55 protein-coding genes, 1 tRNA gene and 2 pseudogenes (1 of these 58 only partly in view) are annotated in these 55325 nt (G+C 67.3%); 27 read left to right on the top strand and 31 right to left on the bottom strand.

The genetic code is table 11. The annotated features are described in order from the left end of the window. On the bottom strand, positions 1 to 182 hold the 5' end (the start) of the coding sequence (locus J2S75_RS19215; RefSeq protein ID WP_307022297.1) for a sensor histidine kinase. 1411 nt of this gene lie to the left of the window's left edge; only the first 182 of its 1593 coding nucleotides appear in the window; it begins with the start codon at positions 180 to 182; its stop codon lies beyond the left edge, outside the window. 420 nt (positions 183 to 602) lie between these two features. Between J2S75_RS19215 and rpmH the strand changes: the two genes are divergently transcribed. The 5 genes from rpmH to J2S75_RS19190 all read left to right on the top strand — a co-directional run bounded on the left by rpmH (position 603) and on the right by J2S75_RS19190 (position 4902). Beyond that, positions 603 to 737 (top strand): 50S ribosomal protein L34, encoded by a 135-nt coding sequence (gene rpmH / locus J2S75_RS19210; RefSeq protein WP_013165198.1) that lies wholly within the window; start codon positions 603 to 605, stop codon positions 735 to 737. A gap of 65 nt (positions 738 to 802) precedes the next feature. After that, positions 803 to 1204 carry a ribonuclease P protein component gene (gene rnpA / locus J2S75_RS19205; RefSeq protein WP_244378506.1) on the top strand — a complete coding sequence of 134 codons (402 nt, stop codon included), beginning with the start codon at positions 803 to 805 and terminating at the stop codon, positions 1202 to 1204. Further along, positions 1201 to 3012, top strand: coding sequence for a membrane protein insertase YidC (yidC, locus tag J2S75_RS19200; RefSeq protein ID WP_307022293.1), 1812 nt, complete (start codon positions 1201 to 1203; stop codon positions 3010 to 3012). The genes rnpA and yidC overlap by 4 nt, the downstream gene beginning before the upstream one ends. 16 nt (positions 3013 to 3028) lie before the next feature. Then, positions 3029 to 3703 (top strand): ribosome biogenesis GTP-binding protein YihA/YsxC, encoded by a 675-nt coding sequence (gene yihA / locus J2S75_RS19195; RefSeq protein ID WP_307022291.1) that lies wholly within the window; start codon positions 3029 to 3031, stop codon positions 3701 to 3703. Positions 3704 to 3828: 125 nt separating this feature from the next. Beyond that, positions 3829 to 4902, top strand: a complete 1074-nt coding sequence (locus J2S75_RS19190; protein WP_307022289.1) for an NAD(P)-dependent alcohol dehydrogenase — start codon at positions 3829 to 3831, stop codon at positions 4900 to 4902. A gap of 85 nt (positions 4903 to 4987) precedes the next feature. Here the strand turns inward: J2S75_RS19190 and J2S75_RS19185 are convergent, their stop codons facing one another. From J2S75_RS19185 to J2S75_RS19140, 10 genes are all read right to left on the bottom strand, one after another. After that, positions 4988 to 5311: a helix-turn-helix domain-containing protein gene (locus J2S75_RS19185; protein WP_307022287.1), complete on the bottom strand. Its 324-nt coding sequence runs from the start codon at positions 5309 to 5311 to the stop codon at positions 4988 to 4990. A 104-nt stretch (positions 5312 to 5415) separates the two neighbouring features. After that, the gene (gene ptsN, locus J2S75_RS19180) at positions 5416 to 5877 is read right to left on the bottom strand and encodes a PTS IIA-like nitrogen regulatory protein PtsN (protein WP_244378520.1); all 462 of its coding nucleotides are present in this window, start codon (positions 5875 to 5877) and stop codon (positions 5416 to 5418) included. A gap of 91 nt (positions 5878 to 5968) precedes the next feature. Next, positions 5969 to 6574: a ribosome hibernation-promoting factor, HPF/YfiA family gene (hpf, locus tag J2S75_RS19175; protein ID WP_307022285.1), complete on the bottom strand. Its 606-nt coding sequence runs from the start codon at positions 6572 to 6574 to the stop codon at positions 5969 to 5971. A 194-nt stretch (positions 6575 to 6768) separates the two neighbouring features. Next, positions 6769 to 8352, bottom strand: coding sequence for an RNA polymerase factor sigma-54 (gene rpoN / locus J2S75_RS19170; protein WP_307022283.1), 1584 nt, complete (start codon positions 8350 to 8352; stop codon positions 6769 to 6771). A gap of 54 nt (positions 8353 to 8406) precedes the next feature. Next, positions 8407 to 9399 carry an LPS export ABC transporter ATP-binding protein gene (gene lptB / locus J2S75_RS19165; protein WP_307022281.1) on the bottom strand — a complete coding sequence of 331 codons (993 nt, stop codon included), beginning with the start codon at positions 9397 to 9399 and terminating at the stop codon, positions 8407 to 8409. 226 nt (positions 9400 to 9625) lie between these two features. Next, positions 9626 to 10309 (bottom strand): LptA/OstA family protein, encoded by a 684-nt coding sequence (locus J2S75_RS19160; protein ID WP_307022278.1) that lies wholly within the window; start codon positions 10307 to 10309, stop codon positions 9626 to 9628. A 47-nt stretch (positions 10310 to 10356) separates the two neighbouring features. Next, positions 10357 to 11148, bottom strand: a complete 792-nt coding sequence (locus J2S75_RS19155) for a hypothetical protein (RefSeq protein ID WP_307022276.1) — start codon at positions 11146 to 11148, stop codon at positions 10357 to 10359. A 163-nt stretch (positions 11149 to 11311) separates the two neighbouring features. Further along, complete coding sequence (locus J2S75_RS19150) at positions 11312 to 11944, bottom strand: ribonuclease D (RefSeq protein WP_307022274.1); 633 nt, start codon at positions 11942 to 11944, stop codon at positions 11312 to 11314. Between the two features lie 76 nt (positions 11945 to 12020). Further along, the gene (gene ubiA / locus J2S75_RS19145; RefSeq protein ID WP_307022272.1) at positions 12021 to 12977 is read right to left on the bottom strand and encodes a 4-hydroxybenzoate octaprenyltransferase; all 957 of its coding nucleotides are present in this window, start codon (positions 12975 to 12977) and stop codon (positions 12021 to 12023) included. Between the two features lie 4 nt (positions 12978 to 12981). Further along, positions 12982 to 13656, bottom strand: coding sequence for a hypothetical protein (locus tag J2S75_RS19140; RefSeq protein ID WP_307022270.1), 675 nt, complete (start codon positions 13654 to 13656; stop codon positions 12982 to 12984). Positions 13657 to 13821: 165 nt separating this feature from the next. Here J2S75_RS19140 and J2S75_RS19135 point away from each other — a divergent pair, with 165 nt between their 5' ends. The 3 genes from J2S75_RS19135 (at position 13822) to J2S75_RS19125 (ending at position 17546) form a co-directional block, all read left to right on the top strand. Further along, the gene (locus J2S75_RS19135) at positions 13822 to 14589 is read left to right on the top strand and encodes a 16S rRNA (uracil(1498)-N(3))-methyltransferase (protein ID WP_307022269.1); all 768 of its coding nucleotides are present in this window, start codon (positions 13822 to 13824) and stop codon (positions 14587 to 14589) included. A 307-nt stretch (positions 14590 to 14896) separates the two neighbouring features. Further along, positions 14897 to 16030, top strand: coding sequence for a carboxylate-amine ligase (locus tag J2S75_RS19130; protein ID WP_307022267.1), 1134 nt, complete (start codon positions 14897 to 14899; stop codon positions 16028 to 16030). Between the two features lie 145 nt (positions 16031 to 16175). After that, the gene (locus tag J2S75_RS19125) at positions 16176 to 17546 is read left to right on the top strand and encodes a glutamate--cysteine ligase (protein WP_307022265.1); all 1371 of its coding nucleotides are present in this window, start codon (positions 16176 to 16178) and stop codon (positions 17544 to 17546) included. Positions 17547 to 17571: 25 nt separating this feature from the next. Here J2S75_RS19125 and J2S75_RS19120 read toward each other — a convergent pair whose 3' ends face one another. Further along, the gene (locus J2S75_RS19120) at positions 17572 to 18456 is read right to left on the bottom strand and encodes a LysR substrate-binding domain-containing protein (RefSeq protein ID WP_307022263.1); all 885 of its coding nucleotides are present in this window, start codon (positions 18454 to 18456) and stop codon (positions 17572 to 17574) included. Positions 18457 to 18647: 191 nt separating this feature from the next. On the opposite strand from J2S75_RS19120, the gene J2S75_RS19115 reads away from it, so the two are divergent. Both J2S75_RS19115 and J2S75_RS19110 read left to right on the top strand, forming a co-directional pair. Next, positions 18648 to 19052, top strand: a complete 405-nt coding sequence (locus tag J2S75_RS19115; RefSeq protein WP_307022262.1) for a DUF1127 domain-containing protein — start codon at positions 18648 to 18650, stop codon at positions 19050 to 19052. A gap of 238 nt (positions 19053 to 19290) precedes the next feature. After that, entirely contained in the window at positions 19291 to 20352 is a 1062-nt protein-coding gene (locus J2S75_RS19110) for an LLM class flavin-dependent oxidoreductase (protein ID WP_307022260.1), read from the top strand. Positions 20353 to 20556: 204 nt separating this feature from the next. Here J2S75_RS19110 and J2S75_RS19105 read toward each other — a convergent pair whose 3' ends face one another. Beyond that, positions 20557 to 21957, bottom strand: coding sequence for a glutamine synthetase family protein (locus J2S75_RS19105; RefSeq protein ID WP_307022258.1), 1401 nt, complete (start codon positions 21955 to 21957; stop codon positions 20557 to 20559). 191 nt (positions 21958 to 22148) lie between these two features. On the opposite strand from J2S75_RS19105, the gene J2S75_RS19100 reads away from it, so the two are divergent. The 7 genes from J2S75_RS19100 to J2S75_RS19070 all read left to right on the top strand — a co-directional run bounded on the left by J2S75_RS19100 (position 22149) and on the right by J2S75_RS19070 (position 29525). Beyond that, positions 22149 to 23324: an ABC transporter ATP-binding protein gene (locus J2S75_RS19100; RefSeq protein WP_307022256.1), complete on the top strand. Its 1176-nt coding sequence runs from the start codon at positions 22149 to 22151 to the stop codon at positions 23322 to 23324. A 10-nt stretch (positions 23325 to 23334) separates the two neighbouring features. Continuing rightward, positions 23335 to 24246 carry an ABC transporter permease gene (locus tag J2S75_RS19095; protein WP_307022254.1) on the top strand — a complete coding sequence of 304 codons (912 nt, stop codon included), beginning with the start codon at positions 23335 to 23337 and terminating at the stop codon, positions 24244 to 24246. Then, the gene (locus J2S75_RS19090) at positions 24246 to 25064 is read left to right on the top strand and encodes an ABC transporter permease (protein WP_307022252.1); all 819 of its coding nucleotides are present in this window, start codon (positions 24246 to 24248) and stop codon (positions 25062 to 25064) included. The genes J2S75_RS19095 and J2S75_RS19090 overlap by 1 nt, the downstream gene beginning before the upstream one ends. Before the next feature lie 160 nt (positions 25065 to 25224). After that, on the top strand, positions 25225 to 27084 hold the full coding sequence (gene mutL / locus J2S75_RS19085; protein WP_307022249.1) for a DNA mismatch repair endonuclease MutL: 1860 nt from the start codon (positions 25225 to 25227) through the stop codon (positions 27082 to 27084). A gap of 16 nt (positions 27085 to 27100) precedes the next feature. Then, complete coding sequence (locus J2S75_RS19080; protein WP_307022247.1) at positions 27101 to 28381, top strand: NAD(P)/FAD-dependent oxidoreductase; 1281 nt, start codon at positions 27101 to 27103, stop codon at positions 28379 to 28381. 3 nt (positions 28382 to 28384) lie between these two features. Beyond that, positions 28385 to 28909, top strand: a complete 525-nt coding sequence (locus tag J2S75_RS19075) for a DedA family protein (RefSeq protein ID WP_307022245.1) — start codon at positions 28385 to 28387, stop codon at positions 28907 to 28909. 94 nt (positions 28910 to 29003) lie between these two features. Beyond that, entirely contained in the window at positions 29004 to 29525 is a 522-nt protein-coding gene (locus J2S75_RS19070; protein ID WP_307022243.1) for a macro domain-containing protein, read from the top strand. A gap of 70 nt (positions 29526 to 29595) precedes the next feature. Here the strand turns inward: J2S75_RS19070 and J2S75_RS19065 are convergent, their stop codons facing one another. The 5 genes from J2S75_RS19065 to J2S75_RS19045 all read right to left on the bottom strand — a co-directional run bounded on the left by J2S75_RS19065 (position 29596) and on the right by J2S75_RS19045 (position 32933). After that, complete coding sequence (locus J2S75_RS19065) at positions 29596 to 29853, bottom strand: hypothetical protein (protein WP_307022241.1); 258 nt, start codon at positions 29851 to 29853, stop codon at positions 29596 to 29598. Continuing rightward, entirely contained in the window at positions 29822 to 30115 is a 294-nt protein-coding gene (locus J2S75_RS19060) for a BrnT family toxin (RefSeq protein WP_307022239.1), read from the bottom strand. The genes J2S75_RS19065 and J2S75_RS19060 overlap by 32 nt, the downstream gene beginning before the upstream one ends. 73 nt (positions 30116 to 30188) lie before the next feature. Continuing rightward, positions 30189 to 31208, bottom strand: a complete 1020-nt coding sequence (ilvC, locus tag J2S75_RS19055) for a ketol-acid reductoisomerase (protein ID WP_244378580.1) — start codon at positions 31206 to 31208, stop codon at positions 30189 to 30191. Positions 31209 to 31223: 15 nt separating this feature from the next. After that, positions 31224 to 31904 carry a TetR/AcrR family transcriptional regulator C-terminal domain-containing protein gene (locus J2S75_RS19050; protein ID WP_307022237.1) on the bottom strand — a complete coding sequence of 227 codons (681 nt, stop codon included), beginning with the start codon at positions 31902 to 31904 and terminating at the stop codon, positions 31224 to 31226. A gap of 81 nt (positions 31905 to 31985) precedes the next feature. Next, the gene (locus J2S75_RS19045) at positions 31986 to 32933 is read right to left on the bottom strand and encodes a DMT family transporter (protein ID WP_307022234.1); all 948 of its coding nucleotides are present in this window, start codon (positions 32931 to 32933) and stop codon (positions 31986 to 31988) included. A 183-nt stretch (positions 32934 to 33116) separates the two neighbouring features. Here J2S75_RS19045 and J2S75_RS19040 point away from each other — a divergent pair, with 183 nt between their 5' ends. Beyond that, positions 33117 to 33677 (top strand): DUF924 family protein, encoded by a 561-nt coding sequence (locus J2S75_RS19040; protein WP_307022231.1) that lies wholly within the window; start codon positions 33117 to 33119, stop codon positions 33675 to 33677. A 37-nt stretch (positions 33678 to 33714) separates the two neighbouring features. Here J2S75_RS19040 and ilvN read toward each other — a convergent pair whose 3' ends face one another. Then, the gene (gene ilvN, locus J2S75_RS19035; RefSeq protein ID WP_244378588.1) at positions 33715 to 34230 is read right to left on the bottom strand and encodes an acetolactate synthase small subunit; all 516 of its coding nucleotides are present in this window, start codon (positions 34228 to 34230) and stop codon (positions 33715 to 33717) included. A gap of 172 nt (positions 34231 to 34402) precedes the next feature. Further along, the gene (locus J2S75_RS19030; RefSeq protein ID WP_307022229.1) at positions 34403 to 36163 is read right to left on the bottom strand and encodes an acetolactate synthase 3 large subunit; all 1761 of its coding nucleotides are present in this window, start codon (positions 36161 to 36163) and stop codon (positions 34403 to 34405) included. Positions 36164 to 36514: 351 nt separating this feature from the next. Here J2S75_RS19030 and dapB point away from each other — a divergent pair, with 351 nt between their 5' ends. From dapB to J2S75_RS19015, 3 genes are all read left to right on the top strand, one after another. Continuing rightward, on the top strand, positions 36515 to 37321 hold the full coding sequence (dapB, locus tag J2S75_RS19025) for a 4-hydroxy-tetrahydrodipicolinate reductase (protein WP_307022343.1): 807 nt from the start codon (positions 36515 to 36517) through the stop codon (positions 37319 to 37321). 18 nt (positions 37322 to 37339) lie between these two features. Beyond that, positions 37340 to 37963, top strand: a complete 624-nt coding sequence (locus tag J2S75_RS19020; RefSeq protein WP_307022227.1) for a 2,3-bisphosphoglycerate-dependent phosphoglycerate mutase — start codon at positions 37340 to 37342, stop codon at positions 37961 to 37963. Between the two features lie 149 nt (positions 37964 to 38112). After that, positions 38113 to 38556, top strand: a complete 444-nt coding sequence (locus J2S75_RS19015; protein ID WP_307022225.1) for a PACE efflux transporter — start codon at positions 38113 to 38115, stop codon at positions 38554 to 38556. Between the two features lie 21 nt (positions 38557 to 38577). Here J2S75_RS19015 and J2S75_RS19010 read toward each other — a convergent pair whose 3' ends face one another. Both J2S75_RS19010 and J2S75_RS19005 read right to left on the bottom strand, forming a co-directional pair. Beyond that, entirely contained in the window at positions 38578 to 39459 is an 882-nt protein-coding gene (locus J2S75_RS19010; RefSeq protein ID WP_307022223.1) for a methylated-DNA--[protein]-cysteine S-methyltransferase, read from the bottom strand. A 72-nt stretch (positions 39460 to 39531) separates the two neighbouring features. Then, positions 39532 to 40062 carry a DUF2244 domain-containing protein gene (locus J2S75_RS19005; protein ID WP_307022222.1) on the bottom strand — a complete coding sequence of 177 codons (531 nt, stop codon included), beginning with the start codon at positions 40060 to 40062 and terminating at the stop codon, positions 39532 to 39534. A 22-nt stretch (positions 40063 to 40084) separates the two neighbouring features. On the opposite strand from J2S75_RS19005, the gene nth reads away from it, so the two are divergent. Further along, positions 40085 to 40954, top strand: a complete 870-nt coding sequence (gene nth / locus J2S75_RS19000) for an endonuclease III (RefSeq protein ID WP_307022220.1) — start codon at positions 40085 to 40087, stop codon at positions 40952 to 40954. 3 nt (positions 40955 to 40957) lie between these two features. Here nth and J2S75_RS18995 read toward each other — a convergent pair whose 3' ends face one another. Then, positions 40958 to 41620: a sulfate transporter family protein gene (locus J2S75_RS18995; RefSeq protein WP_307022219.1), complete on the bottom strand. Its 663-nt coding sequence runs from the start codon at positions 41618 to 41620 to the stop codon at positions 40958 to 40960. 270 nt (positions 41621 to 41890) lie between these two features. On the opposite strand from J2S75_RS18995, the gene J2S75_RS18990 reads away from it, so the two are divergent. After that, complete coding sequence (locus tag J2S75_RS18990) at positions 41891 to 43270, top strand: flavin monoamine oxidase family protein (protein WP_307022217.1); 1380 nt, start codon at positions 41891 to 41893, stop codon at positions 43268 to 43270. A gap of 18 nt (positions 43271 to 43288) precedes the next feature. Here J2S75_RS18990 and pheT read toward each other — a convergent pair whose 3' ends face one another. The 5 genes from pheT to J2S75_RS18965 form a co-directional block, all read right to left on the bottom strand. Continuing rightward, the gene (pheT, locus tag J2S75_RS18985; protein ID WP_307022215.1) at positions 43289 to 45706 is read right to left on the bottom strand and encodes a phenylalanine--tRNA ligase subunit beta; all 2418 of its coding nucleotides are present in this window, start codon (positions 45704 to 45706) and stop codon (positions 43289 to 43291) included. A 121-nt stretch (positions 45707 to 45827) separates the two neighbouring features. After that, a complete protein-coding gene (gene pheS, locus J2S75_RS18980) occupies positions 45828 to 46928 on the bottom strand; it encodes a phenylalanine--tRNA ligase subunit alpha (protein WP_307022213.1) in 1101 nt (366 codons plus the stop codon). Positions 46929 to 47192: 264 nt separating this feature from the next. Further along, positions 47193 to 47561 (bottom strand): 50S ribosomal protein L20, encoded by a 369-nt coding sequence (gene rplT / locus J2S75_RS18975; protein WP_013165152.1) that lies wholly within the window; start codon positions 47559 to 47561, stop codon positions 47193 to 47195. A gap of 31 nt (positions 47562 to 47592) precedes the next feature. Continuing rightward, the gene (gene rpmI, locus J2S75_RS18970) at positions 47593 to 47793 is read right to left on the bottom strand and encodes a 50S ribosomal protein L35 (RefSeq protein WP_091437955.1); all 201 of its coding nucleotides are present in this window, start codon (positions 47791 to 47793) and stop codon (positions 47593 to 47595) included. A 197-nt stretch (positions 47794 to 47990) separates the two neighbouring features. Next, a complete protein-coding gene (locus J2S75_RS18965; protein WP_307022205.1) occupies positions 47991 to 49040 on the bottom strand; it encodes an SH3 domain-containing protein in 1050 nt (349 codons plus the stop codon). A 242-nt stretch (positions 49041 to 49282) separates the two neighbouring features. Between J2S75_RS18965 and J2S75_RS18960 the strand changes: the two genes are divergently transcribed. Continuing rightward, on the top strand, positions 49283 to 50089 hold the full coding sequence (locus tag J2S75_RS18960) for an undecaprenyl-diphosphate phosphatase (RefSeq protein WP_307022203.1): 807 nt from the start codon (positions 49283 to 49285) through the stop codon (positions 50087 to 50089). 75 nt (positions 50090 to 50164) lie between these two features. On the opposite strand, the gene J2S75_RS18955 is transcribed toward J2S75_RS18960, so the two are convergent. Beyond that, positions 50165 to 51187 (bottom strand): complex I NDUFA9 subunit family protein, encoded by a 1023-nt coding sequence (locus J2S75_RS18955; RefSeq protein WP_307022201.1) that lies wholly within the window; start codon positions 51185 to 51187, stop codon positions 50165 to 50167. A gap of 273 nt (positions 51188 to 51460) precedes the next feature. On the opposite strand from J2S75_RS18955, the gene J2S75_RS18950 reads away from it, so the two are divergent. From J2S75_RS18950 to J2S75_RS18940, 3 genes and pseudogenes are all read left to right on the top strand, one after another. Further along, a tRNA-Leu gene (locus J2S75_RS18950) sits at positions 51461 to 51545 on the top strand. 269 nt (positions 51546 to 51814) lie between these two features. Beyond that, positions 51815 to 51952: pseudogene (locus J2S75_RS18945) on the top strand (IS5/IS1182 family transposase); the annotation flags it as partial. Between the two features lie 190 nt (positions 51953 to 52142). After that, complete coding sequence (locus J2S75_RS18940) at positions 52143 to 53468, top strand: hypothetical protein (protein ID WP_307022199.1); 1326 nt, start codon at positions 52143 to 52145, stop codon at positions 53466 to 53468. Between the two features lie 124 nt (positions 53469 to 53592). Here J2S75_RS18940 and J2S75_RS22500 read toward each other — a convergent pair. Next, positions 53593 to 53709, bottom strand: a pseudogene (locus J2S75_RS22500) (IS3 family transposase); the annotation flags it as partial. Between the two features lie 143 nt (positions 53710 to 53852). Continuing rightward, complete coding sequence (locus J2S75_RS18935) at positions 53853 to 55199, bottom strand: aminotransferase-like domain-containing protein (protein WP_307022197.1); 1347 nt, start codon at positions 55197 to 55199, stop codon at positions 53853 to 53855. Positions 55200 to 55325: the final 126 nt, after the last annotated feature.

The following is a 55325-nucleotide window of genomic DNA, read 5'->3' as shown; positions in this document are numbered from 1 at the left end:
TTGCCGGAAAGGCCGAGATGAAAGCCGCGGCGCGCATCCGATCCCGACGAGGCGCGGCCACCCGCGGCGCGAATCTCTCCCGCCCCGCCCGCGAGGCGCCGGCCTTCCGGCCGCGCGGCATCGCCCGCCGGTATGGCGGGCACGGCGACGCCATCGGTCCCGGCTTGCGAGTGCTTCGTCATGCCCAACAGTGCTCTTTCCGCCTTCACATCACGGTGTTCGATCCGCGAATGCGCTGCATCGGACGAAAGGATTACGGCACGGAAACGACGGCGGATCAGGAAAGCGCATCCCTTCCCCCTCCCCGGCTCCCCTGCCGCAACCGATCACATTCATGTAAGGTCGCGGGGCGCGGTTGCCAGAGGCGGCGCCGCCCGCTGGCCTGGAGCGGGCGTGTCGCGCGGCCCGTGGATTGGCGGGCTCCCGTGGCATTGGCGCATTGACTCGGGCCGGAGCGCCCCCTATAAGCCGCCCAACCCACGGCTGCCCGCCGTTGGAAGTCTCCTGCATCTGCGCTTCTTCGCCCCGGCTGGCTCCGTGGCGCGCCGGAAAGGGAAACATCCGGCGGAAGGGTGGCAGATCGAACAAGCGGAGAGAGAACCGTGAAGCGCACTTATCAACCGAGCAAGCTCGTGCGCGCCCGCCGGCACGGCTTCCGTGCGCGCATGGCGACCCGCAACGGCCGCAAGATCATCAATGCGCGCCGGGCCCATGGCCGCAAGCGTCTGTCGGCCTGACCGAGCTTTTCGACCCCACATGGCTGGGGCGCGCCCCTCTGTTGCCTGAGGATCGGCGCCCTACCATGGACCGGCTCGTCAAGCGCAAGGACTTCCTGGCCGCAGCGTCCGCGCTGCGGGCCAATTCCGGCCCGCTCCTGCTTCAGGGCCGCGATCGCGCCGACCAGGCGCCGGCCCGTATCGGGCTCACCGTTACCAAGAAGCACGGCAATGCCGTCGAACGAAACCGCATCCGCCGCCGCCTGCGCGCGGCGGTCCGCGACGCCTTGCCACGCGCTGGCCAGGACGGTTTCGACTATGTGATCGTTGCCCGGCGCGCCGCGCTCGGCACGCCGTTCAGTGCCCTTATCCACGACATAGAGCGGGGTATCGCCCGCCTTCACTCAGGAAGCCGGCGCCCGCCCAAGCCTGCGCGCGCCGATGCCGCGCAACGCCCGCCGCGCGCCGACGGAGAGCCCCTGCCATGACGTCCGAAAACCGCAACATGATCCTCGCCATCGTCATGTCGATGGCGGTGCTCATTGCCTGGCAGTTCTTCTCCGGCGTGCCGCAGATGGAGCAGCAGCGCCAGCAGGCCCAGCAGCAGGCGGCCCAGCAGGCCCCCGGCGCGGCCGGCTCACAGGCCCCTGCCCCCGGCACCGCCGCTCCCGCCCCGGCGGCGACGCCGCCGCGGGCGCTGAGCCGGGCGGAAGCGCTGGCGCGCTCGCCGCGCGTCGCCATCGAGACGCCGAGCGTCATCGGCTCGGTGGCGCTGAAGGGCGGCCGGATCGACGACCTGTCGCTCAAGGGCTATCACGAGACCGTCGACAACAGCAGCCCGATCATCGTGCTGCTCTCGCCCTCGGGCGGTCCGAACCCGTTCTATGCCGAATTCGGCTGGGTGCCGGGAGCCGGCTCCACCGTCGCGGTGCCCGCCGCCGACACGGTGTGGACCGCGCCGGAAGGCGCGCGCCTGACGCCGGAGACGCCGCTTGTCCTCACCTGGGACAATGGCGCCGGCCTCACCTTCCGCCGCACGCTGACCATCGACGCCAACTACATGTTCCATGTGCTGGACGAGGTTGACAACGCGACCGCCAATCCGGTGGCGCTGCATCCCTATGCGCTGGTCTCGCGCCACGGCACCCCGCACACGCTCGGCTACTACATCCTGCATGAAGGCCTGATCGGGGTGACCTCGGAAGGCGGCCTGCACGAGATCAAGTACAAGGACATCGCCGAGAAGAAGGCCGAGACCTTCCCCTCCGTCGGCGGCTGGCTCGGCATCACCGACAAGTACTGGGCCGCCACCGTCATTCCCGGCGCACAGGAAAAGGTGCAGGCGCGCTTCTCCGCCGCGCAGTCCGGCAACGACCTGACCTATCAGACCGACTTCCTCGGCGATGCCGTCACCGTGGCGCCCGGCGCCAAGGCGTCCACCGATGGCCGCCTGTTCGCCGGCGCGAAGGTGGTGCAGCTCGTCGACGGCTATCAGCAGCAGTACAGCATCGACCGCTTCGACCTGCTGATCGACTGGGGCTGGTTCTATTTCATCACCAAGCCGCTGTTCCTCGTCATCGACTGGATCTACCGCTTCGTCGGCAATTTCGGTGTCGCCATCCTCGTCGTCACCGTGCTGCTCAAGGCCATCTTCTTCCCGCTCGCCAATAAGAGCTATGCCTCGATGGCGAAGATGAAGGCGGTGCAGCCGGAGATTCAGGCCCTGCGCGAGCGCTATGGCGACGACCGTGTCAAGCTCCAGCAGGAGATGATGGAGATCTACAAGAAGGAGAAGATCAACCCGGTCGCGGGCTGCCTTCCGATCCTGATCCAGATCCCCGTCTTCTTCGCCCTCTACAAGGTGCTGTTCGTCACCATCGAAATGCGGCACGCGCCGTTCTTCGGCTGGATTCGCGACCTCTCGGCGCCCGACCCGACGACCATCTTCAACCTGTTCGGCCTCATCCCCTGGGATCCGGGCTCGGTTCCCGTCATCGGCCACTTCCTCATGCTCGGCATCTGGCCGATCATCATGGGCTGCACGATGTGGGCGCAGATGAAGCTCAACCCGGCCCCGCCGGACCCGACGCAGAAGATGATCTTCGACTGGATGCCGCTGGTCTTCACCTTCATGCTGGCCTCCTTCGCCTCCGGTCTCGTCATCTACTGGGCGTGGAACAACACCCTGTCGGTGATCCAGCAGTCGATCATCATGCGCAAGAACGGCGTGAAGATCGAATTGTGGGACAATGTGAAGAGCACCTTCGTCCGCAAGAAGAAGCCCAAGGCCGGCTGAGGAAGGCGCACACACCATGGAACAGGCCGACGACACGTCCGCCGCGTCGGCCTTCACGCCCGACGAGATCGAAGCCGGGCGACGCCTCTTCGCCGGCGAGTGGACCTTCCTCTCCGCGGCGCCGACCATCGCCACCCTGCCGCCCATGCGCACAATCGAAATCGCGCTGGCCGGCCGCTCCAATGTCGGCAAGTCGAGCCTCGTCAACGCGCTGACCGGGCGCAAGGCGCTGGCCCGCACCTCGGTGACGCCGGGCCGCACGCAGGAGCTGATCTTCTTCGGTCTCGGCCCGGACCTCACCCTGGTCGACATGCCCGGCTATGGCTTCGCCAAGGCGCCGAAGGACAAGGTCGACGCCTGGACGGCCACCGTCCACGCTTACTTGCGCGGGCGCGCCAATCTCGCCCGCGTCTTCGTGCTGATCGATTCCCGCCATGGGCTAAAGCCGATCGACCGCGATGTGCTGGACGGGCTCGACAAGGCGGCCGTCTCCTATGCCGTCGTGCTGACCAAGGCCGACCAGCTGAAGCCGGCGGAACTCGCCCAGCGCGTCGAGGAAACGCAGGCAGGTCTCGCCCGGCGCCCGGCCGCCTTCCCGCTCGTCTTCCCCACCTCCAGCCGCGACGGCAGCGGCATTGGCGAGCTGCGCGCGGCGGTGATCCGGCTGATGGCCGAGCGCGGCGTGCGCTGAGGCATCTTCCTGCGGGTTGACGCGTTAACGCCCCAGCAGGGTTTGATCGCCGGCTTTTGACCCCTGTCATGGCCGCACCCTGTCGGGCGCGCGAGTGTCGCGCGCGTCAACCGCAGGAGTTTGCGATGCCCAAGATGAAAGCCGCCATCTTCGTCGAACCCGGCCGAATCGTTCTCGACGAGAAGCCGATTCCCGATGTCGGGCCGCTCGACGCGCTGGTGCGCGTCACCACCACCACCATCTGCGGCACCGATGTGCACATCCTCAAGGGCGAGTATCCCGTCGCCAAGGGGCTCACCATCGGCCATGAGCCGGTGGGCGTGATCGAGAAGCTCGGCTCGGCCGTGACCGGCTACAGCGAAGGCCAGCGCGTCATTGCCGGCGCCATCACCCCCTCAGGCCATTCCTATGCCTGCCTGTGCGGCTGCGGCTCGCAGGACGGTCCCGGCATGAAGCACGGCTTCAAGCCCATGGGCGGCTGGAAATTCGGCAACACCATTGACGGCACCCAGGCGGAATATGTGCTGGTGCCCGACGCCCTCGCCAATCTCGCCCCGGTGCCGGAGGCGCTGACCGACGAAGAAGTTCTGATGTGCCCGGACATCATGTCCACCGGCTTCTCCGGCGCGGAAAGCGGCGCGGTGCAGATCGGTGACATCGTCGCGGTCTTCGCGCTCGGTCCCATCGGCCTGTGCGCCGTCGCCGGCGCCAAGCTGAAGGGCGCCACCCGCATCATCGGCGTCGATACCGTGCCGGAGCGTCTCGCTATCGCCCGCCAGCTCGGCTGCAGCGACGTGGTCGACTTCAAGCAGGGCGACGTGGTTGAGCAGATTCTGGCGCTGACCGACGGGCGCGGCGTCGATGTCGCCATCGAGGCGCTGGGCACCCAGCACACATTCGAAAGCGCGCTGAAAGTGCTGCGCCCCGGCGGGACGCTCTCCTCGCTCGGCGTTTATTCCACCGATCTCAAGATCCCGCTCGGCGCCTTCTCCGCCGGCCTCGGTGACAACAAGATCGTCACCACGCTCTGCCCCGGCGGCAAGGAGCGCATGCGCCGGCTGATCGACGTCATCGCCTCCGGCCGGGTGGACCTGAAGCCGCTGGTCACGCATCGCTTCAAGCTGGACGACATCGAGGCCGCCTACGACCTGTTCTCGCATCAGCGTGACGGGGTCCTGAAGGTCGCGATCACGCCGTAAAGCAACGGCCCCCGCCGTCCCTGCGGCGCGCTGCGAACGCTCCCGGAACGGCCTTCAGAGCCGTCCGGGAGGACGCGTGGCTTCTTCAGCCATCATTGGCAGAGCTGAGCCGATCGGTGGGGATATAGCCGCCCTGCTGGCGGATGCGCAGGCCGGCGCCACCGCCGCTGCTGGCCTGGCCGGGGGCGAGCAGCTCCACGCCGCCCTCTTCCAGCGCGCGCAGCACGCGCTCGGCCTCCGAGGGGTCAAAATCGTCGACCGCCTCGCCGCCGCGCTCGAACCGCTCCAGCCACTCCGCCGTCACCCGCGCCTTCGCGGCCAGTTCCGCGGCGCTCCAGCCCAGAAGGGCGCGCGCGGCCCTGCACTGGCCGGCGGAAAGGGCGAGGCTGGCGGGAAGAGTCTCGGGCATGGCGGGCCTCCTGAACGAACGGGGTCTGACCCTGATGAGCTAGGGCGGCGGGCATTGATGTCACCCGCCCCAGCCGACACCGCGCGGGTGCCGCCGGAGCGGCGTCACACCGCGTCGGCCGGTGCGCCGGTGAGCAGGGCGTGGATCGCCTGCGCGTCGCGGCACTGGCGCAGCTTGCGCGCGACCTCGGGGTCGCGCAGCAGCCGCGCCACCCGCGCCAGCGCCTTGAGATGATCGGCTCCCGCCGATTCCGGGGCCAGCAGCAGGAAGATGAGGTCGACCGGCTCGCCATCGAGCGATTCGAAGTCGATCGGCCGCTCCAGCCGCGCGAACATGCCGAACAGCCGGTCCATCTTCGCCAGCTTGCCGTGCGGGATGGCGATGCCATTGCCGACTCCGGTGGAGCCGAGGCGCTCGCGCTGGTTCAGCGTTTCGAAAATCTCGCGCTCGTCCCGCTTCAGCAGCGTCGCCGCATGGGCGGAAAGCTCCTGCAGGGCCTGTTTCTTGCTGCCGACCTTGAGGGTCGGAAACACCGCGGACGGTGACAGAATGTCGATCAGAGCCATGAAACGATCCGCGGCGTGGCGATCCGGGTCGGGGCGAGACGAAGCGCGCGAACCGCCGCAGCGGCCGCGCGCTTCCCATGAGGTCGGGGGATCAATGGACGTCTTCCGCCTGGGCGCTGGCCGGCGGATCCACCCAGCCGACATGCCCGTCTCCGCGTCGGTAGACGACGTTGATACGGCCGTGACCGGCATGGCGGAACACCAGGGCGGTGGCGCCGGTGAAGTCGAGTTCGAGAACCGCGTTGCTCACCGAGAGACGGGGCAGCGTCGCGGTCGCCTCGGCCACCACGGTCGGGCACCAGCCTTCCGCCGGCTCGGCGTCCTCATGGTCGGGGGCGGAGAACACGGTGAGCGGCACGGTTTCGCCGGAAGCGGCGGGCTCGGCGGCATTCTCGCCATTGGCGAGGCGGCGCTTGACCCGGCTCTTGTAGCGGCGGAGCCGCGTCTCGATCCGCTCCACAGCGGCATCGGCGCTGGCATAGGGGTCCTGCGCATCGGCATGGGCCTGCAGCACTGTCCCGCTGTCGAGATGCAGCGCGCAATCCGCGCGATAACCGGACCCCTCGCGGGCGACCGTGACATGGCCGGACCAGCCACCGTCGAAGTACTTGTCCATCGCCCCGGCGACGCGATCGGAAACGCGCTGCCTGAGAGCCTCGCCTACGTCGAGATTTTTTCCTGAAACCCGCAGCGGCATCGTGACTCGTCCTTCTGCTGGGGCGGGTCGGGAAGCGTTCGCGAAACCGCCCCTCGCCCTGCCCGAACTCCCTAACATGCCCGGCCGGTGCCACTAAGAGGTATGAGCCGGAAAGGAAAGTGTCAACGAGAAGCGGTGGACAGCGTGTGTGAAGCTTGTGTGAAGCCGCCCCGCACGCCCCGGCACCGCCCTTCTCAGCCCCCGGCCACCGCCGCCTGCTTCTCGCGCCGGCGCTGAACCGAGGAGGGAATACGCATGGCTTCACGGTATTTTGCCACCGTGCGACGGGCAATGTCGATGCCGGCCTCGCGCAGGCGCTGCACCAGCGTGTCGTCGGAAAGCACGTCGTCCGGGCTCTCCGCCTCGATCATCTGCTTGATGCGGAAGCGCACCGATTCCGCCGAATGCGCCTCGCCGCCGTCGGAAGATGAAATAGAGGACGAGAAGAAGTACTTCATCTCGAAGATTCCACGCGGCGTCGCCATGTATTTGTTGGAGGTGACGCGCGAGACCGTGGATTCGTGCATGCCGATGGCATCGGCCACCATGCGCAGGTTCAGCGGGCGCAGATGCTGGACGCCGAGGGTGAGGAACGCATCCTGCTGCCGGACGATCTCGGTCGCCACCTTGAGAATGGTGCGGGCGCGCTGGTCGAGCGAGCGGGTGAGCCAGGTCGCCGTCTGCATGCAGTCGGAGAGAAAGGCCTTTTCGCGCTCATTGCGGGTGATCTTCTGCACCCGGGAATAATAGGCCTGGTTGACCAGCACCCGTGGCAGGGTCTCGGAATTGAGCTCCACCAGCCAGTTGTCGGCACTGCCGCGCACAAACACGTCGGGCACCACCGGCTGGAGAATGCCGGAACCGAAGGCGAGGCCGGGCTTGGGGTTCAGCCGGCGAATCTCGCCGACCATCTCGGCAAGGTCCTCGTCATCGACGCCGCAGACCCGCTTCAGCGTGTTGAATTCGCGCCGGGCCAGCAATTCGAGATGGGCGAGCAGCGCCGCCATGCAGGGATCGTAGCGGTTGCGCTCGCGCAGCTGGATGGCAAGGCATTCGGCCAGCGATCGCGCGCCAATGCCCGGCGGGTCGAAGGCCTGGATCACCGCCAGCACCTTCTCCACCGCCGCGAGCGGCGCGCCGAGCCGCTCGGCTACGCTGGCGAGGTCGGCGGTGAGATAGCCGGCCTCGTCAATCAGATCGATGAGGTTATGGCCGATGAGGCGCTCGACCGGGCTGCTGACCGCCAGCACCAGCTGGGCTTCGAGATGGTCGGCGAGCGAGGTCTCGGCCGAAACGAAGGCTTCGAGATTATAGCCCTCGCCATCCGCCCCGCCGCCGCCCGCGCCGGTCCATTCTGAATAGGCCGGGCCTTCGCCGCTCGGCATGGGCGCCGCCGGCTCGCGGCCATTATCGTCGGGGAAGACGTTCTCCATGCCGGTATCGAGCCGATCCTCGATGGCGCTGCGGCTCGTCTCCAGCCGCTCCTCCAGCCAGTCGGAGACGCGCTCCTCGCGCTCATGCACCTGATCGGCCCGGGGATCGAGATCGGCGTCGCTGGTGCGCTCGCGCACCGCCCCGGCGTCCGCCTCGCCCTCACCGGCGCGCTCGCCCTCCGGCTCGACCTGGCGTTCCAGCAGCGGGTTGCGCTCCAGCTCCGCCTCGACATAGGCCACGAGGTCGAGATTGGAGAGCTGCAGCAGCTTGATCGCCTGCATGAGCTGCGGCGTCATCACCAGCGACTGGGTCTGACGAAACTCGAGACGCGGACCTAGCGACATGGCGCGCACTCTCCACGGGCGGCGGCAAGGGCGATGGGAGGGACCCGGTCCATGCTAAAGACGGAACTCCTCGCCGAGATAGAGGCGACGGACGTCCTCGCTCGCCACGATTTCCTCGGGCGAGCCTTCCATCAGCACTGTGCCGGAATGGATGATGTAGGCACGGTCGATGAGGCCCAGCGTCTCGCGCACATTGTGATCGGTGATCAGCACGCCGATGCCGCGCTCGGTCAGCTGGCGCACCAGCGCCTGAATGTCGCCCACCGCGATCGGGTCGATGCCGGCGAACGGTTCGTCGAGCAGCATGAAGGTCGGGCGCGAGGCCAGCGCGCGGGCGATTTCCACGCGCCGCCGCTCGCCGCCGGAAAGGGCGATGGAGGGGGATTTGCGCACATGGGTGACGCGGAACTCTTCCAGCAGTTCGTCGAGCTGGCGCTCACGCTCGCGGCGGTTCGGCTCCACCACCTCCAGCACGGCGCGGATATTATTCTCGACCGACAGGCCGCGAAAGATCGAGGCTTCCTGCGGGAGATAGCCGACGCCGAGGCGGGCGCGCCGGTACATGGGCAGGTGGGTCACGTCGTAGCTGTCGAGCTCGATGCGGCCGGCATCGGCCTTCACCAGCCCGGTGATCATGTAGAAGATGGTGGTCTTGCCGGCGCCGTTCGGCCCCAGCAGGCCCACCGCCTCGCCGCGCCGCACATGCAGGCTCGCCCCGCGCACCACCTGCCGGCCGCCATAGCTCTTGGCGAGGCCGACAGCGTTGAGCATACGCTGCTCGCCGGCGATCGCCTCCGGCGCACGGGAGGCCGCGACAGCCGGCGCGCGGCGGGGATCACTGGCGCGGGCGGAGGTGGGCGCTTCGCGCGATGGGCGCAAATCCGCCGCCAGTGCCGCCTCGAAATCGGCCTGGAAACGGGCCTCGATGTCATCGGCATCCGGCGCCGCTTCTTTATGGCCGTCGACACCGCGCCCCGGCGCGGACGCTGAACCGGAACCTTGCGACGCTGACTTGCCGCGTCCGACGATGGTCGAGAAAAGACCCACGCGCACCCTCCGTGGTGAAATCACCACCCGGAAGGTGATAAACGTTCAGGACGCCGCTGGCAAATCGCGATGCAAGAAGCGGGCCGGAATCGGAAAAGAGTGAGGCAAAAGCCGGAAACGGTGCCCTTGCACCCCAGGATGCGCCGATCACCCGCCTTCTGCGCACCCGCCCGCCGCAGCGGCGCGGAACGGCAAAGCGCCGCCCGATCGGGCGGCGCCGACAGGCTCAGGGCGCCGGTTTCGGCTTCGCCGCCGGCGCGGCCGGCTTGGCACCCGGCAGCGCGCCGTCCGCGCCCTTCATGCTGTTGGGCACGATCAGGCTTTCGATGCGTCCGCCGTCGAAGCGCGACAGGCCGGTGGTGAGATCCACGGTCAGCTTCTTGCCGCGAATGACATTGGGGCCGGAGGTCAGCACCACGGGATTGCCGGTGAGCGTGATGGTGTTCGCCTTGGTCTCGAACACGCCCTGGTCGCCGGTGGCGGTCTGTTCCTTGGTGGTCACCACCACCGAGCCGTTGATCTCCAGCCGGCGGATCGCCGAGGAGTTGATCGGGCTTCCCGCCGCCAGCGCGTCGCCGGAAGGCGCCGCCGCCGGCTTGCCGCCCGGCGCGTCCTTGCCGCCGGCCGCGTCCTTGCCGTCATAGAACACCACCAGTTCCTTGCAGCGCATGGTGGTGTCGCCCTGCTGCACCACGACATTGCCGCTGAACACCGCCTGCTTCTGCTGGTCGCGCACTTCCAGGCTGTTGGCGTTGATGCGGATCGGCTCGTCGCGATTCGACGCAAAGCCCTGCAGGGCGTTCGGCACATTATTGGCCTGCGCCAGCGCGGCGGAAGAGACCCCCGCGAGGCCGGCGGCGAGGACGAGGGCGGCGAGGCCGGAACGGGTGAAAGCGAAGGGCGTGCTCATGCCGACATGTCTACCTGCCCCGCGCCGGAGGTTCAATGAGGGCGGGATCACGGATTGCTGCCGACCGCAGGCGCGGGCGCGGCGGCGTCGGGCGCGGCTGCCGCCGCCGGCGCCTGCGTCGCCGGCTTCTCGGGAGCCGGCATCTTGAAGTCGAGCTGCACATTGCCGACGAGCAGGGCGCGCGAATCCTTCTGCGACACTTCCAGCGTGTCGGCGGTCAGCTTGCCGTCGAGATAGGTCAGCTCCACCGGGCTCTTCGACACCAATGTGCCGCCCTTGACGTCGATCTCGGCTTCCTTCAGCCGCCCGCCATAGCCGGAGGAGGTGTCGAAAATCACCCCGCCGTCGAGCGTCAGATTTTCGGTCTTGGTGTCGTAGCTGCCGCCGATGGCGGTCAGGTTGGCCCAGCCCTTGTCCGCCAGTTCAAGCTTGGCCTCGATCTTGTCGAGCGTGATGCGGTTGGGCTGCGTCAGGTCCTGCGAGGCGGAAAAGGCGGACACGTCATAGCCGCGATTATCGGCGGTGAAGCCGTGCAGGCGGGGAAATTCCATCTTCACCTGCGTGCCCGACAGCGACACCCGGCCGAGATCGAAGGGCAGGTCGACGGCGAGAGTAAAGGGATCGAGATAATTGACCGCCACAGTGACGCCGAGCGCCGCGATCACGCCGAGCGGCAGGGCCACGCGCAGGAACCGCACCCGCCGGCTGTGGCGCCGGGCGTTCTTGAACAATTTGGCGCGCCGGGCCTCGTGCGCGGCGACATTCACCGACCCGCGGCGCACCACCGGCTCGCTCGTCTTCGCGCCCCGCACCGCGGGGGGTTCGACATGTTTGTTCATGCGCGACGGTTCATCCCCGACTGACGGCCGTCTTCCGCATCCCGGCCGGGGCTCAAGATGGCGGCTTCCGGCCGAAGGCGCAAGCCGGCATGGCTGCACGCTCTCCCCCTCGCGCGAAAAGCCGGCGATTGTCGGGCCGCGCGCTCACATAGGCGCGAAGCACTCACGTATGCGCGAAAATGTCCTGGTCCGGCCATCCCGCGAGGTCGAGCTGCGCGCGGGTGGGCAGAAACTCGAAGCAGGCCTGCGCCAGCTCTCCGCGTCCCTCGCGCGCCAGCATGGCGGCGAGCCGCACCTGCAGCGCGTGCAGATGCAGCACGTCGGAGGCGGCATAGTGCAGCTGGGCATCGCTCAGCTCGTCGGCAGCCCAGTCCGAACTCTGCTGCTGCTTGGACAGGTCGACGCCAAGCAGTTCCCGCACCAGCTCCTTCAGCCCGTGCCGGTCGGTATAGGTGCGGGTCAGCCGCGAGGCGATCTTGGTGCACCACACCGGCGACACGGTGAGGCCGAACGTCTTGCCGAGCACGGCCACATCGAAGCGGGCGAAGTGGAACAGCTTCACGCTGCGCGGGTCGGTGAGCAGCTTTTCGAGGTTCGGCGCGCTGCCCGGCCCCGCCCCGGCGGGTATCTGCACCACGTCGGCGGTTCCGTCGCCGGGCGAGAGCTGCACCACGCACAGCCGGTCGCGGTGCGGGTTGAGGCCGAGCGTCTCGGTGTCGATGGCGACGAAGGGCGCTTTGTCGGGCGTATAGCGGGCGAGGTCGACAAGGTCGCCGCGGTGCAGGCGGATGCTCATGGGAACCATAGGTTAAAGAGTTTGCGCTGCTTACCACCACCGGCCCCGCCGCGGCAACCGGCACCGGGCGCCCGGCTCAGGCGAACAGCGCGTCCACCACGAGGCCGACCAGCAGGATCAGCCCGGAATCGCGGTTGGAGCGGAACAGCCGCAAGCATAGCTCCCGGTCGTCAATGTCCAGCCGGCGCAGCTGATTGGCGAGTTGCACGGTGAAAATGCCGAGCCCGCCCCAGGCCCAGGGGCCCGATCCGGCGCTCACCAATGCGAGGCCGATCAGCACCACGGCGGCGCCATAAAGGCCCGCCAGCCATTTAGCGCTGTGAGCCCCGAAGAGCAGGGCGGAGGACTTCACCCCGACGACGGCGTCGTCCTCGCGGTCCTGATGGGCATAGATCGTGTCATAGCCCACCACCCACAGCACCGCGCCGGCATAGAGCAGGAAGGCGGGCGCCGGCAGCGCTTCCAGCAGCACGGCAAAGCCCATCAGCGCGCCCCATGAAAAGGCGAGGCCGAGCACCAGCTGCGGGATCCACATCACCCGCTTCATCAGCGGGTAGACCACCACAAGCCCGAGCGACGAGAGCGCGACGCCGATGGCGAAAAACGGCAGGCAGAGAAGGACGGCGAGCCCCGCGAGCAGCTGAAGCGCGAGAAAGACCAGCGCGCCGGTCAGCGTCACCTGCCCGGCCGGTAGCGGGCGCGAGCGCGTGCGCTCCACGCGTCCGTCGATGTCCCGGTCGAGAATGTCGTTCCAGGTGCAGCCGGCGCCGCGCATCGCCACGGCGCCGATGGCGAACAGCACCGCCCATCCCACCGCCGCGCCATAGGCGGGCGCACTGCCCTCCGCCTGCACCCGCAGGGCGAGCGCCAGCGACCACCAGCAGGGAATGAGCAGCAGCCAGCTGCCGATCGGCCGGTCGGCGCGGGCGAGGCGGAGATAGGGGCGGAGCGGTGCCGGGGCGTAACGATCCACCCAATTGCCGGCGGAATCGGCCGGCACCGGCCCGACAGGAGACGGCGCCGCCGGGATCATCGGATCAGCGCAGCGCGTCGCCGCCGAGCGTGTCGAACACGCCGCCCGGAGGTGCGCCCGTCGTCGGCAGGCCGCTCGACAGGCCGAGACCGGCGGAGATCGCCCCCTGGGGCGGTGGGCCGCTGGGGCCGCCGCCGCCGCCGCTTTCCTGGATCTTCGCCACCTCGCAGATCTTGTTGCGGGTGGTGTTCACCGAGCTGACATTCTGCTTGAACTTCGCCAGCACCTCGTCGGGCACGCCGCACTTGGTCTTGTTGGTGTTCAGGTAGGCATAGAAATTCTGCTGCGCGCTCGCGAAGCTGCGGAACATCGGGCATAGCTCGGACGGCGACGCCTTCTTCTTCGCGGCAGCCTCAAGGGCCCCGCCGCGGCTTTCCACCTCATCACGCAGCTTGGCGACCTGCCCCTGGCATTCCGAGGCATTGGGGTTGGCCTGCTGCGGCGCGGGAGCGGCGACGCCGGGAGCCAGACCGCCAGCACCGCCGGAGAAGCCCGGACTGAAGCCGGGCGCCGGCTGCGCCGCCTCGTCCGCCTGCGGCGCGACAGGCACCGGGGCGACCACCACCGCGCCGGAGGACGCATCGCCGGCTGAACCGCCAGGCGCGCCGATCCACTGCGCCCCCGCCGGGAGCGTGCCGAGCATCCCGGCGAGCAGAACGCCTGCCAGCGTCGGGGTCATGCTACGTGCCCGCAGGCGCTTCGGGTGAGTGTTCAAAAGCCAATCTCTCATCAGGTGGTCGATCGGTGCCGTGTCATTGACCAAGCGTGATACAGAGGCATGAAAGATTGGGCAACATCGCGGCGCCCGCGATATTTCCTGCAAATTCCGGACGAAAATCGACCCATGACCCGCGCGCACGACGATTCGACCACTGAGCCCTATGATTTTCGCGCCCAAAGGCTGTTTGTCGAAGAGCCGCTGGCCGAGGCCGCGCTGGTGCGCCTCGACCGCGACCGGGCGCATTATGTCTCCGATGTGATCCGGCTGGAGGTGGGCGGGCACCTGCATCTGTTCAATGGCCGCGATGGCGAGTGGCGCGCGGTACGCGAGGCCGGCGGACGGCGCGAGGTGCTGCTGCGCTGCGAGGCGCAACTGCGGCGCCAGTCGCCGCCGCCCGATCTCGACTATGTCTTCGCCCCGCTCAAGCATGCCCGGCTGGACTACATGGTGCAGAAGGCGGTGGAGATGGGGGCCGGCCGGCTGGTGCCGGTCATGACCCGGCGCACCCAGGCGACGCGGGTCAACACCGAGCGCATGCGTGCCAATGTCATCGAGGCGGCCGAGCAATGCGGCATCCTTACCCCGCCGCAGGTCGTCGAGCCGGTGGCGCTGCCGCGCTGGCTCGCCGCGCTGGAGCCGGACCGGCGGCTGGTTTTCTGCGACGAGGCAGCGCCGCAGGCCGACCCGCTGGCGCCGCTACGGGCGGCCGTGGTCGGCCCGCTCGCGGTGCTGATCGGCCCGGAAGGCGGCTTTGCCGAGGAGGAGCGGCGCCTGCTCGCCGCCCATCCCGGCGCCATCGTACTGTCGCTCGGCCCGCGCATCTTGCGCGCCGACACCGCTGCCGTCGCCGCCCTCGCGCTGGTGGAAGCTGCCCGTCAGTCCGCAGGCTGACCGGGAATGTCCCGCGGCCGGAAGGCGAGGCTGCCGCGCGAGGCTGCCGCGCGAGATTGCCGCGCGCGAACGCTCATGGAGGGCAACCGCCCACCCATCGGCAGCAAAATCTGCGCCGAACTCCAACTATCCGCACGTCTCATCAATCGACTAATTAAAATGTACTCTCAATATCTGAAGTAAACGCAAAGGTCACATTACGGTCTTACTTCTCCATCATCCCTCCCCGCGACGCACTGCCCTGTCGATTCGCTGCCGGCTAAGCGACAACGGCGCCGGTGCGTGGCGTGAATGCGGGAAGGTCGTGATGTCTCAGGTCGGAACAGAAGAATACCGCATCGGCATCGAGGAAGAGTATTTCCTCGTCGAAGCCGAGACCAAGAGCCCGCTGCGGCGCGTGCCGCCCGCCTTCATGAACCAGATACGGACCTCGCTCGGCCCCGCCGTCTCGGGCGACGTGCAGCAGTCGCAGATCGAGGTCATGACCCGCCCGCACCGCAGCGCCGCCGAGGCGCGGCGGGAGTTGCACGGGCTGCGCCGGGGCCTCGCCGAGGTGAGCGCCGGTTTCGACCTCGCCTTCATCGCCGCCGGCACCCATCCCACCGCAAGCTGGCAGGGCGGCAAGCGCGCGCCGACGCAGCGCTATGACGGATTGATGCACGACCTGCAGATGCTGGGCGAGCGCAACCTGCTGTGCGGCATGCATGTGCATGTGGAACTGCCCGACGCCGACCAGCGCATCGACGTGATGCGCCGCATCCTTCCCTATCTCCCGGTTTTCGTCGCGCTCTCCACCTCCTCGCCCTTCTGGGAATCCAAGCGCACCGGCCTGATGGGCTACCGCCTCGCCGCCTATGACGAACTGCCGCGCACCGGCCTGCCGGAACTGTTCGAAAGCGCGAAGGACTACCAGGACTATATCGACGCGCTGGTGGCGGCGCGGGCGATCCGCGATTCGAGCTATGTCTGGTGGACCATCCGCCCCTCAGAAAAGCATCCCACGCTGGAACTGCGCGCGCCCGACAGCTGCACGCGGGTGGAGGATTCCGTCGCCATTGCCGCGCTTTACCGGGCGCTGGTGCGCCATCTCGTGCGCAACCCGAGCCTCAATGCCGGCATCGATCCGGTCGAGCGCGCCATCGCGGCGGAGAACAAGTGGCGCGCCCAGCGCTATGGCGTCCATGGCAGCTTTGTCGACCGCCGCGCCCGCGAGGCGGTGCCGGTGGCGCAGGCGGTGGAAGCGCTGATCGACCAGCTGACCGAGGACGCCGACGCGCTGGGCGGGCGGGCCGAACTGGAGCATCTGCGCACCATCATCCGCGGCGGCACCAGCGCTGACATCCAGATCGCCGTCTATCAGGAAGCCGCCCACCGCACCGGCAACCGCGCGGAAGGGCTGAAGGCGGTGAACACCTGGCTCGCCCATGCCTCCGCGCAATAACCCGCCGCATCGGGTGGGCACAGCGACAGGTTGAAGGGGCGCATGCGGCCCCGCAATTTCCATTTTCCATCGGTAGTTACAGCGATTTGCGCCAAGGCTTGGCGTGTGTATGGTCGCGCGCCCCGCATGCCGCCCGGAGTTCCCCATGGCGCGAGACCAGATCGACACGCAGCCCATCGAAAGCCGCGACGAACTCGTCGCGTGGTTCGAGGCGGGTAGCAAAGCGCCGTCGAAATTCCGCATCGGCACGGAACACGAGAAATTCCCCTTCACGCTGAAGGGGCACGAGCCGGTGCCCTATGAAGGTCCCAACGGCATCCGCGCGCTGCTGGAAGGCATGCAGGCGCTGAACTGCTGGGAACCGATCATGGAAGGCGAAACCATTATCGGCCTCGCCGACACGGTCGGTGGCGGCGCGATCTCGCTGGAGCCGGGCGGGCAGTTCGAACTGTCCGGCGCACCGCTCATCACCATTCACGAGACCTGCGCCGAGGTGAACAGCCATCTCGACCAGGTGCGCGAGGTGGCGACGCCGCTCGGCTTCGGCTTCCTCGGCCTCGGCATGAGCCCGAAATGGACGCTGGCGGAAACGCCGGTCATGCCCAAGGGCCGCTACAAGATCATGTCGAACTACATGCCGAAGGTCGGCACGCGCGGCCTCGACATGATGTACCGCACCTGTACCGTGCAGGTGAATCTCGACTTCGCCTCCGAAGCCGACATGGTGAAGAAGCTGCGCGTCGGCCTCGCCTTGCAGCCGGTGGCCACCGCCCTCTTCGCCAATTCGCCGTTCACGGAAGGCAAGCCCAACGGTTTCCTCTCCTACCGCTCGGAAATCTGGCGCGACACCGACAATCACCGCGCCGGCATGCTGCCCTTCGCCTTCGAGGATGGCATGGGCTTCGAGCGTTATGTCGACTACGCGCTCGACGTGCCGATGTACTTCATCAAGCGCGGCGACACCTATATCGATGTCGCCGGCTCGTCCTTCCGCGATCTGCTCGCCGGCCGCCACCCCGCCGTGCCGGGCGAGAGCGCCACGGTCTCGGACTGGGCCAACCACCTCTCCACCATTTTCCCGGAAGTGCGGCTGAAGCGTTATCTCGAAATGCGCGGGGCCGATGGCGGGCCGTGGCGCAACCTGTGCGCGCTGCCGGCGCTGTGGACCGGGCTCTATTACGACACGACGAGCCTCGATGCCGCCTGGGACCTCGCCAAGGGCTGGAGTGCCGAAGACCGGCAGAAGCTGCGCGACGAGGTGCCACGCCTCGGTTTCAAGGCCGAAATCGCCGGCCGCTCACTGCTGGACGTGGCGCGGGACGTGGTCGAGATCGCCCGCGCCGGCCTTCAGCGCCGCGACTATCGCGACAGCCAGGGCCGCGACGAGAGCCGTTTCCTGAAGCCGCTGGACGACAGCCTCGCAGCCGGACAGACGCCCGCGGAACTGCTGCTGGCACGCTATCACGGCGCCTGGAACGGCTCCGTCGAGCCGGTCTTCGTCGAGGATGCCTACTGAGGCAGAGGCACGCGCCCAGGAGCCCCTACTCCGCTGCGATCGCCGTGTCGGAGATGTTGTCGAGCCCCTGCACGATGTGATGGGCCAGCGCGTCGGCGAGCGGAGACGCCTCGTGCCGGTTGCGCAGCAGGCCGATGCGGCAGGGCGCCAGCGCCGGGAAGCCGTCGGACGGCCCCAGCACCCGCATGCCGGGCCGCAGCCCCGATTCCGGCAGCACGGAAATGGCGAGCCCGGCCAGCACGGCCGCCGAAACGGCGGTGGAGTTGGACGAGGTGTAGAGAATGCGGAACGGCCGGTCGGCCGCCTGCAGCATGGAGATCGCCTCCTGCCGCCAGTTGCAGGTCTGCCGCCCCAGCGCCAGCGGCACCGGGCCTTCCAGATGCACGGAATGGCGGGTAGAGCCCACCCAGAGCAATTGCTCGCGCCGGATGATCTCGGTTTCGCGATTCATCGTCTCGCAATCGGTGATGATGGCGAGGTCGAGATCGCCCGTGTCGATGCGGTCGACAAGATCGGTCGAGGGATCGCACACCACGGTCAGCTCGACATTGGGATGGGTGGCGGAAAACCGCGCCATGATTTCCGGCAGATAGCGGTCGGCGTAATCGTCCGGCACGCCGAGCCGCACCCGCCCCGACAGTTCCGCCGAGGCGAGGCTCGCCATCGCCTCGATGTTCAGCTTGACGATGCGGCGGGCATAATCGAGCAGCCGCTCGCCTTCATCGGTGAGGCGCGAGGCGCGTCCGTCGCGGGCGAAGATCGGCCGGCCGACCCGCTCCTCCAGCCGCTTCATCTGCATCGACACCGCCGACTGGGTTTTGTGAACCACCTCGGCCGCCTTTGTGAAACTGCCGGTTTCGGCAATCGCAATGAATGTTCTTAATTGATCAATATCGAGCAACACGCTCATCGGAGCCCTCACGATGGCCTATCATCAATCCTGATGATATCAGCGATCATAAACATTCGCTAGTGTGATTGATCTCGCTCCTTCATAACGATCCCGCCGCGAACGGACGATGTCGAGATCGGGTGGCCCCGGCGCCTCCCCGAGATCAGAACCCAGCATCGTCGCCGCGTGGCCGGCACATGGAGGATACGATGTCGTTTGTTGGCGAAGTCCGGAGAAAGCCCTTCTCCTCGTTCGGTACCGCGGCGAGCGGGCTGCTGATCGCCGCTCTCATGGGGTCCATCCAGTTCATCAAGGCGGTTGCCCGCCGGCGTCACATCGCCCAGCTCGGCGGCTTCGATGACCGCATGCTGCGCGATATCGGCCTCACCCGCGGCGACCTGCTCGACGCCTCGTCCGGCCCGCTGTGGCAGGACCCGACAGCCGTGCTCGTGGTCCGCTCGGTGGAACGCCGCGCCGCCCGCCGCTCGACCATGCGCGAGGCGCTGCGCGAGGCCGCAAGGCAGGACGCCGCCGGCAAGGCCGCGCGCGACCGCCGTGCCGACGGTCTTTTGCCCGTCACCCCCCGCCAGGACACTCCCGTCTCCTGCGGCTGACCATGCCCGCCCTTTCGTCGCGGCCCCGGCCGCCCGGACGAGTTTACGGCGACATCGACCCCCTCGTGTCGCCGACTTGAAGCCCGCTGGCTGGTCCAGCGGGCTTTTTTTGTGCCCTCCGCCGGCGGTGCTTGCAGAAGCGAAATTCTGTCCTTGCACCGCCGGGGATGCGCGCCCGCCGCGTCCGGTCCATATGGGGAGCGCCGGCGCGGTGCCGGACACGAAGGGGACCCCTCCCATGGCACAGCTTCTCGAACTCGGCCTCGACACATTCGGCGACGTGACCTCCGGCGTCGATGGGCGCCCGCTCTCCCACGCCCAGGTGATTCGCGATCTGGTTGACGAAGCGGTGCTGGCGGATGAGGTCGGCATCGACTTTATCGGCGTCGGCGAGCATCACCGCGACGATTTCGCCGTCTCCGCGCCGGAAGTGGTGCTGGCCGGCATGGCCACGCGGACCAAGCGCATCCGCCTTGGCTCGGCGGTCACCGTGTTGTCCTCCGACGATCCGATCCGCGTGTTCCAGCGCTTTGCGACGGTGGATGCGCTGTCCAATGGGCGGGCGGAGGTCATTCTTGGCCGCGGCTCCTTCACCGAATCCTTCCCGCTGTTCGGCTTCGACCTGAAGGACTATGAAGCGCTGTTCAGCGAGAAGCTCGACCTGTTCGCGGCGCTGCTGCGCGACAATTCCACCGCGCAAGGCGTCACCTGGCAGGGCAAGCTGCGCCCGCCGCTCAAGGGCCAGCATGTTTACCCCTTGGTGGAATCCGGCACACTGAAGACCTGGATCGGCGTTGGCGGCTCGCCGGAATCGGTCGTGCGGGCGGCACGCTACGGCCTGCCGCTGATGCTGGCGATCATTGGCGGCAACCCGGCCCGCTTCGCGCCCTATGTCGATCTCTACCACAAGGCCATCGGCCAGCTTGGTGGCACGGTGCAGCCGATCGGGGTGCATTCGCACGGCTACATCGCCGACACCGACGCGCAGGCGCGCGAGGAATTCTACGCTGACTACAAGCGCATGCATGACCGCATCGGCGCCGAGCGCGGCTGGCCGCCCTATGGCCGCGACGCCTTCGAGCATGAGATCGCCCATGGCTCGCTCTATCTCGGTTCGCCGGAAACGGTGGCGCGCAAGATCGCCAAGACGGCGAAGGCGCTGCGCCTCTCGCGCTTCGATCTGAAATACAGCGCCGGCCCGCTCTCCCACGCGCGGATGATGCGCGCCATCGAGCTGTACGGGACCAGGGTCATCCCGCGCGTGCGGGAGATTCTGGCGGAAGAGACGGTGGCGGCGTGAGGAGTTGAGGCCGTTGGCAACGCGGCCCGGTTGATTGGCCGAGGGGGCAATCCTTCGAGGCTCGCTGCGCTCACACCTCAAGATGACGGCGCGCTGGCTGGGTTGCCCGTCACCCCCTTCATCATGCCGAGGTGCCGGCCGCAAGGCCGGACTCGAAGCACGCTGGCGATAATGGCCCCCTCCCCGCCGGGGAGGGGGTTAAGCTCACACGTTCAGCAGCAGATATTCCCGCTCCCAGGGCGAGATCACCCGCATGAAGGTGTCGAACTCGGTCTGCTTCACCGCCGTATAGGTCTTGACGAAAGACGGCCCGAGCACCGTGGCGATTTCCTCCGAGTGCTGCAGCGCCGCCACCGCTTCGAGCAGGCCGCGCGGCAGCTCGAAATCGAGCCCCTTGGCGTCGGCTTCCAGCGGCTCGGTCGGGCGCAGCCCTTCCACCATGCCGAGATAGCCGCAGGCGAGCGAGGCGGCGATCACGAGATAGGGGTTGGCGTCGGAGGACGGCACCCGGTTCTCCACCCGCCGCGCCGCCGGCGAGGAGGGCGGAATGCGCAGGCCGGCCGTGCGGTTGTCATAGCCCCACTGGACGTTGATCGGCGCCATCGAATCGCGCGTCAGCCGGCGGTAGGAGTTCACGTAAGGCGCGAGGATCGACATGACCGCCGGCAGATAGCGCTGCTGGCCGGCGATGAAGGAGAAGAACTCCGGCGTCGGGTCGCCATCGGCGTCGGAGAAGATGTTGCGCCCCGTCTCGCCATCCACGATGGATTGGTGGATGTGCATGGCCGAGCCCGGCTCGTCGGCGATGGGCTTGGCCATGAAGGTGGCGTAGATCTTGTGCTGCAGCGCCGCCTCGCGGATCGTGCGCTTGAACAGATAGACCTGGTCGGCGAGCACGATGGGATCGCCGTGCAGAAGGTTGATTTCCATCTGCGCCGCGCCGTCCTCATGGATCAGCGTGTCGATCTCCAGGCCCTGCGCCTCGGAGTAGTCGTACATGTCCTCGAACAGGGCGTCGAACTCGTTCACCGCCTGGATCGAATAGGACTGGCGGCCGATTTCCGGCCGGCCCGAACGGCCGATGGGCGGCTTGAGCGGGTAGTCGGCGTCGGTGTTCGGCTCGACGAGATAGAACTCGATCTCCGGCGCGACGACGGCCTTCCAGCCCTTCTTGGCGTAGAGATCGACCACGTTCTTCAGCACCTGCCGGGGCGCCAGTTCCACCGGGCGCCCGTCGCGGTGGAAGGCGTCGTGGATCACCTGGGCGGTGGGGTCCTGCGCCCAGGGCACGATGGCGAGGGTGGAGAAGTCCGGCTCCATCACCAGGTCGCTGTCCACCACCACCGAGTCGACGAGATTGTCGTAAGGGGGGTAGTCGCCGGAAATGGTCTGGAAGAACACGCTGAGCGGCAGGTTCATCGTCGGGCTGGACAGGAACTTGGAGACCGGCATGATCTTGCCGCGTCCGACGCCGGCGAGATCCGGCACCGCGCATTCGATTTCGGTAATGCCGCGCGCAGCCATCCACGCCTTTGCCTCGGCAAGGGTGGTGACGCCGCGGGGATTGTCGACCGCGTCCTTATCAGAACGCTTCTTCTTGGCCATGATTGCCTTCCTGATGCGCTTTCTGCGCCGCCTGAGGCAATCACGGCCCGCTTGCTGCCGTCAAGGCGGGGCTACCTCGCCACCTTTGCAGGCATGGTAAAATTGTTCGCAGCGGGGCGTTGAGCCGGTACGCGAAGCCGGTTAGCGTCGACGCGCCGACATTAAGCGGCGGGGAAACGGGACCAGTCAGCATGAGCACCGGCGTCACCGAAAAGACGCAGAAGACCATTGGCGGCATCCGCCGGAAGTTCGCTCCCTGGAACGACCCGCAGGCCGTCCCGCTGATCAGCTACAAGAACGTCACCAAGCGCTTCGGCGAGTTCACCGCCGTCGACAACCTCTCCCTCGACATCTATGAGCGCGAATTCTTCGCCCTGCTCGGCCCGTCCGGCTGTGGCAAGACCACGCTGATGCGCATGCTCGCCGGCTTCGAGGACCCGACCGAGGGGCAGATCACCCTCGCCGGGCACGATCTCGTCGGCACGCCGCCCTACAAGCGGCAGACCAACATGATGTTCCAGTCCTACGCGCTGTTCCCGCATATGAGCGTGTGGGACAACATCGCCTTCGGCTTGCGCCAGGACCGGATGGAGAAGGGCGCCATCGCCGCCCGCGTGGAGGAGATGCTCAAGCTGGTGAAGCTTGAGAAATTCGCCAAGCGCAAGCCGCATCAGCTGTCCGGCGGCCAGCGCCAGCGCGTGGCGCTCGCCCGCTCGCTCGCCAAGCGGCCCAAGGTGCTGCTCTTGGACGAGCCGCTCGGCGCGCTCGACAAGAAGCTGCGCGAGGAGACCCAGTTCGAGCTCATGGACATCCAGATGGAGCTCGGCATGACCTTCCTGATCGTCACCCACGACCAGGAAGAGGCGATGACGGTGGCCGACCGCATCGCGGTGATGAATCACGGCAAATTGGTGCAGGTCGCCCCGCCGGCGGTGATCTATGAGCACCCCAATTCCCGCTACGTCGCCGATTTCGTCGGCGATGTGAACATTCTCGACGCCACGGTCGAGGCGGTGGAGGGCGGCATGGTCACGCTGCGGCCGAGCGTGGCGCCGGAGCGGCGCTTCCGCATCGCCCAGGACTGCGCGGTGAAGCCCGGCGACAGCGTCGCCATCGCCCTGCGGCCGGAAAAGATGCGGGTCGAGCTCGACCCGCCCGCCGACACCGGCATCAACTGCCTGCAGGGCGAAATCTGGGACATCGGCTATCTCGGCGATCTCTCGATCTTCCATGTCGAGCTGCCCGGCGGCACGCGCGTCAAAGCCGCCAAGCCGAACCTCACCCGCATGGTCGAGCGCCCCATCACCTGGGACGACAAGGTCTATGTGTACTTCTCGCCCGATGCCGGCGTGGTCCTGACGAGCTGAGGAGGCCACCATGGCAAGCAAGGCGAACGGGCGATGGCTGGTCCTCACCGTCCCCTATCTCTGGCTGCTCGCGCTGTTCCTGATCCCGTTCCTGATCGTCTTCAAGATCAGCCTGTCGCAGGACGCGATCGCGCAGCCACCCTATGTCCCGATCTTTGATCTCTCGGAGGGCTGGGCCGCGTTCAAGGACGCGCTCGGTGAACTGTCCTTCGAGAATTACGGCTATGTGCTCTCGTGGGACAATGAGTTCATCGAGGCCTATGGCTCCAGCCTCTGGATCGCCGGCATCTCCACCCTGCTGCTGCTGGTGGTCGGCTATCCCATCGCCTATGGCATGGCGCGTGCGCCGAAATCCATCCGCCCGACGCTGCTGATGCTGGTCATCCTGCCGTTCTGGACCTCGTTCCTGATCCGCGTCTATGCGTGGATCGGCATCCTCTCGCCGGAAGGGCTGCTCAACCAGCTGCTGTTCGCGCTCGGCATCGTCGACCGCGACGCGCCGCTGCAAATTCTCGCCACCGACACGGCGGTCTATATCGGCATCGTCTATTCCTACCTGCCCTTCATGATCCTGCCGCTCTATTCGGCGCTGGAGAAGATGGACGAGACGCTGCTGGAAGCCGCCGCCGATCTCGGCTGCCCGCCCCTCGCCGCCTTCTGGAAGATCACCTGGCCGCTCTCGCTGCCGGGCGTGTTCGCCGGCTGCCTGCTGTGCTTCATCCCGGCAGTGGGCGAATTCGTCATCCCCGACCTGCTCGGCGGCTCGGACACGCTGATGATCGGCAAGGTGCTGTGGACCGAATTCTCGGTGAACCGCTCCTGGACCGTCTCCTCGGCGGTGGCGGTGCTGCTGTTGATGGTGCTGGTGATCCCGATCGTCTTCTACCAGAACCTCCAGGCTCGCGAAGTGGAGCGACGCTGATGCGCAAGGGTCTCTCCTGGTTCAACGTGACCTCGATCACGCTGGGCTTCGCCTTCCTCTACATCCCGATCATCCTGCTGGTGATCTACTCCTTCAACGCCTCGCGCATGGTGACGGTGTGGGCGGGCTTTTCCACCCACTGGTATGTGCAGCTGTTCCAGAACGAGCAACTGCTCGACGCCGCCTGGGTGACGCTGCGCGTCGCCTTCCTCACCGCCACCGTCGCCACCGTGCTCGGCACGCTGGCGGCGATCGCGCTCACCCGCTACGGGCGCTTCTTCGGCCGCACCCTGTTCTCTGGCATGGTCTATGCGCCGCTGGTCATGCCGGAAGTCATCACCGGCCTGTCGCTGCTGCTGCTGTTCGTCGCCGTCGGCATCGATCGCGGCTTCTGGACCATCACCCTCGCCCACATCACCTTCACCCTGTGCTTCGTCTCGGTGGTGGTGCAGTCGCGCCTCGTCACTTTCGACCGCTCACTGGAAGAGGCGGCACAAGATCTCGGCTGCCCGCCCTTCAAGACCTTCTTCGTGGTGACGCTGCCGATCATCCTGCCGGCGGTGATCTCGGGGTGGATGCTCGCCTTCACCCTGTCGCTGGACGATCTCGTCATCGCCAGCTTCACCACCGGCCCCGGCGCCACCACCCTGCCGATGCGCATCTATTCCCAGGTGCGTCTCGGCGTGACGCCGGAAATCAACGCTGCCTGCACCATCCTCATCGGCATCGTCACGGTGGTGGTGATCTTCGCCTCGATCATGACCAAGCGGCAGGAAGTCGAGCGCGAAAAGGCCGAGCGTCTGGCGGCGGCGGGGTAAGGGAGCCCGGCAAGGCCTCTCCGCCTGTCCTGCTTCAAGGCCGGCTACCGGCCGGCCTTGAAGACCACGGACCAAAGCTCGGAGCACTGGATCGGGCGCGCGGGCCGCGCGCCTGCTATAGTCGGGCCGCCATCGCCCCCGAATCGTTCCCGGACCCATCATGCCGCTGCGCCTGCTGCCTTCCACACTGGTCGACCGCATCGCGGCCGGCGAGGTGGTGGAGCGCCCGGCGGCGGCGCTGAAGGAAATCGTCGAGAACGCACTCGACGCTGGCGCCACACGCGTGGAAATCGTCATTGATGGCGGCGGCCGGCGGCTGATGCGCGTCACCGACGATGGCGGCGGCATGAACGCGGAGGAACTGGCGCTGGCGGTGGAGCGCCATGCCACCTCCAAGCTCGACAGCGAGGATTTGCTCGCCATCCACACGCTCGGCTTTCGCGGCGAGGCGCTGCCCTCCATCGGCGCCGTGGCGCGGCTCACCATTACCAGCCGCCCGAAGGGCAGCGACAGCGCCCATGAGATCCGCGTTGAGGGCGGGGTGAAATCCCCAGTGCGCCCGGCGGCGCTCGGCTTCGGCACGCGGGTGGAAGTGCGCGATCTGTTCTTCGCCACGCCGGCGCGGCTGAAATTCCTCAAATCCGAGCGGGCGGAAACGGCGGCGGCGGTGGACACGGTCAAGCGCCTCGCTCTGGCGCGGCCTGAGGTCGGCTTCACCCTCGTCACCGATGACCGCGCGCCGATTACCTGGCCGGCCCGCGCGCGCGATGCGGCCGGACAGCGCGCGCGCATCGCCGATGTGCTGGGCGCGGAGGCCGGCGGCAACGCGCTCGATGTCGAAGGCGTGCGCGAGGGCGCACGGCTCTCCGGCCTCGCCGGCCTGCCGACCTATTCCAAGGCCAATTCGCTGTCGCAATATCTGTTCGTCAATGGCCGCCCGGTGCGCGACAAGGTGCTGATCGGCGCCATCCGCGCCGCCTATGCCGACCTTTTGCCCTCCGACCGGCACCCGGTGACGGCGCTATTCCTCGATCTCGACCCGCGCGAGGTGGATGTGAACGTCCACCCCGCCAAGACCGAGGTGCGCTTCCGCGACGCCGGCAACATCCGGGCGCTGATCGTGCGCACCCTCACCGATGCGCTGAACGCCGGTGTGCCGCGCACCGCCTCCACCGCCGCCGACCGGCTGGCACAGTTCGCGCGACGCGATTTTTCGACCGATTATCGCCCCGAGGCGCGGCCGGGCGCCTATGACTGGACCCGCTCCTGGGCGGCACCGGAGGGCCTGGCCGATCCGCGCGCGCCCGGATTGAATGAGGCGCCCGCCCGCTTCGATTTCGACGCTCCCGGCCACTCGCCGAGCGGTGGTCTCGGCCTCGCCCTCGCGCCCGGAGCCGATGCCCGCGCCAATGCCGCCCCCGCCGCGCCGGAGGCGCTGGAGCGCCCGCTCGGCGCCGCGAGGGCGCAGCTGCACGAGACCTATATCATCGCCCAGACCCGTGACGGCGTCGTGGTGATCGACCAGCACGCCGCCCATGAGCGCATCGTCTATGAAAAGCTGAAAGCCGCGATGGAACGCGACGGTCTCGCCCGGCAGATGCTGCTGGTGCCGCTGGTGGTGGAGCTCGACCCCTCCGAGGCGGCGCGCCTGACCGAGCGGGCCGAGGCGCTGGAAAAGCTCGGCCTCGTCATCGAGCCCTTCGGTCCCGGCGCGCTGCTGGTGCGGGAGGTGCCGGCCCTTTTGGGCGATGCCGACATTTCCGCGCTGGTGCGCGAACTCGCCGAGCACGCGGCGGAATGGGACGACGCGCTGCCGCTGGAACGCCGGCTGCTCCACATCGCCGCTACCATGGCCTGCCATGGCTCCGTGCGCGCCGGCCGCCGGCTGCGGGTGGAGGAGATGAACGCCCTGCTGCGCGAGATGGAGGAGACGCCGAACGCCGCGCAGTGCAATCATGGCCGGCCGACCTTCGTCACCCTGGCGCTGGCCGACATAGAGCGCCTGTTCGCGCGGCGCTGACGGCGAGAGTTTTATCATGGCCTCCACCCTCGACCACCCCAAGAGCTGGTACGCCGCCACGGCGAACCGCTTCTCCCCCCTCCCCCCGCTGCAGGGCGGCACGCGGGCGGATGTCTGCGTCATCGGTGGCGGCTATACCGGCCTCTCCGCCGCGCTGCACATGGCCGAAGCCGGGCTCGACGTGGTGCTGCTGGAGGCCGGGCGGGTCGGCTCCGGCGCGTCGGGCCGCAATGGCGGGCAGATCCATAGCGGCCACCGCCGCGACCAGGATTTTCTCGAAGCGCAGGTCGGGCTCGACGACGCCAAGGCGCTGTGGCGCATGGCGGAGGACGCCAAGGCGCTGCTGCATGCGCTCATCAAACGCCACGCCATCGACTGCGATGTCCGCCCCGGCCTCGTCGTCGCCGACCATAAGCCCGGCTACGTCGCCCACAGCCACGCCTATGCGAAGAAGCTCAACGAGGTCTATGACTACCCCGACGCCGCGCCGCTGAGCCGCGAGGAGTTGCGCGCCATTGTCGGCTCGGATGTCTATCACGGCGGCATGATCGACCATGGCGGAGGGCATCTGCACCCGCTCAACCTCGCCCTCGGCCTCGCCGACGCCGCCCGCCGCGCCGGCGCGCGGCTCTATGAGCAGTCGCGGGCGCTGCGCATCGAGGAGGGCGCCAAGGTCCGCGTCGTCACCGCCGCCGGCTCGGTGGAGGCGGACTGGGTGCTGGAATGCGGCGACGGGCTGCAGGACGGGCTCGACCGGCGCGTCGACACCCATGTCATGCCGATCTGCAATTACATCGCCGCCACCGCCCCGCTGGGCGAACGCGCGCGGGAGATCATCTCCAATGGCGCGGCGGTGGCCGACAGCCGCTTCGTGGTCAATTACTACCGCCTCTCCGGCGACGGACGCTTGCTGTTCGGCGGCGGCGAGAGCTACCGGCGCGGGCTGCGGCCGAACCCGGCCGAATTCGTGCGTCCCTATATGTTGCGCATCTTCCCGCAGCTGGCGGATGTCGCCATCGACTATGGCTGGGGCGGCGTGCTCGGCATCACCATGACCCGCCTGCCCTTTGTGCGCAAACTCTCCCCGCGCGTGCTCACCGCCGCCGGCTATTCCGGCCAGGGGGTGATGCTGGCACCCTATTTCGGCAAGCTGCTGGGCGAGGCGGTGAAAGGCCAGCTCGGCGGGCTCGATCTGCTGGGACGCCTGCCGGTGCCGGCCTTCCCCGGCGGGCCGCTGATGCGCTGGCCGCTTCTGGTGGCGGGCCTGAGCTATTACGCCCTGCGCGACCGGCTCTAGCCTGTGGTGGATTTCCACGCCTATGCCCGCGACGTGCTCGCCTTCGTGGAAGCACATGCCCATTACGCGCCTTACATCGGCTTCCTGCTCGCCTTCTGCGAATCGCTGCCGATCGTCTCGCTCTTCGTCCCCGGCACTTTCGTGCTGCTCGGCCTCTCGCCGGTCATCGCCGCCGGCGGCGTACCGTTCCTGCCGGTCTGGGCGGCGACGGTGACGGGCGCGGTGCTGGGCGACAGCGTGTCGTTCTGGATCGGCTTTCACCTCAAGGGCAGCGCCCGCCAGCGCTGGCCGCTCAACCGCTTCTCGGAGGCTCTCGCGCGCGGCGAGCACTTCTTCCTGCGCTATGGCACGCTGGGCGTGTTTTTCGGCCGCTTCTCCGGCCCGCTGCGCCCCTTTGTTCCGCTGGCGGCCGGCATGTTCGCCATGCCCATATCGCGGTTTCAGATGGTCAACCTCACCTCCGCCATGCTGTGGGCGCTGCTCATGCTCGGCCCCGGCGCCGCAGCGGTGAAGGCCTTGGGCTACTGAGGCCCCAGCCAGGGCTTCTTGCGTTTCCTCAACGACACCGGCCCCACCTTCCCCGACACAGGGCGCAACCAAAGCAGCCGAGGAAGGACACCCCATGGCCAAGATCTACGAAGTGGAAGGCGACATTCTGCTGAGCGGCGCCGCCGCGATCGCCCACGGCGTGGCGCCGAACGATCATTTCGACAGCGGCCTCGCCCTCGCCCTGCGCGAGCGCTTCCCGTCGCTGGCCAAGGATTTCCGCCATTACTGCCGGGTCGACAACCCGCAGGCCGGCGGGCTCTGGGTGTGGGGCGGCGTGGCGGAAGATGGCGCTGCGGTGCATATCGTCAACCTGCTGACGCAGGACGCGGCGGAAAACGCCATCGGCCGGCCCGGCCGGGCGTCGACCGAGAATGTGGGCCACGCGCTCAAGGCGCTCGCCCGCCTCGTCGCGGCGGAAGGCATCGCCAGCCTCGCTTTGCCGCGCCTCGCCACCGGCGTCGGCGGGCTGGAATGGGCGCAGGTGAAGCCGCTGATCGAGCGGCATCTGAGCGAGGTCGACATCCCGGTCTATGTCTATGTGGTCTATCACCAGGGCCAGAAGGCCAATGAGCCGGGGCTGAAGGCGGCAGCCTGAACAGACCCACTGGCAAAAACAAGGGCGGCCGAGAGGCCGCCCTTTGCTTTTCCGATCATTGCCAGAACGCCTATTCGGCGGCTTCCTTCGGCGGCGTGTCATCGTCCGCGGCCTTGCGCTCGGCCTCGGCCTTGGCGGCCCGCTCGCGCCGCGCTTTCGCCGGCAGGACCAGATCGAACTCCGAGAGCTCGGCTTCGGTGGGCATGACACTGTCGGCGTCGGCCTTGGCCGCCGCAATGATCTGCTCGTCCGTCAGTGCATCGACCTTTGACCAGTCGAACCCCTGCAAAAGGCGTTCAGCGTCCTTCGATGGCTTGTGCGAAGACACGTCGCTCGCTCCGATGTGCACGTCTCACAGAGATAAGCCGCCGACGGCCGCCTCTCCAGACATACACGCAGAATATCACACGCCCGGCCAGATCGGCCATGGCGACGTGCCGCGGCTCGCCGGCGACCATTCGCGGGAAGGGCAGCTCAAAGCGCGGGCGCCCATCGAAGATGAACTCGCCGAAGCGGAGCGGCAAACCGTGCCTGGCACGGTTTGCCGCGTCCTTGTCATCGTCCCACTCGAAATCGTCCGTCTCGCCCATGGCACTCTCACGACTCATGTTGGGGCGTGAAGGTGCATCAGCGGCTGAGCCGTGTCCGGGACGAATCGCGCGATCAGTTCTTCGACTTGTCGACCAGCTTGTTGGCGCCGATCCACGGCATCATGCCGCGCAGCTTCTCGCCGACCTGCTCGATCTGGTGGCTGTCGTTCATGCGACGGATGCCCTTGAAGCGCGACGCGCCGGCCTTGTATTCCTGCATCCAGTCGGAGGTGAACTTGCCGGTCTGGATGTCGGTGAGCACGCGCTTCATTTCGGCCTTGGTCTCGGCGGTGATGATGCGCGGGCCGGAGACATACTCGCCCCACTCGGCGGTGTTGGAGATCGAGTAGTTCATGTTGGCGATGCCGCCCTCATAGATGAGGTCGACGATCAGCTTCACTTCGTGCAGGCACTCGAAATAGGCCATTTCCGGGGCGTAACCGGCTTCCACCAGCGTCTCGAAGCCGGCGCGGATCAGCTCAACCAGGCCGCCGCACAGCACGACCTGCTCGCCGAACAGGTCGGTCTCGCACTCTTCCTTGAAGGTGGTCTCGATGATGCCCGAACGGCCGCCGCCGACGCCGCAGGCGTAGCTGAGGCCGAGGTCGAGCGCGTTGCCCGAGGCGTCCTGATGCACGGCCACGAGGCAGGGCACGCCGCCGCCCTTCTGATATTCGCCGCGCACGGTGTGGCCGGGGCCCTTGGGGGCGACCATCAGCACGTCCACCGTCGCCTTCGGCTCGATCAGGCCGAAATGCACGTTGAGGCCATGGGCGAAGGCGATGGCGGCGCCGTCGCGGATGTTGGGGGCGATCTCGTCGCGGTAGATGTCGGCCTGCAGTTCGTCTGGGGTCGCCATCATCATCAGGTCGGCCCATTTGGCGAGTTCGGCGACGCTCATCACCTTGAGCCCGTCGGCCTCGACCTTCTTGGCGGTCGCCGAGCCCGGCTTCAGGCCGATGGCGATCTCCTTGACGCCAGACTCCTTGAGGTTCAGCGCATGGGCGCGGCCCTGCGAGCCATAGCCGATGATGCCAACCTTCTTGCCCTTGATCAGGTTCACGTCAGCATCGCGGTCGTAATAAACGCGCATGGGTGTCTCCTTATGTCACGCGTTGATTTTTGAACGTTCCGGCAAGGGGTTGCCCGTGCCGTAGAGAGTGAGGAACTGGTCGGTGGCGCGGGCGGCGTCACTCTCGATCTCCGCCGGCGTCAGGTTCAGCGTGTCGCCGAGCAGCAGGCGGATCTGCACGTCGCGGCCCACCAGCCCGATGAAGCTGCGGAAGGCGGTCTCGGTGTCGTCGAAGACGATCAGCCCGGCCTCGCGGCCGGCATCGAGCACCGGCTTCAGCCGGGCGCCGATGGCGAAGCGGCCATTGGCCAGCATGATGGCGCCGAGGCTCGCGCCCTCGCCCGGCGTGCGCGCACCGCCGCCGCTCTGGGCGATGGCGACGCGGTTCAGCGCGATCGAGGTGGGGCTAGAGATCACCCCGAGCCAGTTGACGGCAAAGCGGATCAGGCTGTCGCGCAGGGCCAGCGCGTCGAGCCTGGTGCGGTCATAATTGCCGGCGCGGACCTTGGAGGCCTGCCAGCGCACAGTGGCGGTGAGCAGCCCCTCACGGTCGCCGAACCATTTGTACAGGCTTTCCTTCGAGCACGACGCCCGGCGCGCCACCGCATTCATCGTCAGTTCGCCGCCCTGTTCCACCATCAGCGCCAGCACGGCGTCGAGGACCGCCTGCTGGCGCTCCGTCAACGTGTCGTCCTGGATATCGAGGGGCGAGGCCATGCGGAGAGAGGTCCGTACCGTACGTTACGGTTCTCGTATCGCAGCACCCGCGGCTTCGCAAGAGGGCGGCCGGCTTTCCCCTTAGCGGGGGCGCCACAGGGCGGAGAGGCGGGCGCGCCATGTCGTTGGCGGGACGGAGGCCAGCGCGACGCCGGACGCGGCCAGCGCCATGCCCGCCCAGGCGAGCGGCGGCATGTCTTCGCCGAGCAGCGCGAACGCGATCAGCGCTGTGGTCGGCGGCACCAGGAAGAACAGCGCGGAGACCTTGGCCACCTCGCCGGCACGGATCATGGCGAGATACAGCGAAATGGCGACCAGCGAATTGCCGATCACGAGATAGGCCAGCACCGCAAGGAAAGTCGGCGACCAGTCGACATGGCCGTCCTCCATCAGCAGCGCCAGCGGCAGCGTGCAGACGAAGCCGATGGCGCACTGCACCGTGTTCGACACCAGCGGATGCTGCGGCGTGCCGAAGCGCTTCTCATAGAGCGCGCCGGCGCACATGGCGAGCAGCGCGCCGATCGCCAACAGCACCACGCCGGGAGAGGTCACTTCGATAGCCGAGCGCGAGGCGATCACCAGCCCTGCCCCGGCGAGGCCGAGCAGCAGGCCGAGCCAGCGCAGCGCCCCCACCCGCTCGCCGGTAAACACCGGCGCCACCAGCCCAACCACGATCGGCTGCAGCGAGACGATGATCGCCAGCGCGCCCGCCGAAATGCCGAAGCGGAAAGCGAAGTAGCTGAGGTTGAAATAGAGCACCTGGATAAGGAAGCCGACCACGGCGAGGTCGGCATAGGCACGGGGCTGACGCGGCAGAGGCGGGCGGAACCAGGCCAGCAGCGGCAGCAGCACCGCCAGCACCAGCCCGTAGCGCCAGGCCAGCAGGGTGAACGGGCCGGTGGAAAGGATGCCAATCTTCGCCACCGCGAAGCCGCCCGACCACAGCAGCAGAAAGATGAATGGCGCCGCCAGCAGCCACAGGGGCTTGGCTGTGCCCGCCGCCGGCACCGCGCCTGCACGCTCGCTCACCTTTCCACGCCTCCGTCGCATGGCGGCGGCGCGAGGCACCGCGACGCACCCCGCGAAGCCGCATCTTCACACGGCTTGGCCGGACAGGCCAAGCGTTCGTGTGCAGCGCAACACAGGCTTTGGGCTCGACCCCGTCCTCGCGCCGTCCTATCCGGGACCGTCGACAGAAAACGGAGCCCCGCCATGAGCCTGCCGAACACCGACATTCCGACGGCCGATGCCATCATCGCCTTCTGGCGCGAGGCGGGACCGGAACGCTGGTTCGCCAAGGACGACGCCTTCGACGCCGCCATCCGCGCCCGGTTTCTCGCCGCCTATGAGGCCGCCGCCGCCGGGGAGCTACGCGCGTGGGAGGACATGCCGGAGGGAAGCTACGCGCTGATCCTGCTGCTCGACCAGTTTCCGCGCAATCTGTTCCGCGGCGCGCAGCGCGCCTTCGCCACCGATGCACAGGCGCGCGACGTGGCGGATGCTGCCATCGCGCGCGGATTCGACCGCGCCTTCGCGCTACCGGAGCGGCGCTTCTTCTACGTGCCGTTCATGCATTCGGAGGATCTGGCGGACCAGCAGCGCTGCGTGGCGCTGTGCGAAGCCGCCGGGGATGAGGAGGGCGTGCACCACGCCGTCATTCATCACGACATCATCCGCGATTTCGGCCGCTTCCCGCACCGCAATCCGGTGCTCGGCCGGGCGATGACGGAAGAGGAACACGCCTTCCTCACCTCCGGCGGCTTCGCCGGCTAAAGGAACGGCGCGGCAGACGAGCCGCCGCGCCAGCTCCTCACATGCCTTCGGCGCCGCGGCCGATGGCGGCGACGCCGGTGCGCGAGACCTCGACGAGGCCGAGCGGCTCCAGCAGCGAGACGAACTGGTCGATCTTCTCCGGCTTGCCGGTGATCTCGAACACGAAGCTCTCCAGCGTCGTGTCGACGGTGCGGGCGCGGAACGAGTCGGCGATCAGCAGCGCCTCCTGGCGCACCTCGCCCTTGCCGCGCACCTTGATCAGCGCCAGCTCGCGCTCCACCGACTTGCCGACGACGGTGAGATCCACCACCCGGTGCACGGGCACCAGCCGGTCGAGCTGGCTCTTGATCTGCTCGATGATCGGCGGCGCGCCCGTGGTGACCACGGTGATGCGCGAGAGATGAGAGGCGTGGCTGACCTCGGAGACGGTGAGGCTGTCGATGTTGTAGCCGCGGCCGGAAAACAGGCCGACGATGCGGGCGAGAACGCCCGGCTCGTTGTCGACCAGCATGGAGAGGGTGTGGCGCTCGGCGGGTTCTTTGACGGTGGACATGGGGCACTCGGAACAGGGGGCTGCTGAAAAGCGAAAGATCCATCATTCCTCATGGCCGGGCTTGACCCGGCCACCCAGACTGCGGCTTCACCCGGACACTGGGTCCCCGTGTCGAGCCCGGGGATGAGGGACGGAAGCGAAGGCGACGAAAACCCGCCTCACACCAGCATCGTCACACCAGCATCTTGCCTTCCTCGTCGATGGCCTCGTCCAGCGCCTCGGGATGATCGGGCAGGATCATCTCGTTGTGCGGCTTGCCCGAGGGGATCATCGGCAGGCAGTTCTCCATCTTGTCGACCAGGCAGTCGAACAGAACCGGCCGGTTGACGGAGATCATCTCGTGGATCGCCCCGTCGAGATCGGCCGGGTTGGAGCAGCGAATGCCGACGCCGCCATAGGCTTCCGCCAGCTTGACGAAGTCCGGCAGCGATTCCGAATAGGAATGCGAGTAGCGCCCGCCATGCAGCAGGTCCTGCCACTGGCGCACCATGCCCATATATTCGTTGTTGAGCACGAAGATCTTGATCGGCAGATCGAACTGCAGCGCGGTGGAAAGCTCCTGCAGGCACATCTGGATCGAGGCTTCGCCGGCAATGTCGATGACGAGACTTTCGGGATGGGCCACCTGCGCGCCGATCGCGGCCGGCAGGCCGTAGCCCATGGTGCCGAGGCCGCCGGAGGTCATCCAGCGGTTGGGCTCCTCGAAGTGGAAGTGCTGCGCCGCCCACATCTGGTGCTGGCCGACCTCGGTGGTGATGTAGACATCCTTGTCCTTCACCTGGTCGTACAGCGCCTTGATCGCCTGCTGCGGCTTGATGATGCGGTCGGAGGGCTTGAAGGCCAGCGACTTGCGGGCGCGCCACTTGTCGATCTGCCCCCACCAGCCGGCGATGGCCTTGCGGTCCGGCTCGGCCTTCATCGCGCGCCACATGGTCAGCATGTCTTCCAGCACATGCTTCACGTCGCCGATGATCGGCAGGTCGACCTTGATGTTCTTGTTGATCGAGGACGGGTCGATGTCGATGTGGATCTTCTTCGAACCCGGCGAGAAGGCGTCGACACGGCCGGTGATGCGGTCGTCGAAGCGCGCGCCGATGCAGACCATGACGTCGCAATCATGCATCGCCATATTGGCTTCATAGGTGCCGTGCATGCCCAGCATGCCCAGCCACTGCTTGTCGGAGGCCGGGAAGGCGCCGAGGCCCATCAGCGTCGAGGTGACGGGATAGCCCGACAGCCGCGCGAATTCGCGCAGCAGGCGGCTCGCCTCGGGACCGGAATTGATCACGCCGCCGCCGGTGTAGAGGATCGGGCGCTTGGCCTTGGCCAGCATTTCCACCGCGGCCTTGATCTTCTCCGGGTCGCCCTTCAGCCGCGGCTGATAGGTGCGGTGCTGGATGTTCTCCGGCCCGACATACATGCCCTTGGCGAACTGCACGTCCTTCGGGATGTCGACGACAACCGGACCCGGACGCCCGTTCTGCGCGACATAGAACGCCTCATGCATGACGCGGGCGAGGTCGTTGATGTCGCGGACGAGGTAGTTGTGCTTGGTGCAGGGCCGGGTGATGCCGACCGTGTCGCACTCCTGGAAGGCGTCCGAGCCGATGAGATGGGTCGGAACCTGGCCGGTGATGCAGACGAGCGGAATGGAATCGAGCAGCGCGTCGGTGAGGCCGGTCACCGCATTGGTGGCGCCGGGGCCGGAGGTGACAAGCACCACGCCCACCTTGCCGGAGGAGCGGGCATAGCCCTCCGCCATGTGCACCGCGCCCTGCTCGTGCCGCACGAGAATGTGCTTCACCTGGTTCTGGTGGAACATCGCGTCATAGATCGGCAGCACCGCGCCGCCGGGATAGCCGAACATGTGCTCGACGCCCTGATCGATCAGGGCCTGCATCACCATTTCGGCGCCGGTCATCTCGCGCATCATGGTCTTTTTCCTTCCACGCTCGTCGTGTCTTGCGTCGTTTCGGAACGGCCCCGGGGAGAGCCAGAAAATCAAAAGGCCCCGTCAGGGGCCATTGTCGCGCGTCACCATTGGGCGGAGCAGCTGTCAGGCCAACCCCGCGGCGACGCGCCGTCCTACGATAAGGGTAATAATATTGCGCATTGCGGCGCCGCTCCTTCGTAAAGTTGCGCGACCTCTACAGCCACGTCGCGCAGGCGTCAAGCACATGGGCACGACAGCGCGAAGAATGTAGGAGAATAGCGCACTTTTCGCGGCGGATGAACGCCGCTATACCCCCGCAGTGCAACAGGAGCAGGCGATCCTATGACGCAGATGCGGCTCGTCGTCGTCGGGGCCTCGGGCCGCATGGGCCGGGTGCTGGTGCGTGCCATCAGCGAGGCGGCCGATCTCGTCCTCGTCGGCGCGGTGGACCAGCCCGGCAGTGAATATCTCGGCCGCGATGCCGGCGAACTCGCCGGCCTGCCGGCGCTCGGCCTTAACGTGTCGGACGATCCGCTGCCGCTCTTCGCCGCCGCCGACGGGGTGATCGACTTCACCATTCCGGCCGCCAGCGTCGCCTATGCCGCCTTCGCGGCACAGGCGCGCATCGTCCATGTCATCGGCACGACGGGCTTCTCAGCCGAGGAAGAGGCGAAGATCGCCGCCGCCGCCCGCCATGCCGCCATCGTGCGCTCCGGCAATATGAGCCTCGGCGTCAATCTGCTGGCGGCGCTGGTGCGGCGGGTGGCGCGCACGCTGGATGAGGATTTCGACATCGAAATCGTCGAGATGCACCATAACCGCAAGATCGACGCGCCCTCCGGCACCGCCCTGCTTCTGGGCGAGGCTGCCGCGCAGGGGCGCGGCGTCACCCTGCAGGAGGCCGGCGTCTTCACCCGCCATGGCCACACCGGCGCTCGCAAGCCGGGCGATATCGGCTTCGCCACGCTGCGCGGCGGCACGGTGGTGGGCGACCATAACGTCATTTTCGCCGGGGCGGGCGAGCGGATCGAACTCGGTCACAAGGCCGAAGATCGCGGCATCTTCGCCCGCGGCGCGCTCACCGCCGCCCGCTGGGCGCGCGGGCGCAAGCCCGGCCTCTATTCCATGACCGATGTCCTCGGCCTCACCGATTTCTGATTCCCGGAGAACGACCCGATGTCCGAACGCCTTCTCGTGCTCGTGCGCCACGGCCAGAGCGAGTGGAACCTCAAGAACCTTTTCACCGGCTGGCGCGACCCGGACCTCACCGCCCTCGGCGTTGAAGAGGCCAAGAAGGCCGGCGCGCGGCTGAAGGCGGAGGGCTACCAGTTCGACCTCGCCTTCACCTCGCAGCTGTCGCGGGCGCAGAAGACGCTGGACCTCGCGCTCAACGAACTCGGCCAGACCGGCCTGCCGATCACCCGCGACCTCGCGCTCAACGAGCGCGACTATGGCGACCTTTCCGGCCTCAACAAGGACGATGCCCGCGCCAAATGGGGCGAGGAACAGGTTCATGTGTGGCGCCGTTCCTATGACGTGCCACCACCCGGCGGCGAGAGCCTGAAGGACACGGTTGCCCGTGCCCTGCCCTATTACGTCACCGAGATTCTGCCGAAGGTGATGCAGGGCAACCGCGTTCTGGTCGCCGCCCATGGCAATTCGCTGCGGGCACTGATCATGGTGCTGGAGAAGCACTCGCCGGAGAGCATCATGAAGCGCGAACTCGCCACCGGCGCACCCGTCATCTACCGGCTGAAGCCCGACACGACGGTTGAGAGCATCACCGATCTCGCCGGCTGATCCTTCCGCCCGCTCCATGCGGCCGGCGCGCCTTGAGGCCGCGCCGGCCTTGCCCTAACGCCCAGCAGACCCATATGACCAGCGTGAAGACGACTTCCCCCAGTTCGGGAACCCAGGCGGGACGGCCCGAGACCCAGGGGAGGACTGTCATGCGCGGTACCGCCGACCGCATTCGCCACGTCATCAGCTTCGAAATCGTCGCCCTGTCGATCATCACCCCGCTCGGGGCGTGGGTGTTCGGCGTGCCGATGCTCGACATGGGCGCGGTAGGCGCCGGCGCGGCGCTGATCGCCGCCGGCTGGAACTATGTGTTCAATCTCGGCTTCGACCACGCGCTGGCGCGCCTGCGCGGCTCGGTGCGCAAGACGCTGGCGCTGCGGGTGCTGCATGCCCTGCTGTTCGAGGCCGGCCTCGTGCTCGTCCTCGTGCCCTTCGTCGCCTGGTATCTCGGCGTCGGCCTGTACGAGGCCTTTCTGATGGATCTGGCGCTGACCGTGTTCTTCCTCGTCTACGCCTTCCTGTTCAACTGGGCCTATGATGCCCTGTTCCCGCTGCCGGAGCCCCAGCGGCCAGCGGCGGCCGTGCCGCGCTGACACCGGACCGGCGGGTGCAGCTCAGCCCTTGGTGAGCTGGCCCGCCTCCCAGCCGAGAATGGCGCGCTTGCGGGTGAGCCCCCAGTGATAGCCGGTGAGATCGCCATTCTTGCCAAGCACGCGGTGGCACGGCACGACGAAGGACATCGGGTTCTTGCCCACCGCCGCGCCGATGGCGCGCGCCGCCTTCGGCTTTTCCACGCATTGGGCGATGCTGGAATAGGTGGTGGCCTTGCCGAGCGGGATGCGCATCAGCGTCTCCCACACCTTCACCTCGAAATCGGTGCCGATGAAGACGATGCGCAGCGGATCGTCCGGGCTCCAGGTGCCGCGGTCGAAGATGCGCGCCGCATAGGGGGCGGTGGCAATGGGGTCCTCGATATAGAGCGCGTTCGGCCAGCGCCGGCGCATGTCGGCGAGCGCGGCGTCCTCCTCGCCCTCATCGGCGAAGGCGAGGCCGCACAGGCCGCGCGGCGTCACCATGGCGAGCGCGGCGCCGAAGGGCGAGGCGTGGAAGCCATAGCGCACCACCAGCCCGGCGCCGCCGGTCTTCCACTCGCCGGGCGACATGGATTCGTGCACCACGAACAGATCGTGCAGCCGCCCCGGACCGGAAAGGCCGAGCTCATAGGCGGCATCGAGCACATTGTCGGATTCCGACAGCACCCGGCGGGCGGCGTCGATGGTCACCGCCTGCAGGAAGTCTTTCGGGGTGAGGCCGCACCAGCGGCGGAACAGCTCGGTCAGCGCGCGCGGGTGCACACCGGAGGCGCGGGCGATCTCCTCCACCTCGGGCTGGTCGCGGAAGCGCAGATTCACATATTCCACCGCGCGGCGGACGATTTCGTAATCCGCGGCGGCGATTTCCAGGGGGTGGGCGGCGTCGAGATTGGGCGCGAGCACGGGCGTTCTCCTCAAGCTGCCTCTATCCGACCACGCCCCGGCGAAGCGGGCCACCCGATTTCGACGGCGGCGTCAGACGGCCGAGCGCGCGACGCCGCGCTTGGCCTCGGCCAGCGCGCGCGCGAGGCTCTCCGCCAGTTCCTCGCGCTGCGCCGTGTGCAGGAAGCTGCCGATCACATAGGGCCGGCCGCGCATCTCCAGCGCCAGGCGCTGCACGCCGAAATCCTCGATCGCGTCGCAGGTCAGCCGGGTCCAGAGCGGGTTCAATTCCTCGCGATACTCCGTGCCGTCCGCCGTGACATGGCGCAGCCGGATCACGCTCGGCGTCACGGTGATTTCCTCGCAGGCGCGGGCGGCGCGGAAATTCAGGCGGAAGCCCCACCAGATCGCCAGCACGTCGAGCCCGAACAGGCCGAATACCGGCCAGGCGCCCATCATCAGGAAGGCCAGCCCGCAGACGAAGCTGATGCCGGCAATGATGCCCATGACCACCAGAAAGCCGCGCGGCCCGAGCGAGCGGTGCGGCTGGTAACGCACGGAAAACAGCTCCGGCTCGTCGAAGCCGGCGCCTTCATTCGGAGAGGCGGTATTGGCAGCGCTCATGGGCCCGCATTATAGGTCGAAAATGGCGGATGTGGACAAGGATTCGGTGCGACCCAGCGCGCGCCCGCGCAAGCGGCCGGCGGCGAAGGCGCGCCCCGGCGCGCCCGCCCCCGCGCGCGGCGCCAAGGCCTCGCCCTCCACCGCGAAGACCAGGGCCGCTCTGGCGGCGCTGGAACAGCAGGCGACCAGTCGGCCCGCCCGCCGGCGGGCCGTGGCCAATGCGGCGGCCGCCGCCATCGGCGGCGCCTTCCAGCCATGGACCGACGCGGAAATCGTCGCCGCCTTCACCCGCTTCGAGGCCGCCAACCCGCATCCCGAAGGCGAATTGGAGCACCACGACCCTTTCACTTTGCTGGTGGCGGTGGTGCTCTCGGCCCAGGCCACCGATGCCGGCGTCAACAAGGCGACGCGTGGCCTGTTCAAAGCGGCGCCTACCCCGGCGGCGATGGTGGCGCTGGGCGAGGAAGGCGTGGCGCAGCACATCCGCACGCTCGGCCTTTATCGCGGCAAGGCGAAAAATGTGGTCGAACTGTCCCGCCGCCTGCTCGCTGAGCATGGCGGCGAGGTGCCGGCCGACCGCGCCGCGCTGGAAACCCTGCCCGGCGTCGGCCGCAAGACGGCGAATGTGGTGCTCAACATCGCCTTCGGCCTGCCGACCATCGCCGTCGACACGCATCTGTTCCGCATCGCCAACCGCACCGGGCTGGCGCCGGGCAAGACACCGCTCGAAGTGGAGCTGGGGCTGGAGCGCATCATTCCCGACCGCTTCAAGCTGCACGCCCATCACTGGCTGATCCTGCACGGGCGCTATGTCTGCAAGGCGCTGAAGCCCGACTGCCCGCGCTGCCTGATCGCGGACCTGTGCCGCTGGCCGGAAAAGACGCCGGCCTGAGCCTCACCCGGCCCGCGACAGCCGCTTGTGCAGCCGCACCATGAAGATGGTGGCGAAGACCGGGGTGATGAGGTTGAGGATCGGCACCGACACCACGGCGGCGATCACCAGCCCGCCGAGGAAGATGGCCCCGGCATGGTGGCGGCGCAGCAGCGCCACCTCGTCCTCGCTGCGGTAGCGCATGGCCGCGAGCTGGAAATATTCCCGGCCGAGCAGATAGCCATTGGCGACATAGAACACGACAAGGTTCACCCCCGGCACGAGCAGAAGCAGCAGCGCCACCAGGTTCACCGCCAGCATGACGCCGAAGAATTTCACGGTCAGCCAGAGCGAGCGGCCGATCGGCAGCGCCTGCCCCTCCGGCTCCAGCGGAAAATCGCTGCGCTCCACTTGCGCGGCCACATCGTCGAGAAACAGGCCGGCGACGAGCGAGGTCACTGGCGGCACCAGGAAAATCGCGCCGATGAAAATGCCGAAGGCGGCGAGAATATCGATGGTGATCTCGGCCCAGCGCAGGTCCAGCGCGACGAAATAGGTCAATGCGTAATGCGCCCCGACGCCGAGCGCGATCAGCAGTCCGATGGCGAGGCCGACCGAGCGCAGCAGCACGCGGCGATACTCCGGCGAAAAGGTCTGGGCAAAAGCCGTGATCGCGTCCCGCAGCATCGAGTTCCCCTCTGGCGACCGCCCCTAGTTAGGGCGCCCGGCCCCGCCGCTCAAGCCGCGCCGGCCAGATGGCCGGCGGTGCGGGCAAGTTCGGGCTTGATTCGCGCGACGCGCCTGTGAGTCCCGATTCGTTCTCCACGAACAAAACATGATTCAGCGCAAGCCTTTAGCCGGCGTCTCCCCTCGCCGCCGCGGCCTTGGCGACCGGCGCCTTCGCCCGCCCGGCCGGTCATGCTAGCGTGCCCGCCTCATTGCATGAGTACCCGCCTTATGACCCGAACGCGCCCTGGCGGCACGCTGAACCGCCGCCACTTCCTCGCTGCCGCCTCGGCCGCGTTGCTGCCGACACCGGCCCTCGCCCAGGCCGGGGCCAGCGATGTCGATGTCGTCATCATTGGCGGCGGCGCGGCCGGCATCGCCGCCGCCCGCCGGGTCGCCGAAGCCAAGCGCTCCTATGTGCTGCTGGAGGCCGGGCCGCGTCTGGGCGGGCGGGCCCGCACCGAGAGCGCCTTCGGGCTCAAGGTCGATCTCGGCGCCGGCGGTTTCGCCGGCGGCGACGGCACGCTGGGTGCCAGCGCGCTGGCGGCCGGGCAGCCGCTCGTTCCCCTGCCCTCCGGGCGCCGCCTGTTCGCGGAAGGCCGCGAGGTGCGTGAAAGCGCCTATGACGCCTTTACCGCCACGCTGGGCGCGGCGCGGCGGGACATGCTCGCCGCCATCGAGGGCGGCAAGGATGTGGCGGCGGCGCAGGCCCTCGCCAGCGCCCCGCCGCCGGCCAAGGGCACACCCGGCTCGGACGGGCCCTGGGCCGCCACGGTGGCGCAATTTCTCGGCCCCCTGAGCTGCGGGCGCACCCTCGCCGCCCTCTCCGCGCTCGATCTCGCCCGCCGGGACGCCCGGCCGGACGACACGACGAGCCCGTTCGGCGTCGGCGCGCTGATGGAGGCGCTCGGCGCCTGGGTGAATGTGCAAAGGGACGCGCCGGTCACGCTCATCACCAATGGCGGGCGCTTTCACAGCGTGAGCGTGCGCGGGCAGCGCACGCCGATCCGCGCCCGTGCCGTCGTGCTCGCCGTGCCGGCGCCCGTGCTGGCGGCGGGCGCGATCCGCTTCAATCCGGTGCTGCCGACACGGCTGGTAACGGCACTGCGGGCGATTCCCGCCGGTTATCTCGAACAGGTGGCGTTCCGCCTTGCCGGCAATCCGCTCGGCCTGCAGCCGAACGAAACGGTGCTGGTCAAGGCCAATGCTGGCGCCCCGGCGCTGCTGCGCGGCCGCGTCCATGGCGGCGAGCTGCATGTGCTCACCTTCAGCGACGCGGCAGCCCGCGCCATCGCCGAGAAGGGGGCGGAGGCCGCCCTGCCGCTGGCCCAGGCCTGGCTGCGCGCCAATTTCCCCGGCGCGGAAACGGCGGTTTCCGAGGTGGTGGCCTCGCGCTGGGGGCAGGACCCACTGATCCGCGGCGCGCTAAGCCCGGCCTTGCCCGGCCAGGGGGCGCAGCGCCGCATCTTCACGGACACGGTGCAGAACCGCATTTTCCTGGCCGGCGACTATGTGCCGGAAACCGGCTGGGGCACGCTGGCCGGCGCCTGGGTCTCCGGCGAGGCCGCCGCCGGCCGGGCGCTACGCCTGTTTGGCGACGGCCCGGCCTGACGCCCACCTTCCAAGTCGTCAGCCGCGCAGCGTGGCGCCGGTCTTCTTCGTCACCTCGGCGACGATCTTCGCCGCTACCGCATCGATCTCGGCATCGGTCAGCGTCTTCTCGCGCGGCTGCAAAGTGACGGAAAGAGCCACCGACTTCTTGTCCGCGTCGATCCCCGGCCCCTCATAGAGGTCGAACACATTCACGCCGGTGATCAGCTTGCGGTCGACGCCGGCCGCCGCCTTCACCATGTCGCCGGCCGCGACGCCCCGCGCCACCACGAAGGCGAAGTCGCGCTCCACCGGCTGGAACGCCGAAAGCTCCAGCAGCGGCTTCACCCGCGTCGCCTTGGCCTTGGGCTCGGGGATGCGGTCAAGCAGCACCTCGAAGGCCACCAGCGGCGACTTGCCGTCCCCTGCGGCGTCGAGCACCTCCAGCACGGAGGGATGCAGTTCGCCGAAATGGCCGATCACATTCGGGCCGAGACGGAAGGTGCCGGAACGGCCGGGGTGGAACCAGGCCGGCGCGTCGGTCGAGATCTGCAGATTCGCCACCGGCGCGCCGCAGGCGGCGAGCAGCGCCAGCGCGTCCGCCTTGGCGTCGAACGCATCGACGCCCGCCGCCTTGCCGGCCCAGTGCCGGCCGGCGCCGGTCGGCTTCGCCGTGGCGCGGCGCAGACCCGTCGCCGCGATGAACTGGTCCTGCGGGCGGTCGCCCTTGAACACCTGCCCGACCTCGAACAGCGCGACATCGCCGAAGCCGCGATCGGCATTGGCCTGCGCGGAACGCACCAGCCCCGGCAGCAGGCTCGGGCGCATGTCCGAGAGGTCGGCGGCGATCGGGTTGGCGAGCGCGAGCGCCGGCTGTCCGCCGCCAAACAGCTCCGCCTGCGGCTTCGGCACGAAGGACCAGGTGACGGCCTCCACCAGCCCGCGCGCAGCGAGCGCGCGCTTCGCCTTGCGGGTGCGCAGCTGCGGCGTGGTCAGCACCGGCTTGCGCGCGGTCTCGTCGCGCGGGAAAGGCAGCGAGGGCACGCGGTCGAGGCCGACGATGCGGATGACCTCCTCGACCAGATCGGCCTTGCCCTCGATGTCGCCGCGCCAGCTCGGCGGGGTGACGCGCACCGTGCCGGAGGTGCCCTCCACGGCGAAGCCGAGCGACTTGAGCGTGTCGGCCTGTTCGGTCTCACTGGCGACCAGACCGGTCAGTTTTTCGGTCAGCTCCAGCGGGAAGTCGATCACCCGTGTGGTGTCAGGAATCGCGCCCGCCAGCACGATGTCGGATGCCTCGCCGCCGCACAGATCGAGGATCAGCCGTGTCGCCAGTTCCAATCCGGGGAGGGTGAACGCAGGATCGATGCCGCGCTCGAAACGGAAGCGGGCATCGGAATTCAGCCCCAGCTTGCGGCCGGTCTGGGCGATGTTGATCGGCTCCCACAGCGCGGATTCGACAAGAACGTCAACGGTTTCGTCGTCGCAGCCGGACTCCTCGCCGCCCATCACGCCGGCGAGCGATTCCACGCCCTTGTCGTCGGCGATGACGCACATGGTGGCGTCGAGCGCATAGGTCTTGCCGTCGAGCGCGAGCAGGCTCTCACCCGCCTGCGCGCGGCGCACGACCAGATTGCCGTGCACCTTCTTGGCGTCGAACACATGCAGGGGCCGGTTCTGGTCGAAGGTGAGCAGGTTGGTGACGTCCACCAACGCATTGATAGGCCTGAGACCAATGGCGCGCAGCTTGGCCTGCAGCCACTCCGGCGAAGGGCCGTTTTTAACCCCGCGCACCAGCCGCAGCGCGAAGGCCGGGCACGGGGCACCTTCCGCGAGGGTGACGGACACCGGGCAGGGATAAGTGCCCGGCACCGGAGCGATCGCGTCTTCCACCAGCCGGCCGAGACCGGCGGCGGCGAGGTCGCGGGCGATGCCGTGCACGCCGAGCGCATCGGCCCGGTTCGGCGTCACCGCGATTTCGATGACGGGATCGTCGAGGCCGATCCAGTCGACGTAAGTTGCGCCGACCGGAGCATCGTCCGGCAGGTCGATGATGCCGTCATGATCTTCCGACAACTGAAGCTCGGCCGCCGAGCACAGCATGCCCCGGCTCTCAACGCCGCGAATCGAGCCGATGCCGAGCGTGATGTCCTTGCCGGGAATATAGGTGCCGGGCGGGGAGAACACGCTCTTCATGCCGGTGCGGGCGTTCGGCGCGCCGCACACCACCTGCACCGGGTCGCCGGTGCCAGTGTCGACCAGACACACGCGCAGCTTGTCCGCGTTGGGGTGCTGAACGGCGGAGAGGACATAGGCGATGGTGAAGCCCTTGAGCTTGGCCGCCTTGTCCTCGACGCCTTCCACTTCCAGCCCGATGCGGTTGAGCGCGCCGGTCACGTCGTCGAGCCCATAGTCGCCGGAAAGATGCTCGCGCAGCCAGGAGAGGGTGAATTTCATCGGACAAGCCCTTTGTCAGGCGTCATCCCGGCCGGAGCGAAGCGGAGAGCCGGGATCGTATTAGGACGGTTGAGGCGCGGAAGGCGGTCCCGGATCAGCCGATCGCCATCCGGGAGGTGGATCAGGCCGAAAGCCCGCCCGCCAGTGTCGGGAAGTCGAGCGGGCGGAAGCCGTAATGGGCAAGCCAGCGGACATCGGCCTCGAAGAAGGCGCGCAGGTCCGGCATGCCATATTTCAGCATGGCGATGCGGTCGATGCCCATGCCCCAGGCGAAGCCCTGATACTCGTCCGGGTCGAGCCCGCAATTGCGCAGCACATTCGGATGCACCATGCCGCAGCCGAGAATCTCCAGCCAGTCCGAGCCCTCGCCGAAGCGGATCTCGCCCGGGCGCGAGCGGTCGCACTGAATGTCCACTTCCATGGACGGTTCGGTGAAGGGGAAGAAGGACGGGCGGAACCGCATCTTCACATTGTCCACCTCGAAGAACGCCTTGCAGAACTCTTCGAGAATCCATTTGAGGTGGCCGAGATTCGACCCCTTGTCGATGACGAGCCCCTCGACCTGATGGAACATCGGCGTATGGGTCTGGTCGCTGTCCGAGCGATAGGTTCGGCCGGGGCAGATGACGCGGATCGGCGGCTTCTTGGACAGCATGGTGCGCACCTGCACCGGAGAGGTGTGGGTACGCAGCACCAGGCGCGAACCGTCTTCCTTCGTCGGCAGATAGAAGGTGTCGTGCATCTCCCGCGCCGGGTGTCCTTCGGGGAAGTTCAGCGCGGTGAAGTTGTGGAAGTCGTCCTCGATATCGGGCCCTTCCGCCACCGCGAAGCCCATATCGGCGAAGATGGCGGTAAGTTCGTCGATCACCTGGCTGATCGGGTGCAGGCGCCCCTGCTCCGCCGGGGTCTCACGCACGGGAAGCGTCACATCCACCCGCTCCGTCTCCAGGCGCTTGGCCAGTGCTGCCGCCTTGAGGTCGGCGCGTCGGGCGGCGAGCGCCTCGTTCAGCCGGTCGCGCAGGCCATTAATGGCCGGGCCGGCGCTCTTGCGCTCCTCGGGGCTCATGCCGCCGAGGCTTTTGAGCAGTTCGGACACGGAGCCCTTCTTGCCCAGCGCGGCGACGCGGATCGCCTCCAGCGCCGGCTCGTCCGCCGCGCCCGCAATGCCAGCGGCCAGTTCGCGCTCCAGCGCGTCGAGATCGGGAAGGGCGGCAACAGACATGATCGTCTCTTCTCGGCTGCAAACATCGGTCAACAGGAACCTGCCGTCATTCCCGGAACCGGCCCGGGGATCCACGTGCTTGGCCCGGACGGGCGGGGGAAGCCGTGGATGGCCGGTGCTAACCTAGCCATGACGTGGTTTTATCGGCGAGTATGGGCGGCTTATAACGGCCCGCGCGCGGGGCGCAAAGCCGCTCTAACGCGAAAAGCCCCAACGCTTGCGCGCGGGGCTTTCCAGCTTTCGGTCCCGGCGGTTCGGGAAAGGTCAGGCGGCCTGCTTTTCCAGCGCGGCCTTGGCCTGCTCGACCAGCGCCGCGAAGGCGGCGGGCTCGTGGATGGCGATATCCGAGAGCACCTTGCGGTCGACCTCGATCCCGGCCTTGCCGAGACCGTCGATAAATCGGCCATAGGTGAAGCCGAGTTCGCGGGTCGCGGCGTTGATGCGCTGGATCCAGAGCGCGCGGAAATTGCGCTTCTTCACCTTGCGGTCGCGATAGGCGTACTGCTGCGCCTTCTCGACGGCCTGCTTCGCGACGCGGATGGTATTCTTGCGGCGGCCGAAATAGCCCTTCGCCGCCTTCAGCACCTTCTTGTGCTTGGCGTGGGAAGTGACGCCGCGTTTGACACGTGCCATGGGGAAATCTCCTGGGACTGGCTAGGGGGCGTCAGCCGTTGGGCAGAAAGAACTTGCGAACGTTGAAGGCATCACGCTCAGACATGACCGTGGTGCCGCGCTGGTCGCGGATCTGCTTGTTGGTGCGCTTGATCATGCCGTGGCGCTTATTGGCCTGGGCCATGATCACCTTGCCGGTGCCGGAGAGCTTGAAGCGCTTCTTCGCTCCGGACTTGGTCTTCATCTTGGGCATTTGGCTCGATCTCCACGGCCGGCGGCGCTCCCGCGAGGGGATGTCCCGGCCCAATCTAGTGTGAGCGTTCGAACCGCCACGGCAGCCCTTGTAGCCGGGCGGTTCTTGAAGGCCGCACCCTCTACAGGAGCGGCGGCATTATTTCAAGTCGGTGACGGGGAGGACCCGACGGTGTGGATACCGCCGGGCCATTCTTGTCAGATATTGCAGCCGGGGGCACCCGGCGCGCAGGGCGCCTGCCCCTGCGGGGGACGCCCCCCCGGCGGCGGACCACCCTGCGGCGGCCGGCCGGCGCCAGGGCCGCCCGGCCCGCCCGGCCCGCCCGGACCACCAAAGCCGGGACCACCGGGATTACCGGGACGGCCCGGACCGCCCGGATTACCCGGACCTCCGGGACCACCCGGCTTGCCGGGGCCACCCCAACCGGGGCCGCCGGGATTACCGGGACCACCCGGACCACCCGGACCACCCGGGCCGCCCGGCTTGCCGGGGCCGCCCCAACCGGGACCGCCGGGATTACCGGGACCGCCCGGACCACCCGGACCGCCCGGCTTGCCGGGGCCGCCCCAACCGGGACCGCCGGGATTACCGGGACCACCCGGACCGCCAGGGCCACCCGGCTTGCCGGGGCCGCCCCAACCGGGACCGCCGGGACCACCCGGACCACCCGGCTTGCCCGGACCGCCCCAACCGGGGCCGCCGGGACCACCGGGCCGACCCGGCGCACCCCAGCCGGGATGGCCCGGGCCCCAGTTCGGCGGACGCGGACCCCACCCGCCGGGAGGCGGAGGTCCCCAGCCGCCCGGAGGCGGTGGACCCCAGCCCGGCCCCGGGCCCGGATACGGCCCCGGCCGATAGGGCGGGCCCCAGCGGTCATAGGTCGAATACCAGGGCCGTCCGCGATAATAGCGGCCCCAATAATCATTGAAGCTGAAAGCGATGATCGGCACGCCAATGGTCGGGGCGTAGTCATAGAACTCGACCCGCCGACCGCCATAGACCGTTTCGATATACTGCGCTGCCACCCAGCCACGCATGTCGTCAATGCCGACATCGCACCAGCTGTAATCGCCAAGGCAGCCGAAAATCGCCAGCGGCGCGCCTTCGGCGAGCACCACCACCACGGGGTAATCCACACCGGGCCCCGCCCGCAAATTCACATTCGTCGTCACGAATCCGCGGTCCTGCGCGACCGCGGCACCCGCGAGCGCCAGCCACAGCAGGGCGCCCGCCACCATTCTCTTCATGAAAAACTCCCAAACGCCGCCGTTTCCGGGCAACGCCGACCAACGGCAAGGGGAGCCGCCAGTTGAGGCGGATTCATGTCTGCCCGAGCCGGCGATCGGCCGCAACGGGAGTTTATTTGCCGGCCCTTGCCCAGGGCTTCCATTGCGTCACGTTGCGAAGCCGGCGCGAAGCGGACAGGATGCGCCCGCGCCGCCCCGGCCCCCGCCCACCGCTCATCGCCCCTTCCCCACGGATAAGCCTCATGTCATTCGGCACTCTGCTCGAAGCCTTCCTTCTCGGCCTTCTGGAAGGCTTTACCGAGTTCCTGCCCGTCTCCTCCACCGGCCATATCCTGCTCGCCGGGCATTTCCTCGGTTTTGAGAGCGAGGGGAAGGTGTTCGAGGTCGTCATCCAGCTCGGCGCCATCCTCGCCTTGCTGGTGGTCTATTTCCGCCGCTTCTTCGATGTGCTGATCACCCTGCCGACGAGCCCGCGCTCGCGCAATTTCGTGTTCGGCATCCTCATCGCCTTCCTGCCGGCAGCGGTCATCGGCGCCTTCGCCCACGGCTTCATCAAGAGCGTGCTGTTCGAGACGCCGGCGCTGATCTGCATCATGCTGATCCTCGGCGGCATCATTCTGCTCTGGGTGGACACGCTGAAGGTGAAGCCGGTGCACACCGACGCCATGGCCTTCCCGCCCCTGCTGGCGCTGAAGATCGGCTTCATCCAGTGCCTGGCCATGATTCCCGGCGTGTCGCGCTCGGGGTCCACCATTGTCGGTGGCCTGCTGCTTGGCGCGAGCAAGCCGGCGGCAGCGGAATTCTCCTTCTTCCTCGCTCTGCCGACGATGACCGGCGCCTTCGCCTATGACCTCTACAAGAACCGCGACGCGCTGAATGCCGACGACATGACGATCATCGCGGTCGGCTTCATCGCCGCCTTCATCGCCGCGCTCGCCGTGGTGCGCGGGCTCATCGCCTTCGTCTCCCGCCATGGCTTCGCACCGTTCGGCTGGTGGCGCATCGGGGTGGGCGGGGTCGGGCTGGTGGCGCTGGCGCTGGTGGGCTAAGCCCGGCGCACGTCACATGAAAAAGCCGCCGGCGCGGGCGCGTCGGCGGCTTTTCATTGGCGGTGTTCGCGTCGATCAGGCGGCTTCCGGGCGCGAGAACTGGCCGGCCTTGCGGTAACGCCAGAGATAGCCGGGCAGGATGCCCCCGAGAGCGCTGGGCGTGATGCCGAGCCCTTCCAGGGTCCGCCCTTCCGCCTTGGCGGCGTCGGAGACCACATTGTCGTAGCCGAGCAGGCGCACCTGGTCGCGGGTCAGCAGCGGATTGGGCAGCATTTCGAGGAAGCGGGCATTGAAGGCGGCGAGCCCGGCCGGCATCGGCAGCAGCAGGCGCTTGCGGTCGATCTCGGCCAGCAGCAGCTCCATCAGCTGCTTGAAGGTCAGCACTTCCGGCCCGCCGAGTTCATAGACCGTGCCCGGCCGCGCCTGACCGTCCACCGCGCGGGCGAAGGCCTCGGCGACATCGCCGACGAACACAGGCTGGAAGCGCGTTCCGCCGCCACCGATCAGCGGCAGCGCCGGCGAGAGCCGCGCCATGGCGGCGAAGCGATTGAAGAAATCGTCTTCCGGGCCGAACACGATGGACGGGCGCATCACCACAGCGCCGGGAACGGCTTCCAGCGCCGCCGCCTCGCCCGCCGCCTTGCTACGGGCATAGAGCGCGTCCGAATCGGCCGAGGCGCCGATGGCAGACATATGGATCAGCCGCGCGCCGACTTCCCGCGCCGCCAGCGCCACCTGCCGCGCGCCGAAGTTATGCACGGCCTCGAAGCTCTGACGGCCGCTCTCATGCAGCACGCCCACGAGGTTGATCACCACTTCCGCGCCTTCCGCCGCCCGCAGCACGGAGGCGGGATAGCGCAGATTGGCCTGCACCGGGGCGATCTGCCCGACGGCACCGAGCGGCTGCAGATGGCCCGCGAGGTCCGGCCGACGCACCGCCACGCGGACCCGCCAGCCCAGCCGCGCCAGGGCGCGCACCACGTGGCGGCCAACGAAACCGGAGCCGCCATAGATCGTCACCAGCCGTTCCATCGGCGCCGGGCGCCGGGCCAGTTCAGCCTCGCTCTCCAGCGGCAGTTCCTTCGTGGTGTCGACCATGTGACGTCTCCCGGCCCGGCATTGGCATGCCACGACGATTAGCGCGCCGCTGCGGCAGCGTCCAGCGCTCCGCGTGAGAGCGCCGCGGGCTTTTGCGCGCAGGCGGAACGCGGGAAGGCAAGCCGGGGCGCCGAGATGACGCCGCCATAGCGGGGGCGCCGCCAGAAGGTGGATCAGCGAGATTTCCACCGCTAGCTGGGATCTTCTGTGAAAGGTGCGTTGACAAGAGGGAGTCCACCCGACTATCTCTCGCCGCCGTGCCGCAAGGCACATGCCCAGGTGGCGGAATTGGTAGACGCGCTGGTTTCAGGTACCAGTGGGTAACACCGTGGAGGTTCGAGTCCTCTCCTGGGCACCAGCATACCGCAGAATTGCGCGGTATCAAAAGGTCAAGCCTTTTCAAAGTCCTGTCGGTGTCGCACTGTGTAACAACGGTGTGCAACGATGGGTCTTTGGCTTGTGGCGCCGATGAAGCGCAAAAATTCTTCCCATTACCCATTCGTCCAGCGAATCCCGGCGGACATTCGGCCGCGACTGGTCGGCGTGACGCTGGAGGTGCCGCTCGGCGCCGACTTCGTGCCCGTCTCCATATCGGGGAGCGCACAGGCCAGCCCATGGCTCTAAAGCCAGAGGAACCTCGTTGAACGCGCCGTCAACAGGATCAAGCAGATGCGCGACCTCGCCAGCCGCCACGACCGGCGCCCGGAAAACGTCCTCGCAGCCCTCAAGCTCGCTACCGTCCGCATTCGGATCAATGCGTTATGAGGCTCCTCGGGAGAAATGGACGAAGTCCAGAGCGGATAGTGTCTGGCAAACGGCATCGGCGGAGGATTTTTGGCACGTCCAGAACGTCCCATAGAGCCGGTCGGGACAACTGGCCGCAACCTCAACAACGCACTTGGCTTTGCCACACGCCATCCACTAAGCTCATCATATCACTTTCTGGAGCCTTTAAATGCGCGGATACAAAGAATTGAAGGAGATCAATGAGACATTGATATTATTTATTCTGGCGATAATGATTGTACTTATATTTTCTCTACCTTTTATTTTCTATTTCAATGAAATATTTAACAATACACCATATTTTGATGAGTGGAGAACGGTGCCAGATGCAATTCGCATTTCGCACGGAGACTGGTCTTTTTATTATTTATTAGTCAAAGAACAGGGGCACTCGGTCATATTCTACAGACTTTCGACAATAATTGATGCAGCTTTATTTTCCTATTCTCTCTATATAACTCTTTTTATAGGACATTCATTCTTATTGTTTTCTGCACTCTTCATTACAGCTATTGTTGCATCGACGCAAGACGCCAATCCTATATATCGCATTGCTGCATGCATTGGCGTTTCTTCTTTACTTTTTAATCTTCATAATTGGGAAAATATACTTGCACCCTGGATAATAAATTCAACGTCTCTTTTATTCTGCTTCATTATTGCAACCTACATCGCCCCAAAGAAAGGCGTATCTTATATCATAATTTCAACAATATTCTCTATATTGGCATCACTTTCTTTTAGCAATGGGTTTTTTGTCTGGATTTGCTGCTTCTTTATATTTATTTCGCATCGCATGTTTAAACGAGCGTTATTCTTCTGCGTGCTTGGATTTCTATTTATCCTTTATACGGTCAAAGACTGGGGTCGAGTTAGTATCGGCGTCGATATCGGAAATTCTATTCTACGCATGTTCTCTGCCGTAGGAAACGGACTTTCTTTCTCTCCTACAGCCATTTCCACTTCTGCTCCTGTATCCGTGTCGGATATGCATCTCTTGATGATCACGGGTCTAATTTTGATCCTCGTGTCATGTTGGATGGTTTTTCTCGTGCGACGGGATATAGCTCGCTCGTCCTTTGCAATTTCGCTTATGTTGTTTGGCCTCGGCAGTTGCGCTCTCATCGCTGTGGGGCGCTCGACCTTGCCTGTGGAGCAGGCCGCGTCTTCGCGATACTATTTTTCTGCCGTTCCGATCTTGATCGGCATCATCCTGATATTGCTCGATTTAAGCCGCAAGCATAGGTTAGCGGGCATTGCGCTATCGGGATGTGTCGCGGTTATTTTTGCCTCCTACATCGTTGCGTTCCGCACGGAGATGGCGGCCGCGCCTTATCGAAAGCTGGCGTTCGACCGATGGGAGAAAGCGGTCGAAAGCTACGATACGGCGACGGATGCGGAGTTGGCCGATCATCTTTCGTCTCCGGCTCTTATTCGGTCCTTGGCTCGGAGCTTATCCGACGCCAAGCTTGGGCCGTTCAGCGCGGCAAAGTAAGCCGGAGCCGCGGGTCGCGCCCCAGCCGGGCCGCGATATGCTGAGCCCGGTTGACCTGAGACCTTTTTCCTCCGACTTAGAAGCGAAGCCTAAGTTTCGTTGATCCGAGACCATTTTTGGACCGCCGGAGGCTGGAGTTCCCGGCCTTCATCACGGCGGCGGGCTTACCAGGCCGGGAGAAGTCCAGGGTGACGCCCTTCGCATAGGCCCAAACGAGGTCACGGGAGACGCACTTTCCGCCGGCGGCATCAACACCGTCCAACGCCTGACGCCGCCCGTTCGCATCCAACACTTGTTTTGACGCATTTGCTGGCAGCGGCGATGCCAACGCCGAGGGAATGCCGACATCATGGCAACTGAGCGATGCGCCGGACGGCGATTTCCTTATCCAAGCGCGCGCCGCAGAAAGGCCAGGACCTCGGAAGGCATCTGGGTAACGTTGAAGCGCATGAAATCCGCCGCCGTCCGGCTGACGCTGAAGACATTGCCCGGCGCAAGGACCATGCCTTCCCGCAGCCCACGCTGCGCGAGTTCGGACGCATCGGTGGCACGCGGAAGCCGGCACCAGAGATAGAAGCCGCCCCGAGGCAGCGTCCACGGATGCACGTCGCATGTGGCCAGCGCGGCGATGGCCTCGCGGCGGCGGCGCGTCAGCCGGCCCTGAAGGCTGCTGAGATGACGGTAATAGCTGCCGTCGCTGAGGGTGCGGAACACCAGTTCGGCGGCAAGCGGACTCGGGCCGCCAAAGCCCGTCGCCAGTTGCAGGTCGACCAGTGCCTCGGCGAGGTCCGGCCGGGCGGCGATGTAGCCGCAGCGGATCGACGCCGAGAGCGTCTTGGAGAAGCTGCCGACCCGGATCACCCGGTTCAACCCGTCGAGGGCGGCAAGGCGCACCGAGCGTTCCGGCTCGAAATCGGCGAAGATCTCGTCCTCGACGATGGTGAGGTCATGAGCGGCCGCCGCGGCCAGAAGCTGATGGGCGGCGCGCGGCGACAGGCTGGCGCCCGTGGGGTTATGCAGCGCGGCATTGGTGAGATAGAGGCGCGGCCGGTGGAGGGCGAGCGCCTCCTCGAACCGGCTTATGTCGGGACCGGAAGGTGTATAGGGTACGCCGACAATGCGCACCGCATGTGCCTGCAGCAGCGCGCGAAAATTGAAATAGCAGGGGTCGTCCACCAGCACCGCATCGCCCGGCCGCAGCAGGTGCCGGCAGATGAGGTCGATGGCCTGCGTGCCGGAACTGGTCAGCAGCACATCTTCCGGCCCGGCCTCGATGCCCTCGGCGGCGAAGGGGCGGACCAGCAGCCGGCGCAAAGCCGGTGAGCCGCGGGTGGAACCGTATTCCACCAGCGTGGCATCGGCCGTCTTTGCCGTCGCGCGCAGCGCACGGCGGATGGCGGCGAGCGGCATCCAGGCCGGCGGGAGCCAGCCGCAGCCGGGCCGGAGCGTCTCCCTCCCGGCGTCCAGGGATTGTCGCGAGACCCAGAAAGGATCGACGGCGCGGTCGAGCGGCGCGTGCGTATCGCCCGCCCGCCCGGGCGGGGCGCCGGCCGCGACATAAAACCCCGATCCGGCGCGGGGGCGGATCAGCCCCTCGGCGGCGAGACGGTCATAGGCCTCGACCACGGTGGAGGGCGAAACCGCCTTCTCCCGCGCCAGCTTGCGGATGGAAGGCAGCTTGTCCCCTGGCAGCAGGGACTGGCTGGCGATCAGGCGCCGGATCGCGAGCATCACCATTTCCGTGCGCCCGGCTGGCGGAGCCGTTAGAATCTCGGGCGGCATCAACTGTATGGCTCCGTATGCCCTCACTGTTCGGCTCCATCATACGGAACCGTGGCTGTCAGCGCCATCCTTCCA

This window comes from Ancylobacter polymorphus, assembly GCF_030813495.1.
Lineage (GTDB): Bacteria > Pseudomonadota > Alphaproteobacteria > Rhizobiales > Xanthobacteraceae > Ancylobacter > Ancylobacter polymorphus.
This window is presented reverse-complemented; position numbering and strand designations above follow the sequence as displayed.

Bases quoted from the DNA above. Each gene is read 5' to 3' on its own strand.
- ilvC (WP_244378580.1), bottom strand. From the start codon at position 31,208: ATGCGCGTTTATTACGACCGCGATGCTGACGTGAACCTGATCAAGGGC.
- yihA (WP_307022291.1), top strand. From the start codon at position 3,029: ATGGAACAGGCCGACGACACGTCCGCCGCGTCGGCCTTCACGCCCGAC.
- J2S75_RS19015 (WP_307022225.1), top strand. From the start codon at position 38,113: ATGCGCGGTACCGCCGACCGCATTCGCCACGTCATCAGCTTCGAAATC.
- J2S75_RS18965 (WP_307022205.1), bottom strand. From the start codon at position 49,040: ATGAAGAGAATGGTGGCGGGCGCCCTGCTGTGGCTGGCGCTCGCGGGT.
- J2S75_RS19080 (WP_307022247.1), top strand. From the start codon at position 27,101: ATGGCCTCCACCCTCGACCACCCCAAGAGCTGGTACGCCGCCACGGCG.
- J2S75_RS18960 (WP_307022203.1), top strand. From the start codon at position 49,283: ATGTCATTCGGCACTCTGCTCGAAGCCTTCCTTCTCGGCCTTCTGGAA.
- J2S75_RS19005 (WP_307022222.1), bottom strand. From the start codon at position 40,062: ATGAGCGCTGCCAATACCGCCTCTCCGAATGAAGGCGCCGGCTTCGAC.
- J2S75_RS19150 (WP_307022274.1), bottom strand. From the start codon at position 11,944: ATGAGCATCCGCCTGCACCGCGGCGACCTTGTCGACCTCGCCCGCTAT.
- J2S75_RS19125 (WP_307022265.1), top strand. From the start codon at position 16,176: ATGGCGCGAGACCAGATCGACACGCAGCCCATCGAAAGCCGCGACGAA.
- J2S75_RS18995 (WP_307022219.1), bottom strand. From the start codon at position 41,620: ATGCTGCGGGACGCGATCACGGCTTTTGCCCAGACCTTTTCGCCGGAG.
- J2S75_RS19185 (WP_307022287.1), bottom strand. From the start codon at position 5,311: ATGCCCGAGACTCTTCCCGCCAGCCTCGCCCTTTCCGCCGGCCAGTGC.
- J2S75_RS19060 (WP_307022239.1), bottom strand. From the start codon at position 30,115: ATGGGCGAGACGGACGATTTCGAGTGGGACGATGACAAGGACGCGGCA.
- J2S75_RS19105 (WP_307022258.1), bottom strand. From the start codon at position 21,957: ATGGCCAAGAAGAAGCGTTCTGATAAGGACGCGGTCGACAATCCCCGC.
- pheS (WP_307022213.1), bottom strand. From the start codon at position 46,928: ATGTCTGTTGCCGCCCTTCCCGATCTCGACGCGCTGGAGCGCGAACTG.
- J2S75_RS19130 (WP_307022267.1), top strand. From the start codon at position 14,897: ATGTCTCAGGTCGGAACAGAAGAATACCGCATCGGCATCGAGGAAGAG.
- rpoN (WP_307022283.1), bottom strand. From the start codon at position 8,352: ATGTCGCTAGGTCCGCGTCTCGAGTTTCGTCAGACCCAGTCGCTGGTG.
- J2S75_RS19120 (WP_307022263.1), bottom strand. From the start codon at position 18,456: ATGAGCGTGTTGCTCGATATTGATCAATTAAGAACATTCATTGCGATT.
- hpf (WP_307022285.1), bottom strand. From the start codon at position 6,574: ATGCCGCTGCGGGTTTCAGGAAAAAATCTCGACGTAGGCGAGGCTCTC.
- J2S75_RS19155 (WP_307022276.1), bottom strand. From the start codon at position 11,148: ATGAACAAACATGTCGAACCCCCCGCGGTGCGGGGCGCGAAGACGAGC.
- nth (WP_307022220.1), top strand. From the start codon at position 40,085: ATGGCGGATGTGGACAAGGATTCGGTGCGACCCAGCGCGCGCCCGCGC.
- J2S75_RS18940 (WP_307022199.1), top strand. From the start codon at position 52,143: ATGCGCGGATACAAAGAATTGAAGGAGATCAATGAGACATTGATATTA.
- J2S75_RS19100 (WP_307022256.1), top strand. From the start codon at position 22,149: ATGAGCACCGGCGTCACCGAAAAGACGCAGAAGACCATTGGCGGCATC.
- yidC (WP_307022293.1), top strand. From the start codon at position 1,201: ATGACGTCCGAAAACCGCAACATGATCCTCGCCATCGTCATGTCGATG.
- J2S75_RS19140 (WP_307022270.1), bottom strand. From the start codon at position 13,656: ATGACCCCGACGCTGGCAGGCGTTCTGCTCGCCGGGATGCTCGGCACG.
- J2S75_RS19190 (WP_307022289.1), top strand. From the start codon at position 3,829: ATGCCCAAGATGAAAGCCGCCATCTTCGTCGAACCCGGCCGAATCGTT.
- rpmI (WP_091437955.1), bottom strand. From the start codon at position 47,793: ATGCCCAAGATGAAGACCAAGTCCGGAGCGAAGAAGCGCTTCAAGCTC.
- J2S75_RS19040 (WP_307022231.1), top strand. From the start codon at position 33,117: ATGAGCCTGCCGAACACCGACATTCCGACGGCCGATGCCATCATCGCC.
- rnpA (WP_244378506.1), top strand. From the start codon at position 803: ATGGACCGGCTCGTCAAGCGCAAGGACTTCCTGGCCGCAGCGTCCGCG.
- rplT (WP_013165152.1), bottom strand. From the start codon at position 47,561: ATGGCACGTGTCAAACGCGGCGTCACTTCCCACGCCAAGCACAAGAAG.
- J2S75_RS19160 (WP_307022278.1), bottom strand. From the start codon at position 10,309: ATGAGCACGCCCTTCGCTTTCACCCGTTCCGGCCTCGCCGCCCTCGTC.
- J2S75_RS19070 (WP_307022243.1), top strand. From the start codon at position 29,004: ATGGCCAAGATCTACGAAGTGGAAGGCGACATTCTGCTGAGCGGCGCC.
- ilvN (WP_244378588.1), bottom strand. From the start codon at position 34,230: ATGTCCACCGTCAAAGAACCCGCCGAGCGCCACACCCTCTCCATGCTG.
- pheT (WP_307022215.1), bottom strand. From the start codon at position 45,706: ATGAAATTCACCCTCTCCTGGCTGCGCGAGCATCTTTCCGGCGACTAT.
- J2S75_RS18955 (WP_307022201.1), bottom strand. From the start codon at position 51,187: ATGGTCGACACCACGAAGGAACTGCCGCTGGAGAGCGAGGCTGAACTG.
- J2S75_RS19095 (WP_307022254.1), top strand. From the start codon at position 23,335: ATGGCAAGCAAGGCGAACGGGCGATGGCTGGTCCTCACCGTCCCCTAT.
- J2S75_RS19135 (WP_307022269.1), top strand. From the start codon at position 13,822: ATGACCCGCGCGCACGACGATTCGACCACTGAGCCCTATGATTTTCGC.
- J2S75_RS19115 (WP_307022262.1), top strand. From the start codon at position 18,648: ATGTCGTTTGTTGGCGAAGTCCGGAGAAAGCCCTTCTCCTCGTTCGGT.
- ptsN (WP_244378520.1), bottom strand. From the start codon at position 5,877: ATGGCTCTGATCGACATTCTGTCACCGTCCGCGGTGTTTCCGACCCTC.
- ubiA (WP_307022272.1), bottom strand. From the start codon at position 12,977: ATGATCCCGGCGGCGCCGTCTCCTGTCGGGCCGGTGCCGGCCGATTCC.
- J2S75_RS18935 (WP_307022197.1), bottom strand. From the start codon at position 55,199: ATGCTCGCGATCCGGCGCCTGATCGCCAGCCAGTCCCTGCTGCCAGGG.
- J2S75_RS19030 (WP_307022229.1), bottom strand. From the start codon at position 36,163: ATGATGCGCGAGATGACCGGCGCCGAAATGGTGATGCAGGCCCTGATC.
- dapB (WP_307022343.1), top strand. From the start codon at position 36,515: ATGCGGCTCGTCGTCGTCGGGGCCTCGGGCCGCATGGGCCGGGTGCTG.
- mutL (WP_307022249.1), top strand. From the start codon at position 25,225: ATGCCGCTGCGCCTGCTGCCTTCCACACTGGTCGACCGCATCGCGGCC.
- J2S75_RS19090 (WP_307022252.1), top strand. From the start codon at position 24,246: ATGCGCAAGGGTCTCTCCTGGTTCAACGTGACCTCGATCACGCTGGGC.
- J2S75_RS18990 (WP_307022217.1), top strand. From the start codon at position 41,891: ATGACCCGAACGCGCCCTGGCGGCACGCTGAACCGCCGCCACTTCCTC.
- J2S75_RS19110 (WP_307022260.1), top strand. From the start codon at position 19,291: ATGGCACAGCTTCTCGAACTCGGCCTCGACACATTCGGCGACGTGACC.
- J2S75_RS19050 (WP_307022237.1), bottom strand. From the start codon at position 31,904: ATGGCCTCGCCCCTCGATATCCAGGACGACACGTTGACGGAGCGCCAG.
- J2S75_RS19020 (WP_307022227.1), top strand. From the start codon at position 37,340: ATGTCCGAACGCCTTCTCGTGCTCGTGCGCCACGGCCAGAGCGAGTGG.